Annotated in this window: 44 protein-coding genes and 1 pseudogene (1 of these 45 running past the window's edge); 25 read left to right on the top strand and 20 right to left on the bottom strand. The window is 59.0% G+C overall.

What is annotated here, in order from left to right; genetic code table 11:
- Positions 1 to 174: 174 nt before the first annotated feature.
- The 3 genes from IAI51_RS06110 to IAI51_RS06100 all read right to left on the bottom strand — a co-directional run bounded on the left by IAI51_RS06110 (position 175) and on the right by IAI51_RS06100 (position 1357).
- Positions 175 to 378, bottom strand: a complete 204-nt coding sequence (locus IAI51_RS06110; protein ID WP_187677665.1) for a hypothetical protein — start codon at positions 376 to 378, stop codon at positions 175 to 177.
- A gap of 12 nt (positions 379 to 390) precedes the next feature.
- Positions 391 to 597, bottom strand: a complete 207-nt coding sequence (locus IAI51_RS06105) for a DUF6021 family protein (RefSeq protein WP_187677664.1) — start codon at positions 595 to 597, stop codon at positions 391 to 393.
- 88 nt (positions 598 to 685) lie between these two features.
- Positions 686 to 1357 (bottom strand): peptidase C39 family protein, encoded by a 672-nt coding sequence (locus tag IAI51_RS06100; RefSeq protein ID WP_187677663.1) that lies wholly within the window; start codon positions 1355 to 1357, stop codon positions 686 to 688.
- A gap of 210 nt (positions 1358 to 1567) precedes the next feature.
- Here IAI51_RS06100 and IAI51_RS06095 point away from each other — a divergent pair, with 210 nt between their 5' ends.
- On the top strand, positions 1568 to 1759 hold the full coding sequence (locus IAI51_RS06095; protein WP_187677662.1) for a hypothetical protein: 192 nt from the start codon (positions 1568 to 1570) through the stop codon (positions 1757 to 1759).
- 71 nt (positions 1760 to 1830) lie between these two features.
- Here the strand turns inward: IAI51_RS06095 and IAI51_RS06090 are convergent, their stop codons facing one another.
- Positions 1831 to 2580 (bottom strand): TerC family protein, encoded by a 750-nt coding sequence (locus IAI51_RS06090; protein WP_187677661.1) that lies wholly within the window; start codon positions 2578 to 2580, stop codon positions 1831 to 1833.
- Between the two features lie 29 nt (positions 2581 to 2609).
- Positions 2610 to 2852, bottom strand: a complete 243-nt coding sequence (locus IAI51_RS06085; RefSeq protein WP_187677660.1) for a hypothetical protein — start codon at positions 2850 to 2852, stop codon at positions 2610 to 2612.
- A gap of 133 nt (positions 2853 to 2985) precedes the next feature.
- Here IAI51_RS06085 and nhaR point away from each other — a divergent pair, with 133 nt between their 5' ends.
- Entirely contained in the window at positions 2986 to 3885 is a 900-nt protein-coding gene (nhaR, locus tag IAI51_RS06080; protein WP_187677659.1) for a transcriptional activator NhaR, read from the top strand.
- Here the strand turns inward: nhaR and IAI51_RS06075 are convergent.
- Entirely contained in the window at positions 3880 to 5043 is a 1164-nt protein-coding gene (locus tag IAI51_RS06075; RefSeq protein WP_187677658.1) for an MFS transporter, read from the bottom strand. The two genes, nhaR and IAI51_RS06075, sit on opposite strands and share 6 nt — an antisense overlap.
- Positions 5044 to 5380: 337 nt before the next feature.
- Here IAI51_RS06075 and sstT point away from each other — a divergent pair, with 337 nt between their 5' ends.
- The gene (gene sstT, locus IAI51_RS06070; protein WP_187677657.1) at positions 5381 to 6613 is read left to right on the top strand and encodes a serine/threonine transporter SstT; all 1233 of its coding nucleotides are present in this window, start codon (positions 5381 to 5383) and stop codon (positions 6611 to 6613) included.
- A 241-nt stretch (positions 6614 to 6854) separates the two neighbouring features.
- On the opposite strand, the gene IAI51_RS06065 is transcribed toward sstT, so the two are convergent.
- Complete coding sequence (locus IAI51_RS06065) at positions 6855 to 7364, bottom strand: DUF1993 family protein (protein ID WP_187677656.1); 510 nt, start codon at positions 7362 to 7364, stop codon at positions 6855 to 6857.
- Between the two features lie 126 nt (positions 7365 to 7490).
- Between IAI51_RS06065 and IAI51_RS06060 the strand changes: the two genes are divergently transcribed.
- Positions 7491 to 8135, top strand: a complete 645-nt coding sequence (locus tag IAI51_RS06060) for a YceH family protein (protein ID WP_187677655.1) — start codon at positions 7491 to 7493, stop codon at positions 8133 to 8135.
- A gap of 116 nt (positions 8136 to 8251) precedes the next feature.
- Here the strand turns inward: IAI51_RS06060 and IAI51_RS06055 are convergent, their stop codons facing one another.
- Positions 8252 to 8770: a cupin domain-containing protein gene (locus IAI51_RS06055; protein ID WP_187677654.1), complete on the bottom strand. Its 519-nt coding sequence runs from the start codon at positions 8768 to 8770 to the stop codon at positions 8252 to 8254.
- Between the two features lie 176 nt (positions 8771 to 8946).
- On the bottom strand, positions 8947 to 9765 hold the full coding sequence (locus IAI51_RS06050) for a shikimate 5-dehydrogenase (protein ID WP_187677653.1): 819 nt from the start codon (positions 9763 to 9765) through the stop codon (positions 8947 to 8949).
- Between the two features lie 245 nt (positions 9766 to 10010).
- On the opposite strand from IAI51_RS06050, the gene IAI51_RS06045 reads away from it, so the two are divergent.
- The 3 genes from IAI51_RS06045 to IAI51_RS06035 all read left to right on the top strand — a co-directional run bounded on the left by IAI51_RS06045 (position 10011) and on the right by IAI51_RS06035 (position 11080).
- The gene (locus IAI51_RS06045) at positions 10011 to 10370 is read left to right on the top strand and encodes a hypothetical protein (protein ID WP_187677652.1); all 360 of its coding nucleotides are present in this window, start codon (positions 10011 to 10013) and stop codon (positions 10368 to 10370) included.
- Between the two features lie 230 nt (positions 10371 to 10600).
- Positions 10601 to 10795: a hypothetical protein gene (locus IAI51_RS06040; RefSeq protein WP_016984641.1), complete on the top strand. Its 195-nt coding sequence runs from the start codon at positions 10601 to 10603 to the stop codon at positions 10793 to 10795.
- A 102-nt stretch (positions 10796 to 10897) separates the two neighbouring features.
- Complete coding sequence (locus IAI51_RS06035) at positions 10898 to 11080, top strand: hypothetical protein (protein WP_187677651.1); 183 nt, start codon at positions 10898 to 10900, stop codon at positions 11078 to 11080.
- On the opposite strand, the gene IAI51_RS06030 is transcribed toward IAI51_RS06035, so the two are convergent.
- Both IAI51_RS06030 and IAI51_RS06025 read right to left on the bottom strand, forming a co-directional pair.
- Entirely contained in the window at positions 11077 to 12138 is a 1062-nt protein-coding gene (locus tag IAI51_RS06030; protein WP_187677650.1) for an AI-2E family transporter, read from the bottom strand. The two genes, IAI51_RS06035 and IAI51_RS06030, sit on opposite strands and share 4 nt — an antisense overlap.
- A 144-nt stretch (positions 12139 to 12282) precedes the next feature.
- Positions 12283 to 12996: a FadR/GntR family transcriptional regulator gene (locus IAI51_RS06025; protein ID WP_187677649.1), complete on the bottom strand. Its 714-nt coding sequence runs from the start codon at positions 12994 to 12996 to the stop codon at positions 12283 to 12285.
- Positions 12997 to 13364: 368 nt separating this feature from the next.
- Between IAI51_RS06025 and IAI51_RS06020 the strand changes: the two genes are divergently transcribed.
- Together IAI51_RS06020 and gudD are read left to right on the top strand one after the other, a co-directional pair.
- A complete protein-coding gene (locus IAI51_RS06020; RefSeq protein WP_187677648.1) occupies positions 13365 to 14711 on the top strand; it encodes an MFS transporter in 1347 nt (448 codons plus the stop codon).
- Between the two features lie 25 nt (positions 14712 to 14736).
- The gene (gudD, locus tag IAI51_RS06015) at positions 14737 to 16080 is read left to right on the top strand and encodes a glucarate dehydratase (protein ID WP_187677647.1); all 1344 of its coding nucleotides are present in this window, start codon (positions 14737 to 14739) and stop codon (positions 16078 to 16080) included.
- Positions 16081 to 16208: 128 nt separating this feature from the next.
- Here the strand turns inward: gudD and IAI51_RS06010 are convergent, their stop codons facing one another.
- A complete protein-coding gene (locus tag IAI51_RS06010) occupies positions 16209 to 17081 on the bottom strand; it encodes a LysR family transcriptional regulator (protein ID WP_187677646.1) in 873 nt (290 codons plus the stop codon).
- A gap of 160 nt (positions 17082 to 17241) precedes the next feature.
- On the opposite strand from IAI51_RS06010, the gene ampC reads away from it, so the two are divergent.
- Positions 17242 to 18408: a class C beta-lactamase gene (ampC, locus tag IAI51_RS06005; RefSeq protein WP_187677645.1), complete on the top strand. Its 1167-nt coding sequence runs from the start codon at positions 17242 to 17244 to the stop codon at positions 18406 to 18408.
- Between the two features lie 76 nt (positions 18409 to 18484).
- Here the strand turns inward: ampC and IAI51_RS06000 are convergent, their stop codons facing one another.
- Both IAI51_RS06000 and IAI51_RS05995 read right to left on the bottom strand, forming a co-directional pair.
- Positions 18485 to 18751 (bottom strand): hypothetical protein, encoded by a 267-nt coding sequence (locus tag IAI51_RS06000; protein WP_187677644.1) that lies wholly within the window; start codon positions 18749 to 18751, stop codon positions 18485 to 18487.
- Between the two features lie 16 nt (positions 18752 to 18767).
- Positions 18768 to 19097 (bottom strand): DUF6124 family protein, encoded by a 330-nt coding sequence (locus IAI51_RS05995; protein ID WP_187677643.1) that lies wholly within the window; start codon positions 19095 to 19097, stop codon positions 18768 to 18770.
- Positions 19098 to 19584: 487 nt separating this feature from the next.
- Between IAI51_RS05995 and IAI51_RS05990 the strand changes: the two genes are divergently transcribed.
- A complete protein-coding gene (locus IAI51_RS05990; RefSeq protein ID WP_187677642.1) occupies positions 19585 to 20952 on the top strand; it encodes an AAA family ATPase in 1368 nt (455 codons plus the stop codon).
- Positions 20945 to 21565, top strand: coding sequence for a TIGR02646 family protein (locus tag IAI51_RS05985; protein ID WP_187677641.1), 621 nt, complete (start codon positions 20945 to 20947; stop codon positions 21563 to 21565). Before IAI51_RS05990 ends, IAI51_RS05985 begins: the two co-directional genes overlap by 8 nt.
- A 172-nt stretch (positions 21566 to 21737) precedes the next feature.
- Here IAI51_RS05985 and IAI51_RS05980 read toward each other — a convergent pair whose 3' ends face one another.
- Positions 21738 to 22307: a DUF4174 domain-containing protein gene (locus IAI51_RS05980; RefSeq protein WP_187677640.1), complete on the bottom strand. Its 570-nt coding sequence runs from the start codon at positions 22305 to 22307 to the stop codon at positions 21738 to 21740.
- A gap of 207 nt (positions 22308 to 22514) precedes the next feature.
- Between IAI51_RS05980 and IAI51_RS05975 the strand changes: the two genes are divergently transcribed.
- The gene (locus tag IAI51_RS05975) at positions 22515 to 22979 is read left to right on the top strand and encodes a GNAT family N-acetyltransferase (protein WP_187677639.1); all 465 of its coding nucleotides are present in this window, start codon (positions 22515 to 22517) and stop codon (positions 22977 to 22979) included.
- Between the two features lie 45 nt (positions 22980 to 23024).
- Here the strand turns inward: IAI51_RS05975 and IAI51_RS05970 are convergent, their stop codons facing one another.
- From IAI51_RS05970 to IAI51_RS05960, 3 genes are all read right to left on the bottom strand, one after another.
- Positions 23025 to 23810, bottom strand: a complete 786-nt coding sequence (locus IAI51_RS05970) for a sulfite exporter TauE/SafE family protein (RefSeq protein ID WP_034154648.1) — start codon at positions 23808 to 23810, stop codon at positions 23025 to 23027.
- A gap of 167 nt (positions 23811 to 23977) precedes the next feature.
- Complete coding sequence (locus IAI51_RS05965; protein ID WP_187677638.1) at positions 23978 to 25192, bottom strand: MFS transporter; 1215 nt, start codon at positions 25190 to 25192, stop codon at positions 23978 to 23980.
- Positions 25193 to 25272: 80 nt separating this feature from the next.
- Complete coding sequence (locus IAI51_RS05960; protein ID WP_187677637.1) at positions 25273 to 26022, bottom strand: hypothetical protein; 750 nt, start codon at positions 26020 to 26022, stop codon at positions 25273 to 25275.
- A gap of 234 nt (positions 26023 to 26256) precedes the next feature.
- On the opposite strand from IAI51_RS05960, the gene IAI51_RS05955 reads away from it, so the two are divergent.
- The 3 genes from IAI51_RS05955 to IAI51_RS05945 all read left to right on the top strand — a co-directional run bounded on the left by IAI51_RS05955 (position 26257) and on the right by IAI51_RS05945 (position 28934).
- A complete protein-coding gene (locus IAI51_RS05955) occupies positions 26257 to 27405 on the top strand; it encodes an aldose epimerase family protein (protein ID WP_187677636.1) in 1149 nt (382 codons plus the stop codon).
- Positions 27406 to 27612: 207 nt separating this feature from the next.
- On the top strand, positions 27613 to 28434 hold the full coding sequence (locus IAI51_RS05950) for an aldo/keto reductase (RefSeq protein WP_187677635.1): 822 nt from the start codon (positions 27613 to 27615) through the stop codon (positions 28432 to 28434).
- 29 nt (positions 28435 to 28463) lie between these two features.
- Positions 28464 to 28934, top strand: coding sequence for a DUF1810 domain-containing protein (locus tag IAI51_RS05945; RefSeq protein WP_187677634.1), 471 nt, complete (start codon positions 28464 to 28466; stop codon positions 28932 to 28934).
- On the opposite strand, the gene IAI51_RS05940 is transcribed toward IAI51_RS05945, so the two are convergent.
- A complete protein-coding gene (locus IAI51_RS05940; protein ID WP_187677633.1) occupies positions 28899 to 31259 on the bottom strand; it encodes a DNA polymerase II in 2361 nt (786 codons plus the stop codon). The genes IAI51_RS05945 and IAI51_RS05940 overlap by 36 nt on opposite strands.
- 199 nt (positions 31260 to 31458) lie before the next feature.
- On the opposite strand from IAI51_RS05940, the gene IAI51_RS05935 reads away from it, so the two are divergent.
- Entirely contained in the window at positions 31459 to 31899 is a 441-nt protein-coding gene (locus IAI51_RS05935; protein ID WP_187677632.1) for a CBS domain-containing protein, read from the top strand.
- A gap of 51 nt (positions 31900 to 31950) precedes the next feature.
- Here the strand turns inward: IAI51_RS05935 and IAI51_RS05930 are convergent, their stop codons facing one another.
- A complete protein-coding gene (locus IAI51_RS05930; protein ID WP_187677631.1) occupies positions 31951 to 32574 on the bottom strand; it encodes a glutathione S-transferase N-terminal domain-containing protein in 624 nt (207 codons plus the stop codon).
- 1151 nt (positions 32575 to 33725) lie between these two features.
- On the opposite strand from IAI51_RS05930, the pseudogene IAI51_RS05925 reads away from it, so the two are divergent.
- The 8 genes and pseudogenes from IAI51_RS05925 to IAI51_RS05890 all read left to right on the top strand — a co-directional run.
- Positions 33726 to 34550: pseudogene (locus IAI51_RS05925) on the top strand (energy transducer TonB).
- 50 nt (positions 34551 to 34600) lie between these two features.
- Complete coding sequence (locus IAI51_RS05920; protein WP_187677630.1) at positions 34601 to 35308, top strand: MotA/TolQ/ExbB proton channel family protein; 708 nt, start codon at positions 34601 to 34603, stop codon at positions 35306 to 35308.
- Entirely contained in the window at positions 35308 to 35709 is a 402-nt protein-coding gene (locus IAI51_RS05915; RefSeq protein ID WP_007918272.1) for an ExbD/TolR family protein, read from the top strand. Before IAI51_RS05920 ends, IAI51_RS05915 begins: the two co-directional genes overlap by 1 nt.
- 206 nt (positions 35710 to 35915) lie before the next feature.
- Positions 35916 to 38627, top strand: a complete 2712-nt coding sequence (locus tag IAI51_RS05910) for a TonB-dependent receptor (RefSeq protein ID WP_187677629.1) — start codon at positions 35916 to 35918, stop codon at positions 38625 to 38627.
- Between the two features lie 155 nt (positions 38628 to 38782).
- A complete protein-coding gene (locus IAI51_RS05905; protein WP_187677628.1) occupies positions 38783 to 40648 on the top strand; it encodes an extracellular solute-binding protein in 1866 nt (621 codons plus the stop codon).
- A gap of 1 nt (position 40649) precedes the next feature.
- On the top strand, positions 40650 to 41714 hold the full coding sequence (locus IAI51_RS05900; RefSeq protein ID WP_187677627.1) for a microcin C ABC transporter permease YejB: 1065 nt from the start codon (positions 40650 to 40652) through the stop codon (positions 41712 to 41714).
- Complete coding sequence (locus IAI51_RS05895) at positions 41714 to 42736, top strand: ABC transporter permease (RefSeq protein ID WP_187677626.1); 1023 nt, start codon at positions 41714 to 41716, stop codon at positions 42734 to 42736. The genes IAI51_RS05900 and IAI51_RS05895 overlap by 1 nt, the downstream gene beginning before the upstream one ends.
- 1 nt (position 42737) lies before the next feature.
- Positions 42738 to 44244: the 5' portion of an ABC transporter ATP-binding protein gene (locus tag IAI51_RS05890; protein WP_187677625.1), read on the top strand. The gene runs 98 nt beyond the window's last position; 1507 of the gene's 1605 nt are visible here — the first part of the coding sequence; it begins with the start codon at positions 42738 to 42740; its stop codon lies beyond the right edge, outside the window.

Genomic DNA, 44244 nt, shown 5'->3' with positions numbered 1-44244 from the left:
GACCTGGTCGACGACCGATAATTTAAAAGCCAGTGTGTAATCACGCTGACTGCGTTTCGCACCCGTATCCATTTCACCTTCCTGAAAAGAAGTCAGAAGGTGTAAACCTTATTCAGGACGGGACAGCAGCACAAAAAAAGCCCCGAGTGATCGGGGCTTTTTGCTTTCTGCGAATCAATCATTAGGCAATGGCATTTGGTCATCGTCGGGAATGCCATCGCCCTTACTCGGATCTGGCACAAGCCCTGGCGCCACCAACGGCCGGGCCATTGGATCGCGCAATGGACTGTCCGGATCCAGCACCGGATCCACGCCCTCTTCAGGCGTAGTCGGCACGCTGTCCGGCTTTTGGTCATCGAAGCTTGAATCGGTACTCATACGCACCTCGCATCAAGGTTTCAGATCGGCTAACGGATCATAGGGTTTGGCCGGTTTTTGGTCGTCCTCGCCTGGCTTCACATCTTTCGGCGCCTTGGCGGGACCGATCGGGTCGACTTGCGGATCGGCGACATCCGGCGAATCCGGATCAAACCCCAGATCGTCACTTGAGGAATGCTCGTAAGAATGCGGGCCTTGAGGGGATGGAGAGTCTGTCATGTCGCCTCCTGATTTGCCCGCGAACTACGGGCTATAACCGTGAGAGGCCTGCCGGGTTCAGTCGTGCCCGACAGATGACGAACGGAACTCAGTGCGCAGCCAGCGCCTTGCGCGCCTGCGCCGCTTCCGGCTCCTGACCCGCCCGGGATAGCTCATCGGCAGCCTTGAGCCAGCGCTGATGATCAACCGATGCCGGAATCTGCGAAGGCTTCTGGATCAATATGGCCCAGCCGCCGGACTTTTCGAATGCCGATTCAAAAGCACTGAAACTCATCAATTCGCGACGGTTCATGCCCGCACGCAACAGCACGTTCTGTTTATTACGATCGTAGCCGGAAAGAATCGCGTAGCGCGGTTCAGCCCAGAACGCCGAGCCTTCGCTGAAGCGCACCATTACTGGATAACCCGCCGCGACCTGGGTGAGCAATGCAGGCAGGCTCTTGTCCAGCGGATACACGACCATGCCGTATTCCCGAGCCAGGTTCTGGATATTTTGCTGCAACTTGTCTTCGCCGCCGGGCAGGTGCAGCGGTTTTTCCAGCAAACCCGGGGTAATCACGATGCCCTGCTGCGACAACAGGCTGGCCAACACTTGCGGCCCGGACTGATTGGCTTCGCCGCGATAGAACGTGCCGCTCAGCTCGACCCGCTCCGGCAATCGCTTGACCTCGGGCGCAACATTGCCTGCACACCCGACCAAAAGGGCCGCGCAGCCAACCGACAACAGCGCTGCACGAATTCGAGAAAATACCTGCACCATTGTCACTCTCTGTTCAGACGCCGGTCATCGTGTTCCGGCAAGGTTCACGATCATAGGGTGGTGCAAGGCTGCGGTATAGCCTTAAACCGTAGAGACATCGATTGCATAGAGCGAACTGATTGGTCACCACCGACCTTTGGTCAATAGCCTGAAACACCTTGTTGACTAGACTGTCACTGAAACAGAACGAATTGAAAAAGCGTGTGCCCGATGCAGGGCAAAGAGGAGGCACTGATGAGCCTGACCATGACTATCGTAATGTTGATTGCCGGTTGGCTGGCTGTTGCCGCCGCCATGTTGTGGGGCGTGTTGCGGATTGCGCGGCGTCATCACCACCCTGTTCAGTCCGCACCCGCTGAAAAAGCCGTGAAGCATCGTGTACGTCACGTAACTGCGCACTGACCGCCTATAAAAGCCACCAAAAAGGCCGCCTGAACTCCGGGAGTTCAGGCGGCCTTTTGGCTTGTTAGCGTTTACGCTTGCACAGCCAACTTCTTCTGCCGGGCCCGGCGCGACAACATGTTCAGCACCTCAATCCCCGCCGAGAACGCCATCGCTGCATACACATAACCTTTCGGTACGTGGGCACCGAAGCCTTCGGCGATCAGCGTCATGCCGATCATGATCAGGAAGCCCAGGGCCAGCATCACGACAGTCGGATTGTCGTTGATGAACTTGGCCAGCGGATCAGCCGCCAGCAACATCACCAGTACCGACACCACCACCGCAATGATCATGATAGGCAAGTGTTCGGTCATACCGACCGCAGTAATGATGCTGTCGATCGAGAACACCATGTCGAGCAGCAGAATCTGGCCAATGGCGGCGGCAAAGCCCAAGGTCACTGTCGAGGTGGCCGATTTCGGGTCTTCCGGCGACGGATCCATGCTGTGGTGAATCTCGGTCGTCGCTTTCCAGACCAGGAACAGACCACCGGCGATCAGGATCATGTCCTTCCAGGAGAAGGCCTGGCCGAGGATTTCGATGACTGGCTCAGTCAACTGCACGATGAAGGCGATGGTGCTCAACAGCGCCAGGCGCAGAATCAACGCCATGCCGATACCGATGCGGCGCGCTTTCTGCCGGTGCTGCTCGGGCAGTTTGTTTGTCAGGATCGAGATAAAGATCAGGTTATCGATGCCGAGCACGATTTCCATCACCACCAGTGTGGCCAAAGCAACCCAGGCGGTGGGGCTGGCGGCGAGTTCCAACAGATATTCCATGGTTCAGTCCTGACTCTGTGTAATACGGTTTAGATGGTTTTGGAGGACGATTCGGATTGTTCCGCATCTTTTTCCGTTGATTCTTTTTTCTCGATCAACCCGCCAGTGGCATCACTGAGCGCCTGTTCGGCGGCTTTATGGGTATCGTCGATGGCTTGCTTGGCGCTTTCAGCCGCCTTGCCCATCAACTGCTGGGCGCTTTTCTCGGCCTGATCGCAACCGGCCAGAACCAGTAAAGACGTAAACATCAGGACAGGGAATGTGTATTTCATGAGGTTTCCTTCGAATGAACAGACAGGGTCGCAGACCGGCCGTCGATGGCTGGGCATTCTAGGGAGGCAAACACTTCAGGAAAATTCGTTTTTTTAGCGGCTATACTTCGGTTTTTACGAACTGAAGAACACCATGCTCAATTACCGACAGCTGCACTACTTCTGGGTTGTAGCCAAAACCGGCAGCATCGTGCGCGCCTGCGAGCAACTGAACCTGACCCCGCAGACCATCAGCGGGCAGATTTCCCTGCTCGAACAGACTTACGGCATCGAGTTGTTCAAACGGGTTGGCCGGCAACTGGAACTCACCGAAGCCGGGCGTCAGGCCCTGCCCTACGCCGAACAGATGTTTCAGCTCGGCGGCGAACTGGAACTGATGCTGCGCGCCCAGCCCAATGAACAGCAGATCCTGTTCCGCGTCGGCGTCGCCGATGTGGTGCCGAAATCCATCGTCTATCGCCTGATCGCACCGACCATGGAGTTGAACGAGCCACTGCGCATCACCTGCCGCGAAGACAAACTCGAACGATTGCTGGCAGACCTGGCCATCCAGCGGCTGGATCTGGTGATCTCCGACAGCCCGATGCCATCGCACCTCGACATCAAGGGCTACAGTCAGAAACTCGGCGAATGCGGGATCAGTTTTTTCGCCACCGCCGAACTGGCGACGCGCTACGGGCAGGATTTTCCGCGCAGCCTGCACGGTGCACCGCTGTTGATTCCCGGGGCGGAAACCGTGGTGCGCAGTCGTTTGCAGCGCTGGTTCGCCGAGCAGCAGATCCAGCCGCAGATCGTCGGCGAGTTCGATGACAGTGCCTTGATGCAGGCATTCGGCCAATCCGGCAGCGGGATTTTTATCGGCCCGAGCGTGATTGCCGATGAGGTGAAGCGCCAGTACGGCGTTCAGTTGATTGGCCAGACGGACGCGGTGACCGAGTCGTTCTACGCCATTTCGGTGGAGCGCAAGGTCAAGCACCCCGGCATCGTTGCGATTACCGAAGGTGCCCGACGCGAGTTGTTTACTACCTTATGAGGCGTCTGTGCACATTTCGCGCGGCTTGAGCGTCATCAACACCATGGCGAGGAATACCGACAGCAGAATGAACCCTGCAGCGGCGAATCCGAGAAAGCCCAGACCCGCGCTGTCGATCACCCGACCACCGACCATGGCGCCCAGGCCAATCCCCAGATTGGCCCCGGCAATATTCAACGAGGCGGCGAAGGCCGGCGCTTCTGGCGCGGCTTTCATCAGGCGCACGTGGCTGACCAGGAACAACGCCGCCTGGGTCACGCCCCAGATGCCCATCGCCACCGTCAGCCCCAGCGGCGAATGAATGTTCGGCACCAGCGACACCATGCCGGCAATCATGAACGCACAGAACAATACCGACGCCCCCAGCGGATGCCGATCCACCGCACGGCCGCCCAACGAGTTGCCGATCAGACCGACCGCGCCAAAGCCCATCAGGCACCAGCCAACCACCGTGCCGTTGAAACCCGCCAGGCGCTCAAGGATGTCTGCGAGATAGGTGTAAACGGTAAACATGCCGCTGAACACCAGGATCGACAGCACGATGTGGCCGATCATCAACGGACTGCGCAGGATCTTGAACTGCGAGCGGAAGCTGACCTGATGCTGGTGCAGATTGGTTTTTGGCAAATAAACAAACAGCAACAGCGCCTTGGCAAACGCGATCACTGCGAGGATGCCGAACGCGCTGCGCCAGCCCAATGCATCGGAAATCAGCGTGCCGACAGGAATGCCAAACACCGTGGCGCAGACGATACCGAAGCCGATCTTGGCGATGGCACGGCCGGCGAAGTCCGGGCCGACGATGTCCACGGCCGTCTCGCTGGCCAGTGCCCAGAACACTGGAAGACCCAGCGCCGGGATCAATCGGGCAATCGCCATCACCCAAATGTTCGGCGCCAGTGCGGCAACGGTATTGGCCAGGCCGAACATGATCAAAATGCTGATGAACAGCTTGCGGCGCTCGAAGCGGGCGAAATACGCGGTCAGGAATGGGCCGAACATCGCCACAGTAAAGGCGAACAGCGTGACCAGCAGCCCGGCCTGCGGGATGGTGACCGCAAGGTCGCGGGCAATCGCCGGCAGCAGGCCGACGATGACGAATTCCGTGGTCAGTACCGTGAATCCGGCGGCAGACAACAGAAGGATGGGCAACAACATGGGGAACTCCAGCAAAACGACGACACCAGCGATGACCGGAGGGCCCGCTGGCAGAACTTGAAAATGAGGATGGAGAATCTTAACAGAGTGTTTCCAGCCTGACTTGCACAAAGCTGCCGACTTGCCGATCAATCGAGTGGCAGATCGTCACAGGCCTGAAGGACAAAGCCTACGCTGTGATAAAGTCCGCGCCCTGAAAAACGTACAGCCTGTTCAACACCAAGTTTATTGGCGTTGATACAGCCTCAGCCCTTTCGGCTCGTGACGGTGGCCTGCCCCCGATTTTGTCACCGCGTTCACGCAGCCTTGCACCCTATAAAAAATCAGAGATGCCGTTATGACCGCTTCTTCCCCTTCTCTATTGCACCGCATCAAGAACTTGAGTCTGGTCGCGCAGATCCTGATCGGCCTGATTGCCGGTATCGCCCTGGCGATATTTGCCCCGGACGCGGCGAAAGGCAGCGCATTTATCGGCAAGGTATTCGTGTCGGCGCTGAAAGCCGTGGCGCCGATCCTGGTATTTGTGCTGGTGATGGCCTCGATTGCCAACCACAAGCACGGCCAGGAAACCCACATTCGGCCGATTCTGTTTCTGTATCTGCTGGGCACGTTCGCTGCGGCGGTGGTCGCGGTGGTTGCCAGCATGACGTTTCCGTCGCACCTGGTGCTGTCCACCGACAACATTGCGGTGAGCGCACCGGGCGGTATCGCCGAAGTGCTGCAAAGCCTGCTGTTGAGCGTGGTCGACAACCCGGTGAGTGCGCTGATGAACGCCAACTTCATCGGTATTCTGGCGTGGGCGATCGGCATGGGCGTCGCGATTCGCCATGCCGGTGATACGACGCGCGAAGTGCTCGGCGATCTGTCCAACGGCGTCACCGTGATCGTGCGGGTGGTGATCCGTTTTGCGCCGCTGGGTATTTTCGGTCTGGTGGCGTCGACTCTCGCCACCTCAGGTTTCGGCGCGCTGATCGGTTACGCACACCTGCTCGCTGTGCTTTTGGGCTGCATGCTCTTCGTAGCACTGGTGATGAACCCGTTGATCGTGTTCTGGAAGTTGCGTCGCAACCCGTACCCGCTGACTCTCAAGTGCCTGCGCGAAAGCGGTATCACCGCGTTCTTCACCCGCAGTTCGGCGGCGAACATTCCGGTCAATCTGGAGTTGAGCAAACGTCTGGGCCTGCATGAAGACACGTATTCGGTGTCGATCCCGCTGGGTGCGACCATCAACATGGCGGGCGCGGCGATCACCATCACCGTGCTGACCCTCGCGGCCGTACACACCTTGGGCATTGCCGTGGACATTCCCACCGCCATCCTGCTCAGCGTCGTGGCGGCGATCTGCGCCTGCGGTGCTTCGGGTGTGGCCGGTGGTTCGTTGTTGCTGATTCCGCTGGCGTGCAGCCTTTTCGGCATTCCAAGCGAGATCGCCATGCAGGTGGTGGCGGTCGGTTTCATCATTGGCGTGTTGCAGGATTCGGCAGAAACCGCACTGAACTCGTCTACGGATGTGCTGTTTACCGCAGCGGCTTGTTTGGGTGAGGAAGAGAAAGCTCAACGTACCGCGTAATCATCGCCGCAATGAAAAGCCCGCCGAGTTGTGAACCTGGGCGGGCTTTTTTGTGCCTGAGATCTTTCCCCCCTCACCCCAACCCTCTCCCCCCAAGGGGGCGAGGGGGAAAGGGAGCTGATTTGTGTGCTGTTCAAAACCTGAGTTCGACTCGATAGATCAGGTCGGCGTATCTCGAACAAACAACGCGATCAGTCCCCTCTCCCCTGGGAGAGGGTTAGGGTGAGAGGCTTCTGGCGATTTAGAACGCGCCCATGTAATCGCGTTTACCCACTTCAACACCGTTATGACGCAGCAGCGCATAAGTGGTGGTGACGTGGAAGAAGAACTGCGGCAAACCGTAAGTCAGCAGGTAAGCCTGACCGCTGAAGCGCTTCTCTTTTGGTGTGCCCGGACGGGTGACGATTTCGATGCCTTCCTTGCCATTGATCTGCTCAGGCTTGATCTCGCCGATGTAGGCCAGAACCTTGGCGATCAGCGCTTGCAGCTCGGCGAAGGTGGTTTCAGTGTCGTCGTACTTCGGCACTTCGACCTCAGCCAGACGCGAGGAAACACCTTTGGCGAAATCGACGGCAATCTGCACCTGACGCACCAGCGGGAACATGTCCGGGTACAGACGCGCTTGCAGGAAGGCGTTCGGGTCGATGTTTTTCTCGGTGGCGTGGGCTTCAGCCTTTTTCAGCACATCGCTCAGGGCGCTGAGCATTTGTTGAAAAACCGGGATGGATGCAGCGTACAGGGAAATAGTCATGGCAGTCTCGTGGTAGTGGCTGGGTGGAACGTGGGGGCGATTATAGCCATGCTTGATGACCACACGGCTTGCCTTTTGTTTGGCAAGGATTAGGCTAGGCGCCTTCGACTGCTGAGGGAACGCGCGATGACCACCGAACAAGAATCCACCTTCGACGAGCCACGGCTCAATGCCACGGAAATCCGCATCCTGGGCTCGTTGATCGAGAAACAGGCCACCAGCCCGGAAACCTATCCGCTGACCCTCAACGCACTGGTCACGGCTTGCAATCAGAAAACCAGCCGCGAACCGGTGATGAACCTTACCCCAGGCCAGGTCGGCCAGAGCCTGCGTGCTCTGGAAGGACGCGGTTTTGCCAAGCTTGTAATGGGAAGTCGCGCCGACCGCTGGGAGCACAAGGTCGACAAGGCGCTGGAACTGGTGCCGGCGCAGGTGATTCTGACCGGGCTGATGTTTCTGCGCGGTCCGCAGACCGTCAATGAATTGCTGACCCGCAGCGGACGCATGCATGAATTTGAAGATGCCGAGCAAGTGGTGCATCAGTTGGAGCGTCTCATTGCGCGCGGATTGGCTGTGTTGATTCCGCGTCAGGCCGGGCAGCGCGAAGATCGCTACACCCATGCGCTGGGCGATCCGGCGGACATCGAGGCGATTATGGCGGCGCGGCAGAATCCGGGCGAACGCGCGAGCGGCGGTGTTTCCGTCGAGCGCATCGAAGAGCTGGAAGCGCGGATTGCAGCGCTGGAAGAGCGCCTGGCCCGACTCGAATAACCCCCCATACTGTTTGTAGGAGTGAGCCTGCTCGCGATAGCGGTGTGTCAGTCACATCTTATTTGAATGACACACCGCTATCGCGAGCAGGCTCACTCCTACAAGGGGTCTACGCACTATTCACCCTCCCAGTAATCAACCCCGTCCGCCTGCCGAGCCACCGCGACAAAGCCTGAAGCATTGCCCTGGGCATCAACCTTGAAGTTGTCCATCACCGCATATTTGTTCGAATCCGGGTATTCACAAATGTCCGGCTGCTGCTGAGTGCTGACCGCCAGATAACGCAGTTCAGCCACGCTGGTGTTGATGATCTGATGCGCCATTTCCGGACCGCCCGCTGGGCAGGCGATGACATCGCCGGCGCGGATCGGAAAACGCTCGGCGCCCAGACGCACCTCGCCTTCCCCGGCCACTACGTAAAACATCTCCTCATTGACCCGATGACTGTGAAAGGGACTGCCGCGCATGCCCGGCGGCAGTGCATACAGTCGATAACCGAGTTTCTGCGCGCCGAGTTGCTGGCCGATCCGGGCCATGCGCTGCTGATAACGTCCGGCAGTTTCGCCTTCGGGGGCCAAGGCTTCGGGCAGGGATTCGAGTTCGACCTGATGCAGATTGAGGATGGGCGGATGCATGCTGAACCTCGGTTTTTTTTGTGGATGGACAAGTCTGTGCTTGCTGGTCGAGCAGTATAGGCAACCGGATAATCGTGCAGACTTCATCGCTGGCAAGTCAGCTCCCACAGGGTTCAGCGAGATCCTTGTGGGAGCTGGCTTGCCAGCGATGAGGCCCGACCAGTCAGCGCAACAATTCAGCTCCGGGCAAACGCCACCGCCGACTGAAACTGCTCCTCGGTCGGCCGCACGCCGGTGTACAACACAAACTGCTCCAGCGCTTGAATCGCGATCACTTCCAGCCCGGTAATCACCCGCTTACCTTCTGCTCGCCCACGCACAATCAGTGGTGTTTCCGAAGGAATCGCCACCACATCAAACACGGTCTCAGACGCTTGTATCACCTCAGGCTCAAATGCCAGTTGCCCCGCCTCCGGGCCGCCGTCCATGCCCACCGGCGTTACGTTGATCAGCATCTGCGGGCGCTCATCGCCCAGCTCAGCCTGCCAGCGATACCCCAGCGAATCCGCCAGCGCACGTCCGGCGCGCTCATTGCGCGCGACGATCAAACCGTTTTTATAACCGCCATCACGCAAGGCACTGGCCACCGCTTTGGCCATGCCGCCACTGCCGCGCAGGGCAAAGGTCGAATCCTTGGGCACCGCGTGGGTTTCCAGCAGTTGTGCGATGGCGATGTAATCGGTGTTGTAAGCCTTGAGGTGGCCCTTGGTATTCACAATGGTGTTGATCGATTGGATCGCCGCCGCCGACGCATCCAGCTCATCGACCAGCACAATGCAGGCTTCCTTGAACGGCATCGACACGCCGCAACCACGAATGCCCAACGCCCGGATTCCGCCGACCGCGCCGGTCAGATCCTGGCTGCTGAAGGCCTTGTAATAGAAATTCAGGCCCAGTTGCTCATACAAATGGTTATGAAAACGCAGACCGAAATTCCCTGGGCGCGCCGACAGGGACATGCACAGCTGGGTGTCTTTGTTCGGGTTCATCTGCATGAAACTTCTCCTTCAAACGCACTTTCGGATGGACGGGATTAGCCAGCCCATCGGGTTCTGTTCGATGATATCGCTCGTCTGCACCGGGCCTTGGCGGGCCGGTAAAGATGGCGGTACAGACCTTACACAAAATTTACTCAGCGGCCGTGCTGTTTTTCAAAATGTTGCTGTCTTAGAAGTATCCCCGCGACAACTTTGGGCCTGGTGCAGGCCCGGACGCCGGGTCGAAGAACCGAGGAACTATCATGATTCGTAAACTCCCCATTATGGCCTTACTGATTGGCGCACTCGCTGTCACAGGCCAGGCAGAAGCCGGTGGTGGCCATGGCTGGCAAGGCCCTGCGGTGTTTGGCGCGATCGTCGGCTCGGCCATCATCGGCTCGGCGCTGATCAACCAGGACCGACCGGTGTACGTGCAGCAACAGCCGGTTTACGTTCAACCGCAACCGGTTTACGTGCAACAGCCACCACCACCGGTTTACTACCAGCCGGCGCCGGTTTATGTGCAGCAACCGGTTTACGTGCAACCGGCCCCGGTTTACTACGGCCCTCCCCGTGGTTATTACGGTCGCCCTCATGGCTACTACGGCGGCCCACGCTGGTAACAGAAACACAGAGCCCCGCTTTTATAGCGGGGCTTTTTTATGACCGTCGGTCGGCAGGCGTCTGAAAAAATCTCGCCAAGGTCGCTGTGAGGACAGTTTCAACAGCTAAAGTCGGCATGATGGATTTGACCGTTGGGAGCCAAACATTAAACGGTCATCTTTTTGTCATGGCGGAACTGCAATCTGAATCCGTCCGCAAACAACAGGTTGATAACAACAAGGACGACTCTATGCCAACACAAAACCCGCACCGCATCGTCGGCCTGTGCACCTCAAGCAAGGTGTACAGCGCGTTGACCGAACTCAAGCACCTTGAAGGGCACCGCTGCGCCAAGTTTCTTTCGCTATTGGCGGAAAACCTTGTGCACAAGGGCCTGCTCAATGAGCGTGAAGTCATGCACATGCTTGATCAAGTGGTCGATTGAAGCAGCACTCACTGTTATCAATGACCACTATCAAAAGCGTTGATTGTCCCTGAGAACGGCAAATCCCTAAGGTAGCCCCATCGTTTGATGGAGGTATTTGTCATGGCTCAGGTTCAAATCATGTCGGTAATCGGAAGCGCCGTTCCCGCACCACTCAGAGAGCTGGGCTTGCTCGCCTGTTGGTATGTAGTGCGCGACGGCGAGGCGATCAGCGGCCCGCTCACGTCGTTGCCGGCAGCGCAGGCCTTGTCGCAACAGTTCGTCAGTGCACCGTTTCACGCCTAAGGCAGTTGCACCTTGGGCTTGGTCTCGACGAACAGCGCCCAGCTGGACATGAACAGCGCCGCGATCAACGGCCCGATCACGAATCCGTTCAGGCCGAACACCGCCAGACCACCCAAGGTCGAGATCAAAATCATGTAGTCGGGCATCCGAGTGTCCTTGCCCACAAGGATCGGCCTCAGCACGTTGTCCACCAAGCCAATCACGAACACCCCGAACAACCCCAGCACCACGCCCTGCCAGATCATCCCGCTGAGCAGGAAGTAAAGCGCCACCGGCGCCCAGACAATCCCCGCCCCCACCGCCGGCAACAGCGACAGAAACGCCATCAACACCGCCCACAGCAACGCGCTGGGGATGTCGAGAAACCAGAAAATCGCCCCGCCCAACGCGCCCTGTGTGATCGCCACCAGCACATTACCCTTGACCGTCGCGCGCACCACCCGGTTGAATTTCAATTGCAAACGGCGCTTGTGATTTTCCTCCAGCGGTAAGGCGGTGCGCACCTTGCGCGCCAGTTCGGGGCCGTCACGCAGTAAGAAAAACAACAGATAAAGCATGATGAAAAAACTCACCACAAACTCGAACGTGCCCTGGCCAAAACTGAACGCCTGACTCGCTAGCACCTGGCTGCCCTGCATGGCTGACTTGACGATTTTTTCGCGCAGCGCATTGAGTTCGCCCATGCCGAACCGGTCGAGCAGATGCTGAAAGTATTGCGGCAGGCTGTGTTTGAATTGCGCCAGATACGCCGCGATATCCAACTCGCCGCTCTCGATATTCTTGTAAACCGTCATCCCCTCCTGCACCAGCAACAAGCTGATGATGATCACCGGCAGAATCGCGATCACCAGACAGATGCTTAACGTAAACAAAGACGTGAGGTTGCGCTGCCAGCCGAATTTCGCCTGCAAGCGACGCTGCATCGGCGCAAACAGAATGCCGAGAATCACCGCCCAGAACACCGCGCCGTAGAACGGCAACAGAATCCAGATAAAGGCCACCGTGACCAGCACCAGCAGCACCGTCAGGGATTTGAATTGAAGACTTTTTACGTTCATGTCCGATCCATGTCAGTCGGGCGTCAAACACGCCCGGTGCTTAGTCAGCCGTAGCGTGCACGAGTGCCATCTTTATTCATGGAGCATAGTTGCGGATCGGCGCGAGCCACGCAGCGAACGGGCAATTACACGATTGCGCGGCGATCAGCCCTGCGCACTGAACCGGTCGCGGCTGTTGGTCAAGTGCAGCCACATCGCCGCGCGCGCGGCATCCGCATCCTGACGCCTGATCGCATTCAGAATCGCCTCGTGCTCCAGATTGGCCAGTTGCCCCAGTTTGCTCAAATCCGCCGCGCCCCGCTCGGCGGCGTTGACGCGGGTGCGGGGAATCATCGCGCTGCCTAAATGCTGCATGATTTCGCTGAAGCAGACATTACCGGTGGCCTCGGCAATCAACAGATGAAAGCGTCGATCCGCCTCGACGCAACTGTCATTATTGGCCAGCAGACGTTGATAGTCATCCAGCGCATGGCGCATCTGCAACAGTTGCTGCTCGGTCCGCCGTTGCGCCGCCAACGCTGCTGCCTGGGTCTCCAGGCCCATACGCAATTCGAGAATACTGCGCACCCCCAGCGCCGTATCTACGTTCAGCCGCAGCCCATGCTCCGGCGCACGCTCGATCACAAACGTGCCGATGCCGTGCCGCGTCTCTACCAGCCCCGAAGCCTGCAACTTGGAAATTGCCTCGCGCACCACCGTGCGGCTGACACCGTGCTCCTGAACGATCGAGTTCTCCGAAGGCAGCTTGTCGCCGGGCGACATCTGACCGAGCAGGATGCTCTGGGTGAGTTTTTCCACCAGATCGTGGGCCAGGTTGTGCGCGCGTTTGCGGGCTGGGGCATCGAGGTCATCTTGCATGGGTTATTCCGTGTTCGGGACTTGCGGATCGTAGCACCGGGCAAAGGGGTGACGAGATTGATTTTAGATCCGAATCGCTAACACTACTTGTATGACAACACTCAATAATCGGGAAATATTTCATGTTTACTCAGCGCCTCCCTGTAACCGACCACCCCCTCCGCTGAAAATACCCAAACCCAAACAAACCTGATAGACCCAATAAAAATGGGACTAAAATCAAAAAAAACATAAAAAAATCACTCACAAGGTAAATTTAATAGGCACTGCCCACTTGTAGGACAAAAAAATCAGGTTGTATGATGTCTATCAACAACGCGGCACCCAAGCCCTACCCCGCATAAAAATAATCAGTGGGAGAAAACCTAGTGAAAACCTCCATCTCCGGGATGAACGAGGGCGTTGATCCAACGCTGGCCTCCGCCATTTCTAAAGTGAAACGCCACGTTCTGCCGCTCTTCGTGATCATGTTTATCGTCAATTACATTGACCGGGTGAACATCGGTTTCGTCCGTACCCACATGGAACACGACTTGGGTATTGGTGCCGCCGCTTACGGCTTCGGCGCCGGTCTGTTCTTCATCGGCTACGCGCTGTTCGAAGTCCCCTCAAACATGCTGCTGCAAAAAATCGGCGCACGAATCTGGCTGACCCGCATCATGTTCACCTGGGGGCTGGTCGCCGCCGGCATGGCGTTTATTCAGAACGAAACCCACTTCTACATCCTGCGCTTTCTGCTCGGGGTGGCCGAGGCCGGGTTCTTTCCCGGCGTGATTTACTACTTCACCCGTTGGTTGCCCGGTGTCGAACGCGGCAAGGCGATTGCGATCTTCCTCAGCGGTTCGGCCATCGCCTCGTTGATCTCCGGCCCGCTGTCCGGCCTGCTCCTGCAAATCAACGGCCTGGGCATGCACGGCTGGCAATGGATGTACTTCATTGAAGGGATGTTTTCGGTGTGCCTGTGCGTGTTCGTCTGGTTCTGGCTCGACGCCAACCCCCACGACGCGAAATGGCTGACCCGCGCCGAACAGGACGCGTTGGTCAACGCCATCGACGATGAACAGAAGGCTCGCGAAGCCGCCACACCGATCCGGCCATCGATAGGCAAACTGCTCAAGGATCGCCAGATCATCCTGTTCTGCCTGATCTACTTCTTCATCCAATTGACGATCTACGCCGCGACCTTCTGGCTGCCAAGCATCATCAAGAAAATGGGCGACATGAGCGACTTCCAGGTCGGGCTGTTCAACTCGATTCCGTGGCTCCTGTCGATTATCGGCATGTATACCTTCGCCACGCTCTCGGCCAAGTGGAAGCACCAGCAGGCGTGGGTCGCCACGGCGCTGTTGATCGCGGCCGCGGGGATGTTCATGTCCACCACCGGCGGGCCGATCTTCGCTTTTGTCGCGATCTGCTTTGCGGCGCTGGGGTTCAAGTCCGCCTCGTCGCTGTTCTGGCCGATTCCGCAGGCCTATCTGGACGCGCGGATCGCCGCTGCAGTGATCGCATTGATCAACTCGGTCGGCAACCTCGGTGGCTTCGTCGCACCGACCACCTTCGGCCTGCTCGAAGAACACACCGGCTCGATTCAGGGCGGCCTCTATGGTCTGGCTGCGACCTCGATCATCGCCGCGATCATCGTGTTCTACGCCCGCACCACAGCGAAACCCGCAACAGTTGCCGCCTCGGTCGATACCGCGCCGAAGCACGCCTGACTTTCCGTTTCCAGGGATAAAAACAATGAACGCAAACGACACCGCCAAAGCCCCGATCATCACCGACATGCAAGTCATCCCGGTGGCCGGCCACGACGGCATGCTGCTCAACCTGAGCGGCGCCCACGGGCCTTTCTTCACCCGCAACATCGTCATCCTCAAGGACAACGCCGGCCATACCGGCGTCGGCGAAGTGCCCGGCGGCGAACGCATTCGCCAGACCCTGGAAGACGCGCGCAGCCTGGTCATCGGCAGCCCGATCGGCACCTGGCAAAAGATCCTCAATCAAGTGCGCCAGACTTTCGCCGACCGCGATGCCGGCGGCCGAGGCCTGCAAACCTTCGACCTGCGCATCACCATTCACGCGGTCACCGGCCTGGAAGCCGCCCTGCTTGATCTGCTCGGCCAGCACCTCGACGTACCGGTCGCGGCGCTGCTCGGCGAAGGTCAGCAACGCGATGAAGTGAAGATGCTCGGCTATCTTTTCTACGTCGGCGACCAGCGCGAAACCGACCTCGCCTATCGCAGCGAACCAGACGCCGAAAACGACTGGTTTCGCGTGCGTCACGAGAAGGCCATGACCGCCGAAGCGGTGGTGCGCCTCGCCGAAGCGGCCCATGCCAAATACGGCTTTAAGGACTTCAAGCTCAAGGGCGGCGTACTTAGCGGCGATGCGGAAATCGAGGCGGTGACGGCATTGGCCGAGCGCTTTCCTGATGCGCGCATCACCCTCGACCCGAACGGCGCCTGGTCACTGAAAGAAGCGATCCGTTTGTGCCGCGATCAGCATCGGGTTTTGGCTTACGCCGAAGATCCGTGCGGTGCGGAAAACGGTTATTCGGGTCGCGAAGTCATGGCCGAATTCCGCCGCGCCACCGGACTGAAAACCGCCACCAACATGATCGCCACCGATTGGCGCGAGATGGGCCACGCGATCCAGTTGCAATCAGTCGACATCCCGCTGGCCGACCCGCACTTCTGGACCATGCAGGGCTCGGTGCGCGTGGCGCAGATGTGTCATGAGTGGGGCCTGACCTGGGGCTCGCATTCCAACAACCACTTCGATATCTCGCTGGCGATGTTCACCCATGTCGCCGCCGCCGCACCGGGCGACATCACCGCCATCGACACCCACTGGATCTGGCAGGACGGCCAGCGCCTGACCAAGGCACCGTTGCAGATTGTCGGCGGCTGCGTGCAGGTGCCGAAGAAACCGGGGCTGGGTGTCGAGTTGGACATGGATCAGGTGGCCAAGGCTCACGAACTCTATAAAGGCATGGGCCTGGGCGCGCGGGATGACAGCGTGGCGATGCAGTTTTTGATTCCGGGGTGGAAGTTCGATAACAAGCGTCCGTGTCTGGTGCGCTAAGGTTTTTTGGAACCACCAGCAGTCCCTGTGGGAGCGAGCCTGCTCGCGAAGGCGGTATAACAGCCAACACTTCTGTCGACTGACACATCGCTTTCGCGAGCAGGCTCGCTCCCACAGGGGGCTCTGTATTAACCAGAGACTTGTAACAACCAGTCCTTGAACGCCAGCATCGCCGCCGTCTCCGGCCGCGACTGCAATCGCGTCAGCCAATAACTCCCCGTCGTGATCTCGATCGCAAACGGCTGACAAATCGCCTCCGCCGCCAGTTGCCGCGCGAACATCAGCGGCGGTGCCAACGCCACCCCGCCGCCCTGCAACGCCGTTTCCATCATCGCCAGCGACGAGTCGAAGACGACGCTCTGCGGCGGTGCCGCCTGAGTCGCCATACCTGCCGCCTGAAACCACTCCGGCCATTCATCCGTGCGATAGGAACGCAGCAACGTCTGCTGCAACAGATCCCCCGGCGCGTGCAATTGCCGGGCGATTTCCGGGACGCACAGTACCGACAGCGGCGCTTCAAGCAGCCGGGTCGCCTCAATGCCGTGCCACGCTCCGGCGCCAAACCGGATCGCGTAATCCAGCCCTTCGGCGGCAACATCCACGCGATTGTTGTTGGTCGACAGCCGTAAATCTATGAGCGGATGTTTCGCCCGAAAGTCCGAAAGCCTCGGCAGCAACCAACCCACAGCGAACGTGCCGACCGCACCAACGGTCAACATCTCGCGATGCTGCCCGCCAGCGAGGCGTTCCAGAATCTGCGCGATGTGATCGAACGAAGTGCTTAACACCGGCAGCAAAGTTTCGCCTTCACTGGTCAGCATCAGCCCGCGGGGCAGGCGTTTGAACAGGGTGACGTTGAGCTGCGCTTCAAGGCTTTTGACCTGATGACTGACGGCAGCCTGGGTCACACACAACTCCACGGCAGCGCGGGTAAAGCTCAAATGACGCGCAGACGCCTCGAAAGCGCGCAGTGCGTTGAGCGGCAATTGTGGTCGAATCATGCCCTGCCCCAAATTTTTCTAATGGCTCATCCGAGATTTCATCGTTTGTCGACGAATGCCAGACTGCCTAAATTGTCGGCGCTGATCAGCCGCCTAACGTTGCAAATGCCCGCAGTCTAGCGGGATAACACCCTCAACACTCATGGAGAGTGGTTCATCTATGTCATTCATCAATTCGAGCAAAGTCATTTCCTGTAGCGCTTTCGGCCTGTTCTTCGGCGCCGCGACCTGCATGGCCGCACCGCAAACCGACGAACAACTGCAAGCACTGGTCAAAGGTGCCGTTACGCCTGTGATGCAGCAGCAGAACATACCCGGCCTGGCCGTTGCCCTCACCATCAACGGCAAACCGCATTACTTTAACTACGGCGTCGCCGCCAAAGACACCGGGCAAAAAGTCAGCGAAAACACTTTGTTCGAAATCGGTTCGGTGAGCAAAACCTTCACCGCGACACTCGCTGGTTACGCTCAGGCCACGGGCAAACTGGACCTGTCGACCAAGGCCAGCAAAATCTGGCCGGAACTTAAAGGCAGCGCCTTCGACAACATCAGCGTGTTGCAACTGGGTACTTACAGCGCCGGCGGTTTGCCGCTGCAATTCCCCGCCGAGGCGGATTCGGCTGACAAGATGCTCGGCTATTACCAACAGTGGAAACCGGTGTATCCGGCGGGCAGCCATCGGCTGTATTCCAATCCGAGCCTTGGGTTGTTCGGTTATCTGACGGCGAAAAGTCTGGGTCAGCCGTTTGACCAGGCCATGAGCGAAACCCTGCTGCCGAAACTGGGCCTCAAGCACACCTTCGTCAAGGTGCCCGCGTCCGAAGCCAAGCTCTACGCTCAGGGTTACAACAAGAACGACCAACCGGTTCGGGTCAGTCCGGGCGCACTGGATTCCGAAGCCTACGGTATTAAAACCAGCGCGGCGGATCTGCTGCGTTACGTCGAAGCCAACCTGAAACCGGCCAGCCTTGAAGCGCCGCTGCAAAAAGCCATCGCCGCGACCCACACCGGTTACTACACCGTTGGCGACATGACCCAAGGCCTGGGCTGGGAGCGTTATGCCTACCCGATCAGCCTCGATAAATTGCAAAACGGCAATTCGACGCCGATGGCGATGGAAGCGCACAAGGCCAAATGGCTGACCCCGCCACAGCCTGAACCGGCCAATGTGCTGTACAACAAAACTGGCGCGACCGGTGGTTTCGGCGCGTATGTGGCGTTTGTGCCGTCGAAGGAGTTGGGCATCGTGATTCTGGCGAACAAGAATTACCCGAATGCGGAACGGGTGAAAATTGCGCATGAGATCTTCAGCGCCCTGACTGACTGATCTAAACCCGTGGCGAGGGTTTATGCAGGCAACAAAAATGGGCGACCTTTTGAGGTCGCCCATTTCGTTTCAGCGCTTAAAGCTGCGCCTGCAAGCGCCACCCGATGACATCCATCAGGTCACAGCTATCGCGCAACGGAATCGCCAACACCCGAGCGAAATCCTGCAACAGCAATGCATCGTGTCCCTTGCCCTCATCCAGCGAAAGGCTTTCCACCAGTTGCGTCACACAGCGCAAGCGGTACGCCGCTGTACCGTGCAACACGTCGATGGGGGCTTCGCTGTCGATCAGCAGACAGGGGATTTTGCAGTCAATCCCGGTGATCGGTATGTAACGCGCCATGAGTGAACCTCCCTGTTCAATATTGAGTCGCGGCTGGCGGCGGATCGAGATTGTCCAGCGCACGGTTGACCAGCAACTCGCCGACCACTGCCAACTGCTGAATCGACAGAGCGAGACTGCGCTGCGAATCGTCGAGTTTACAGGCCATGTCGGTGGTCAGGACGTTGAGCGAGGCGAGGGTTTCGCAAGCGTGGGTCAGCAGCGTGGGGGTATCGATATCGGGGCGGATGGTGAAGATGTAGCTGACGGGATCGGGGTGACGCGGATGGCGCAGGCGTGTGTTTTGGGAGTCGAAGGATCCTGAATCGGTTGAGGATTCGGGGGGATTCGGTGTGTGTTTTTTCATGAGTTAAGACCTCAGTACATTGAAGAAAAAACTGCCGAACTCACTTCCACGAGAGGGTGGCAGCTTTGCGCAGGTGTGGAAGTCCGGGGAGGTCGAGAAAAACCCGGTGCACTCGAGAGTGCTCCTGCGCATAGCTGCCATAAGCAAACAATGTTGGCATAAAAAACACCAATATGTGTTCACAGGCGCACATGCGCTCACGACCAACCCGGACTTCCACATCCGACCACTGTTTTTTTCAGCGGCCAAAGAAGGGTATTCCCCTGCCCCACAGAGCACCAGTTCACCAACGCCGCCGCGACTTGCAGGAAAAATCCACGGTAGACGCAGGCCTTTGCCTCAGACATTTCCGTAGGAATATGCTGCAACGAATTTTGAGGAGCGACTGAATTAGTTGTATCTACACTGCATCGAATCAATCCGTGGCAGGGGATGACATAATGCGCGGCAAAGCATGCAAATCGACTGACCGCCAAAGGGCGATGTAATGGACATTTTCAGTTTCAAGCTTAAAGACATTGGACGATTTACTGATTCATACATTCGGTTAGCACCAATGCCTCAGCATCCCTCAAACGTCACAGTATTTGTAGGGAACAACGGTGCTGGAAAAACTACCCTTCTAAAATCACTTGCCACATCGCTTAGTTGGTTAGTGGCCAGAATCCGTACCGAAAAGGGTAATGGAAGCCATATCGCAGATGAGGACATTCGGAACGGCGCGTCGAGAGCATTGATTCTGCTGGCTGTCGTAGATGAAACAGTGGCAACTACAATCCCTCCTGAAATTGACCCTGAAGAAGTTCTGTTTAATTGGGGGGTCGCCCGCGCTAGACAGGGACGGAAGTCCTCGGTTCAAAGCACCCTAACTGAAACCACTCGCCTCGCAGACCACTACCGCACTCTACTGACCGAGAACGATAAAGCCTCCCTCCCCCTGATCGCCTACTACCCGGTCGAACGCTCAGTCCTCGAAATCCCGCTAAAAATCCGCACCAAACACACCTTCGACCAACTCGACGGCTACGACAACTCCCTCAACCGAGGCGTCGATTTCCGCCGTTTCTTCGAATGGTTCCGCGAGCGCGAAGACAGCGAAAACGAGACCGGCATTTCCGACACCGCTCTGGCCGAAATCTCCGAGAAATTCGGCACCGACAGTGACGTCTGGAAAACCCTGGCCAATCTGAAAGCCTCCTCCCGCGACCGCCAATTGACCGCCGTGCGCTCGGCCATCGCGGCGTTCATGCCCGGCTTCACCAACCTGCGCGTGCAACGCAAACCGCGCCTGCACATGGCCATCGACAAGGACGGCGTCACCCTCAACGTCGCCCAACTCTCCCAAGGCGAGAAGTCGATGATGGCGCTGGTCGGCGACATTGCGCGTCGCTTGGCGATGATGAACCAGTCGCTGGACAACCCGCTGCACGGCGACGGCATCGTACTGATCGACGAGGTCGATTTGCACCTGCACCCCAGATGGCAGCGCAGCCTGATCCGGCAGTTGAGCGAAACCTTCCCGAACTGCCAGTTCGTCCTGACCACCCACTCGCCGCTGGTGATCAGCGACGCCAAGGATGTGCTGGTTTACGTACTCAATGACGGCGAAATCCACGAACACAACGGCCTGTATGGACTGGATGCCAATCAGGTTCTGCTGGAAGTCATGGACACCGACATCCGCAACAGCGACGTGCAGAAACGCCTGAATCGACTGATGGAATGTCTGCAGGACGGTGATCTGAAAAAGGCCAGGAAGCTCTTCGCCGATCTCTCCAGTGAATTGCCCGAGGGTCATATCGAGCTGGCAAAAGCCGCTTTGCTGATCCGCAAACTGGAGTTGCGCAGTGCGTAAGATTCTCAAAGGAACTGAGCCAGCATCGCTGACCCAATGGAAGATCAGAAACGCCACCGCTACTTACCGCGATTTACCCGCCGAAGAACGTCAATCCGTTCGCACAGCCTGTATCACCGAGCAGTTCGGGCTTTGCGCTTATTGCTGCCAGTCCATCACCGTGAGCGCCGCTCACAACGAACACGTTGCAGCCCAGGATCGATTCCCCGCTCGCACTCTGGATTTCACCAACATCGTTGCCAGTTGCGAAAACCGTCATCACTGTGGGCATGGTCGCAAGACTCAGCCGCTCAAAGTGACACCGTTCATGACGGAGTGTGAAACCGAGCTCAAGTTTTATTTGTCCGGGCGAGTGGTCGGCAAAACCGACCGCGCCTCGGCATCAATCAAGACGCTGAATCTGGGCGACACCGAAGAAAGCAATCGCGGACTGATCGAAAAACGTAAAAGAATGGTGGATGACCTTATCTTTACCGGAGGACTAAGGCCTGACGGGCTAGAGGACGAGGAACTGCTGGGCATTCTTCTCGAAGATATGTTGACGCCCCAAAAGGGTCAGCTTCAGCCGTTCTCTCCGGTTTTGGTCAACGTAATTCGCCAGATTCTGCCGTGATGGAGCTGATAGCAGCTTGTTAACAGGCAAACGGCAAGATCAAAAGATCGCAGCCTGCGGCAGCTCCTACATGTGATTTGTGTAGGAGCTGCCGCAGGCTGCGATCTTTTCGCGGGCAATAAAAATGGGCGACCTGTTGAGGTCGCCCATTTTTTTGATTCACGCCATGCCATCAATCATCCGGCATTTCCGGCGGCTTGGTCGGTTTTGCTGGCTTGGTCGGTTTGGTCCCTTTTGCACCTTTGGCCGTTTCAGGCTCGGCGGCGGCCGGGGCCTGAGCGGCGGCTGCAGCGGCCGCTTCCTTCTCGGCCATCGGCATGGCGTCGATCGTCTCGAAGATCTTTTTCAGATCCATCGATTTCGCCTCATCCCCCGACGCCGAGAGTTTGGTCTCGCCGTCCTTGCCCACCAGGAAGACTTTCGGATAAGCCCCGGCGCCCAGCTTCAGCGAGCGCAACAACGCCATGGTGTCCTGCTGGCCCATGTCCTTGCCGTCGAGTTGGCCGGACATGTTGAGGATGGTGTAGACCTTGATGTTGCGGTCGGCAACGCCCTTTTTGTTGGCGGGGTCCTCCAGCGACTTTTTCAGGCTCACCCACACGGGGTCGACGGTGCTTTGCGCGATGACGATCAGCGGTCGGGCGCGGCCCATGTCTGCGGCAATCGGCGAATCGTTGTCAGCGGCGAACAAGGGGCCGGCAATCGCCAGCAAGAGTGTCAGGGTCAGTGACCTGATGAGCATGCGCATCTCCTTTTGATATCCACGCTCTACTGATTGCGCATCGTGGCGATTGTTCCGGGTGTGTCCGGCAAATATGTGTCGCCTTGTCAGAAGCTTAGGTCAGGACCGGCATTGCGCAACCGCCTGCGCGCAATCGTGACTCGGATTTGATTACCTTTTGTTAGCGCATTAGGGTGGCTGTTCTGCCCACGAAACGGAGTTCAACGCATGCACATCGAATACCTGTGCGATCGCCCCGAATTTATTGAAGAACTGTCCGAACTCAACTTCAAGGAGTGGGGCGAATTTCGACCCGGCGATACCCTTGAGGCCCGTACCGAACGCATGCGCAAAGCCTGCGGCAAAGGCGCGATTCCCAGCGTGGTGGTGGCCATTGAAGACGACAGGTTGCTCGGTGGCGCGCTGCTGATCGACAGTGACATGAAAACCCGGCCCGAGCTGACGCCCTGGCTGGCCGGGGTTTATGTGAAGGCTGAGGAACGCGGACGCGGGGCTGCTTCGCAACTGGTCAATCGGATTGTCGAAGAGGCCAAAGCGTTGGGAGTGCCGCAGCTATACCTGTACACCGACGCGGCAAAATCGTTGTATGCGCGATTGGGTTGGGAGGTGGTTGAGGAACTGGTCTACGAGGATTTGCCAGTGACGATCATGAAGTTCGTCATTCAACGTTGAGCCTCGTGTGAGGGAGTTGCTCCCTCACCCGAGTGAGTGCGCCGATCAAAACGCCAGTTTGTAACCGATCAACACCAGCATCGTCGCCAGGCACGGGCGCAGCACTTCATCGGAGATGCGCCCGGTCAGGTGGCTGCCGAGCCAGATGCCCGGCAGCGAACCCACCAGCAAAAAGCCCAAAACGCCCCAATCCATATTGCCCATGCTCGCGTGGCCCAGGCCTGCGACGAGGGTCAACGGCACGGCGTGGGCGATTTCGGTGCCGACCAGACGACGGGTCGGCAGCAGCGGATAGAGGATGAACAGCGCGACGGTGCCGAGGGCGCCGGCGCCAATCGAAGTCAGGGCGACCATGGTGCCGAGGATCAGACCGGTGATCACGGTCATCACATTGAGCCGCGAACCGCTCGGGTTGTAGTTGCCGCCGGCGCGTTTGTGGGCGAAATCCAACAGTCGTTTCTTGAAGAAAATCGCCAGCGCGGTAGCGAACAGGACGAAACCCAGCGCCTGTTTGATGATGGCGTTCATCGCGTCCGGCGCGGTGTGCAGGGTGCTGAGAAACCACAGGGTCATGGCCACCGCCGGCACGCTGCCGAGGGTCAGCCAACCGGTGATGGCCCAGTCGATGTTCTTGTTCTTTCTATGGACGAGCACGCCACTGGATTTGGTAATGGCCGCGTACAACAGGTCGGTGCCCACCGCCGTTGCAGGGTTGATGCCGAACCACAGCAGAATCGGCGTCATCAACGAACCGCCGCCGACACCGGTCATGCCGACAATAAAACCCACCACCAGCCCGGCAATCACCAGGCCGAAATTTGCCAATTCCATTAAGACGTCCAGAAAAACGACAGGAAAAATCTGGTCCGCAGCATAGCGATTTTTCTTATAACCACCTATATCGATACGGTCTATCGTTATGCCTTTCGATCACACCGCAGGTCCATTGTGGGAGCGAGCCTGCTCGTTCCCACAGGGATGATGTAGTGATTAGAAGATCAATGCACCCGCCGCCCCGGCTTGAAGCTGTGATGGCTATTGATCCACACCGTGGCCAATGCGATCAGCGACAGGATCAGCAGCGCCCACGGAAACGACATTGCCCCCGCCCGATCCAGCAGCAACCCGCCAAATAATCCGCCGCAGGCGATCGCCACGTTCCATGACGTGGTGAGCATCGCCTGCACCACGTCGACATGGTCACCTGCAGAATCCGCCGCCGCTGTCAGCAGCAGCGTCGCCGAGCCACCAAACGACAAGCCCCATACCGCCATGCAGCCATAAATCAGCCACGGCGACGGCGAAATCAGCGCCAATACCAACGCTGTTAAGGCAATCACCGCAAGGCTGATCAGCGTCAGCCAACGCAACCAGCGATCCACCAGCATGCCGATGATCCAGATCCCCACGAGCGAACACAGGCCGAACACCAGCAGCACCAGATCAACGCGCTCGGCCAGCCCGGCCTGCATCAGAAACGGTGAAATGTAGGTGTAAAGAATGTTATGCCCGAGCATCCACGTCAGCACCACGAACAGCACCGGTCGCACACCTGGCAGGCGCAGAGACTCGAGCAATGGCAGGCGTTCTTCGTTGTTCTGCCCCGGACGATCCGGCACCGCGATGACGATCCACGCCGCCAGCACCAAGGCCAGCGCCGACATGATCCCGAACGAGGCGCGCCAGCCGATCAGATTGCCCAGCCACGTCCCCGCCGGCGTGCCCAGCGACAACGCCACCGGTGTGCCGAGCATGGCAATCGCCAGCGCCCGCCCCTGTTGATGCACCGGCACGATGCCGCGCGCGTAGCCGGCCATGATCCCCCACGACAGCCCCGCCGCCATCCCGGCAAGAAATCGCGAAGCCAGGGTCAGGCCGTAATGGCTGGAAAACGTAGTGATGGTGTTGAACAACAGAAAGCCGCCCACCGTCATCAGCAGCACGCGCCGCCGAGGCCAGCCGCGCGTGGCGACGGTCAGCGGAATCGCCGCGACAATCGAACCCAGCGCATACAGCGTCACCAGTTGCCCGGCGAGCACTTCGCTGACGTTAAGCCCGGCGCCGATTTGCGGCAGCAGGCCGGCCGGGAGGGTTTCGGTGAGGATAGCGATGAAGCCGGTCATGGCAAAGGCCAGCAACGCGGCATAGGGCAGTTTGTCCGCGCGGGCGGCGCAGTCGAGTCGAGTGAAATCGGCGCTTGCGGGGTCAGTCATGACGGGTGCAGCTCCCTTTGAGTCAAATATGACGAAGGATTGTATACAAATAATCCGCCCGCCACTCTAACCGACTCGACTTACTGCACCGGCAAAAAATTCAGAAACAGCAGACTTTGCGCGTAATTCAGGCCAATGCGCCGGTAGCGCTCATCGAGCATTTGCGTAAGCAGATCAAGGCGCGCCACCACTTTGCCAAACTCCGTGGCGAAACTCAGGTTGCTGCCCTCCTCCGAAATCTCATTGGAGAACAGCAGCGGCTGGCCTTCCTTGTTCTGGCGCTGGGACAGAATCCACGTGGCTTTTTCGATGTTGCGCGCGGCGTTGTGAACGAACGTCGGGTTGATCGCGTCAGTCATGTAGAACTCGACGCGATTGCCATGGGCGGTGACCAACATGCTGCCGATGGCATAGATGAACGCGCCGACCCGATCACCGAGAAACTCCGGGCTCATCGCATAACTGAGCGCAGCCAGATCCTTGCGCCCGCCCAGCACCGGCAACGGTTGCTGCTGCTCGATGGCCAGGCGTACCTGCTTCACCGCGGCGTGGATATTGAGGAAGCCGGATTTGCGCAGCTCTTCGGGGTTGCGCAGGTACAACTTGCCCATCAACCGATAAAGACTGTTGAGGTTGTCGCGCATCGCCAGCGTGGCCATGCGGTCGACGCTGGTCTGCAGGAATTCCTGCGGTTGACCGTCACGAATCTGAGCGATGAAACCATTGCCGTCCTGATGCGTGCAGCCGCTGACAAACAGCGACGACAGACAGGCCAGCAACAGGCACGGGCGATGAACAACACGGGCGATCAGGTGAAAAGCTCTCGGCATGAATTCTCGAACAGGCACATTCCTGTGCGGCGGGAGTCACCGCATCCTGGCCATGGATAGAGCCGCCAATTGCTGAAAAGTGCAGTGTCCGCGTGGTTTCCCGACCTTCGGCAACCATTTAGTCCGACTTTATTTTTGCAATAAACGTTTAATCCGCTATAAATTCTGATTCACGCCTCAATTAGCATGACTATTAACCTGTTTTGAAAACAACAACAAAAAGGAAGGTCAACCATGCTTCAATCCCGTCACTTGCTCTCCGGCCTCGGACTGTCCCTGATGATCGCCACCCTTTCCGCCAATGCGGCGGGCCTGACCGCCGAACACAAAGCCTTCGGCAAAACCAATGACGGCACGCCCGTCGAGCAATACATCCTGCGCAACAGCCACGGCATGCAAGCCACTGTCATCACCTACGGCGCGACCCTGCAATCGCTGTTGGTGCCGGACAAACAAGGCAAAGCCGCCGACGTGGTGCTCGGTTTCGACGATGTGCAGGGCTACCAGAAAGGCACCGCGTACTTCGGCGCGACCATCGGCCGTTTCGGCAATCGCCTGGCCGACGGCGCTTTTGAACTCGACGGCAAGCGCTATCAAGTGCCACAGAACGACAAGTCCAACGCCTTGCACGGCGGCACCCAGGGCTTCGATAAAAAGGTCTGGAAAGCGCAGGAAACCAAAGACAAGGACTCAGTCGGCGTGACCCTGACCTATCTGTCGGCGGACGGTGAAATGGGCTTCCCAGGCAATCTCACCACCGAAGTGACCTATCGCCTGACCGACAGCAACGAACTGCGCATCGACTACAAGGCCAGCACCGACAAACCGACCGTGCTCAACCTGACCAACCACAGCTACTTCAACCTCGCGGGCGCCGGCAATGGCGACATTCTCAAACAGGTCGCGACCCTGCACGCCAGCCATTACACCCCGGTCACCGGCAAGCTGATCCCGACCGGCGAACTGGCGCCGGTGGCAGGGACACCGATGGATTTCACCAAGCCAACGGCAATTGGTACGCACATCAAGGCGGATCACCCGCAGTTGAAATTCGCCGAGCCTAAACAGGGCGGTTTCGATTTCAACTGGGCGCTGGATACCAAGAATGACGTGAGCAAAGTCGCCGCCGAGGTCAGTGATCCACAGTCCGGCCGGCATTTGCAGTTGTTCACCAGCGAACCGGGCGTGCAGTTCTACACCAGCAACTTCCTCGATGGCACCGTCAAGGGCAAGGGTGGCAAGGTTTATCCGCACTGGGGCGCGTTTACCCTGGAGACGCAGCACTATCCTGACTCACCGAATCAGCCGAACTTCCCGAGCACGCGGCTGGATCCGGGGCAGGCTTATACACAAAGCGTCGTCTTGAAGTTCTCTGCCAAGTAAAAAGCTCAAGATCAAAAGATCGCAGCCTGCGGAAACTCCTACAGGTGATCGTTCCCACGCTCCGCGTGGGAACGCCGCCCGGGACGCTCCGCGTCCCAACAGCGGACGCAGAGCGTCCATTGAGGCATTACCACGCAGAGCGTGGGAACGATCTTCACACTCCTGCTGCCCACTAAAGGTATCGACCGTTTCAGAAAGGAGGTTTGAATGCGTACCCTTGAATTGGCCGGCGTGCAGGTTCCGGTGATTGGCCAGGGCACTTGGCGCATGGGTGAAGACCGTTCGGCGCACAAGCGTGAAGTCACCGCGCTGCGCACTGGCATCGAGCTGGGCATGACCCTGATCGACAGCGCTGAAATGTATGCCGAGGGTGGTGCCGAAACCGTGGTTGGCGAAGCCATTGCCGGCCTGCGTGATCAAGTGTTTCTGGTCAGCAAGGTCTACCCGCACAACGCCAGCCGCAAAGGTATTCCGCTAGCCTGCGAGCGCAGTCTGCGCCGGCTCGATACCGATTACATCGACCTCTATTTGTTGCATTGGCGCGGCCAGTATCCGCTGGAAGAAACCGTCGAGGCGTTCGAACGTCTGCGCGAGGACGGCAAGATCGGCCGTTGGGGCGTGTCGAACTTCGATGTTGATGACCTTGAAGAACTGGCGTCACCGGCCTGCGCGACCAATCAGGTGCTCTTCAACCTGGAAGAACGCGGTGTCGAATTCGACCTGCTGCCGTGGTGCCAGCAGCAACGTATGCCGTTGATGGCGTACTGTCCGATCGGTCAGGGCGGCGCGATGCTGGCTGATCCGGTGTTGAAACAGATTGCCGCTCGTCACAACGCGACCCCGGCACAGGTTTCGCTGGCGTGGATTCTGCGTCAGGATGGCGTAATTGCGATTCCCAAAGCTGTGCGGCCGGAACACGTGCAACTCAATGCACAAGCGGCGCAGTTGCAACTGGAGGCCGGGGATCTGGCAGCGCTGGACCAGGCGTTTCACGCGCCAAAGCGCAAGCAGCGGCTGGCCATGGTCTGAGCCACCGCCGACTGGCAGAGGGCTTCGCGATGAGAAGCACTGATCAGTACGACCCGTTCAATCTGCAACGTTTTATCCAGGCACAGGACCCGGTTTTCGAACGGGTCCAGCGCGAACTCGACGAGGGCCGCAAGCGCAGCCACTGGATGTGGTTTGTCTTCCCGCAATTCGCAGGCCTGGGCGGCAGTGAGATGTCCCGGCGCTTCGCCATCGGTTCGGCCGAGGAAGCTCAGACCTATCTGGATCATCCCTTGCTCGGCGCACGATTGCGCGCCTGCACGCAGCTTGTGCTGAATGTGCGAGAGCGTTCGATTGCCGAGATTTTCGGCCATCCCGATGACCTGAAACTTCACTCCTCAATGACGCTGTTCGCCCAGTTCGCTGCTGAAGACAGCTTGTTCAACCAGGCACTTGAGCGCTACTTCCACGGCATCCTTGATGAGTGGACGTTGCAACTGCTGGACTCAAAACAGGCCCAGTTGTCCCCCGATCAGGGTTGAGAAGTCGTCGTCGACAAACGGCAGGATCGCATCCGCCACCGGTTGCAGTTGCCGGGTGATGTAGTGGTCGTAGTCGATGGTGGATCGCCGCACTTCCAGCGGTTCGGGGCCGGCCAGGGTAATCACGTAGCTGATCCAGCCACCGTTCTGGTACTGCCGCGGTCGTCCGTGCTGCGCGTTGTAATCATCGGCCAGCCGCGCCGCGCGCACGTGGGGCGGAACATTGCGCTCGTAATCGTCGAGGGTGCGGCGCAGGCGTTTGCGATAGATCAGTCGATCATCGAATTCACCCGCCAGGGTTTTGCGCACGTAGTCACGCACATAATCCTGATAAGGCTTGCGCTGGAAGATCCGCTCGTACAGTTCCTGCTGAAATTGCCGGGCCAAAAGCGACCAGTCGGTGCGCACGGTTTCCAGGCCTTTGTAGACCATTTCTTCGATACCGTCGGCGCGTGTCACCAGACCGGCGTAGCGCTTCTTGCTGCCCTCCTCCGCGCCACGAATGGTCGGCATCAGAAAGCGTTTGTAGTGTATTTCGAACTGCAATTCGAGGGCGCTTTCCAGCCCGTATTCGTCACGCACATGCTCACGCCACCAGTCGTTGACGTGTTTGACCAGCGCATGGCCGATGGCCGCTGCTTCTTCCTGCCCGTGGGGACGACGCAGCCAGACGAAGGTCGAGTCGGTGTCACCGTAGATCACCGCGTGGCCCTGCTCTTCAATCAACTTGCGCGTGCGCAGCATGATCTCGTGGCCGCGCAGAGTGATCGACGACGCCAACCGTGTATCAAAGAACCGGCAACCGCTGGAGCCGAGCACGCCATAGAAGGCGTTCATGATGATCTTCAGCGCCTGGGACAGCGGCGCATTGTGTTCGCGCTTGGCGGTCTCGCGGCCCTCGGCGACTCGCGAGACGATGGACGGCAGGCAATGCCGGGTGCGTGAGAATCTGGCACCACGAAAGCCCGGCACGGAGTCGGCATCATCCGGATGCTGCAAGCCTTCGATCAGCCCGACCGGATCAATCAGAAAGGTGCGGATGATCGACGGATAAAGGCTCTTGTAATCGAGCACCAGCACCGATTCGTACAGCCCCGGTCGCGAGTCCATGACAAAGCCGCCGGGGCTGGCCTGCGGCGGATTGGTGCCCAGATTCGGCGCCACGAAACCCTGACGGTGCATCAACGGCATATATAGATGCGTGAACGCCGCCACCGAGCCGCCGCTGCGATCCGCCGGCAGGCCGGTGACGCTGGCGCGCTCCAGCAAAAACGTCAGCAGTTCGGTCTTGACGAAAATCCGCGTGACCAGTTCGCAGTCCTTGAGGTTGTACTTGGCCAGCGCCGGTTTGTCCTCGGCGAACATGCGGTTGATCTCATCCATGCGCTGGTACGGGTTGTCGATCGACTTGCCTTCGCCAAGCAAGGTCTGCGCGACGTTTTCCAGACTGAACGAAGGGAAACTCCAGGTCGCCGAACGCAGCGACTCAATGCCGTCGATGATCAGGCGCCCCGCCGCCGAGGCGAAGTAATGGTTGCGGCTGCCGTGTTCGCGCCACTGCATCTCTTCACCGCCACGGCCGATTTTCAACGGTACGCCGAGGCGCCGCGCGTGTTCGTGGAGGATGCGCAGATCGAACTGCACGACGTTCCAGCCGATGATCGCGTCGGGGTCATGACGGGCGAACCAATCGTTGAGCTTCTTCAGGATGACCGTGCGTGAGTCGCAGTATTCAAGGTCGAAGTCGACGATGCTGGCGTCACCGTTCGGCGCGCCGAGCATGTACACCTGACGCTCGCCGCAGCCTTCAAGAGCGATGGAGTACAACTCGCCGGTTTCGGTGGTTTCGATGTCCAGCGAGACCAGTCGCAGCTTTGGCCGATACTCGGGGTCGGGTTTGAGGTGGGCGTTGAGCAATGTGCCGTCGGCATCGGAGGTGCCGCTGAACAACACCGGTGCGGTGATGAAACGCTCCATCAGATAGCGTTCCGGCGGGCGCACATCGGCCTCGAAAACATCGACGCCGTGGCGGTTGAGCGCGGTTTCCAGACGCATCAACTGGCCGTGTTGCTGGCAATACAGGCCGAGCACCGGGCGATGTTCGAAATCCTGCAGGGCCAAGGGGCGCAGTTCGACGTTCTTTTCGTCATGCAGCAGGCGCTCGGCGGCTGCGCGCTGCTCGGCGGGGATAAACGCCACCGACGGCTGATGCGGCAGGCGCACGCGGCGCGGCCCGGCGTCGGTCGCCAGCCAGAACTCGACTTCGGTGCCGGCCGGCGTATCGCGCCAATGCCGGGTCAGGACGAAGCCCTGCTGTAAATCCACCACTGCGACCTCGGGAAATTGAATCTGGCAGGCATTCTACGCGGCATCGCGCGGGATGACCCTCGTGAAAAATCTCGCGCAGACAATTAAAAAAACGGCAAATGACGTTTTTTGCGTGTTATCTGCCGCTTTGCCACCTTGCCCTGAACGCCAGCGTCTACGATGCTTGGATAACAACGACAACACCTGAGTAACTGCCATGAAGACCGTCGCCCAACTGCTCAAGCTCAAAGATCAGAAAAATCAGGAAGTGCACCAGATCAAGCCTGATCACATGGTGCTCGAAGCACTGATGAAGATGGCCGAGAAAAACGTCGGCGCCTTGCTGGTCGTAGAAGACGACAATGTGGTCGGCATCATCAGTGAACGCGATTACGCGCGCAAACTGGTGCTGCATGGCCGCTCTTCAGTCGGCACGCCGGTACGCGACATCATGGTTGCCAACGTGATCACGGTGGATACCCACCAGACTGTCGACACTTGCCTGGGCATCATGTCCGACAAACGCCTGCGCCACTTGCCGGTGGTGGAGAACGGCAAATTGATCGGCCTGCTGTCGATTGGTGACCTGGTCAAGGAAGCGATTGCCGAACAGGCGGAGTTGATCAAACAGTTGGAGCAGTATATTCGCGGGGAATAAACCTGACCGCGATCGTTCCCATGCTCCGCGTGGGAACGATCAGAGGAAAGCTCAGGCTGGCCAATGCCGGGCGAAGACAGGCGCCAGCACCGGATGCCGGTCAATGCGTTGTAGCCACGCATAGAAACCAGGCCGCGTCTGGCGCAGATGCTCGCGGCTCCCCGCCCAACGTGTCACCACAGCTGCCAGCACATCCAGCGCCCCCGGAGTTTCATCGTCCAGGTACAGCTCGGCGGAAAACTGGTCGGCAAACACCTCCCAACTCCAGTGCAGACGCTCGCGGGCGCCGGCGATCAGGTTCTGCCGCGACGCTTCGTCGGGCATCAGCAGCCAGCGCTCGGGGTAGTCGATGACGCCAATGGCCGCGTAGCAATTGCTGACGATGTACACGAGGCCGCGAATCGCCTGGTCACGCTCGTCTGCCTTGGCCGGCAACAATCCTGACTTGGGAAACGTCAGGCCCAAATGAATCAGAATCGCCGCGCTCTCGGTGACCGCACTGCCATCGGGCAGTTGCAGGGTCGGGATCTGTTTCAGTGGATTGAGTTGCGCCAACGCTTCGGCGGCTTCGGTACTGGCTTCAATATCAATGAAGCGATAAGCGATCTGACACAGCTCCAGCGCGGCTTCAATAGCGGCGGCGCCTGAGTTGCGATGTCCGTAGAGCTGATACATAACCCCTCCTCAATCCCGACAGGCATCTGGTGTAGCCCTATTTATAGCTGGTGTATCCGATTTGGCACGTTTTTCCCATGCACTCGCCACTTGCGAATTCAAACCTCGCAAAACAGCGCTGGCGGTGCCCATCCCGCACCAAGAGCAATCATCGAACGCTATCCGCGTTCTTGTAAGGTGCGATACCGAACCAAAAGTTCGTGTATCCGAGCTGGCAACAAGGAGTTCACCGCGTGAATCTTCAATCGCTCTGCCGCATCACTGTCCGTTTGCGCTTATCCGCCCAACGCCGAGTTCAACAGAACAGCCCCGGCGCCCTGCGTATTTACTTTATTACCTGAATCAAGCGACCACGTACTGTGTTCGGCGCTGAGTTATGCGCCGACGGTAGCGTGTTATTTATTTTTTAAATACAACACCCAACAGGCAGTGCATTAATGAACGACAGCTGGATTGTCGAACAATAGCTAATTAACTGTTTGCCCGTGCACCAAAACCGTTCTTGGATTTGCAACTAACCCAAACTTGAAGCATTGATTTCATTTAAACAAAAACAAGGAACATCGCCTGTGAACCGCTAAAACATTGACCCGCACCAAATCAGTCCGCCCTGCACCACCAAGTGCCTTGGCGGGCATGAGAGCAGCCGCTCTGTCTCGCCCTTCAGCGTGATATAGCGTTAAGTCTGACTCGCCCTTGAAAAAGCCTCTGCATTCGGGCTGATGGAGACTTATGCGCGACGAAAAAATCCGCCAGCCCCTAAAACTTATATAAATGCGACATGGGTAACATCGCTGAAATAACCCAAGTACATTTCAGCAACATTTGGCACAGCGGTTGCAAAATGAAATACGGACACTTTAACCAACTGCGACCTGTAGGAGCTGCCGAAGGCTGCGATCTTTTGATCTCGATCTTAAAAGCAAAGATCGCAGCCTTCGGCAGCTCCTACATAGAACAACACCAGGGAATGGATGATGAACACTCGAAGTCGATGGCTCTAAGCCAGTAACGGCACACAAGCCTTATTCAATTGATAGTTCAACTATCGGCTTGCGCACACCTTAAAGAAAGTTGCACCCACCCACTCGAACATGACGCACATGTTCGGACGGCACCTTATTGCCCTTCATCAACCCGAGGGAGCTTTAATGAACGATGCGGTAAAGCACAAGACCCTGCCGGGGCCGTTACGGGAAGCGCCGCTCCCGCCGGTATCCGGCAGGCCGGCCTTTAAAGCCAATACCTCGCAGCCCGGCGGGTTGAACAAACAGCAAATGGTTCTGTTGATTGCCGTGTCGGCGCTGATACATGGCGGTGCGTAGTGGTTTTTTCAGCAGACCCGACCCGAGCCACTGCCCACGCCGCCGCAGATTCCGGAAATGACCGTCGAGCTGACCAGCCCGACGCCACCCGCACCGCCCACTCCGGAACCACCGCCGCCACCACCGCCTCCACCGCCGCCCGAACCCGAGCAACCGGTGGAAGACGAGGACGCGGTCAAACCGCCGCCAAAACCGGTGGAGAAGCCCAAGCCAATCGAAAAACCGAAACCGGTGGAAAAACCCAAACCGGTGAAAAAGGTCGAGCCGCCAAAAGCCCCACCCGCTCCGGCACAACCGGCCGCTCCTGCGGCGCCAGCAAAACCGAGCGCGCCACCGGCACCTGCGGCTGCACCCGGCCCGGTGAAAGAGTCGGCAGCGATTTCCGGCCTCGCCAGCCTCGGCAACCCGCCGCCGGAATACCCGTCGCTGGCGCTGCGGCGTAACTGGGAAGGCAGCGTGGTGCTGCGCATTCAGGTGTTGGCCAACGGTCGCGCAGGTTCGGTGACGGTGACCAAGTCCAGCGGCAAGGCGCAACTGGACGAAGCTGCGGTCGCCGCCGTGAAGAACTGGAAGTTTATTCCGGCCAAGCGCGGTGACACGCCGATTGACGGCTTCGCCACCCAGACCATCGATTTCAAATTGCCGCAATAACGGCACAACCCACGAACTCACAACCGATTTAATGCAAGCGAGGTGTAGCCATGAACGATTCACTGTCTTCGATGATTGTCCCCGGTGTGCTTTGGGGCCTGGTGCTGTTTTCCCTGGTCAGCTGGGCGATCCTGCTGGTCAAGTCGGCGCAATACCTGCGCCAGAAAGCCCAGAACAAACAGTTCAGCAAAGCCTTCTGGGGCGCGCCGGATCTGCTCACCGCCGCCGAACACGCCAGCCAATACCCAGGCTCACTGGCGCGCATCGCCAGCAGCGGTTTCGAAGCGCTGCTGGTGGAAGAATCGCCGCGCACCACGCAACAACTTGCGCACACCATCAACCGTTCCGATCGCCTGGAACGCAACCTGCGCCAGCAGATCCAGAAAGAACGCCGCTCGCTGGAAAACGGTCAGGCGATCCTCGCCAGTATCGGCAGCACCGCGCCGTTCATTGGCCTGTTCGGCACCGTTTGGGGAATCATGGAAGCCCTGCAAAGCATCGGCGAAACCGGCTCGGCCAGCCTTGAAGCGGTCGCCGGCCCCATCGGCCACGCGCTGATCGCCACCGGCGTGGGGATCGCCGTCGCGGTGCCGGCGGTGCTGATTTACAACTTCTTCCTGCGTCGTCTGAAACTCGCTTCGGCGGACATGGATGACTTCGCCCACGACTTCGACGCCCTCGCCTCGCGCAGTGCGTTTTCCATCAGCCGTCAGGCCATTGCCAGCAAAACCACGGCCGCCGTGCGGGAGGCCAGCTGATGTCTTTCTCCACTCAAGACAGCGATGAAGTACTCAGCGAAATGAACGTCACGCCACTGGTGGACGTGATGCTTGTGCTGCTGGTGGTGTTCATCGTCACCGCGCCGCTGATGACCAATGCAATCAAAGTGAACCTGCCGAAAACCGACGCCGTCGCCCCCGCCGAAAAGAAAGACCCGGTGGTGGTCAGCGTCGACCAGGACGGCAAGTTCTATCTGGCCAAGACCGAACTGGCACCGGAATCACTGGAGGCCAGCCTCAAGGAGGTCAAGGCCAAGGACGCCGAAGTGCGCGTCCAGCTTCAGGCCGACTCCGCCGTCAATTACGGCCAGGTAGCCAAGGCCATGGCGTCCATCGAACGCTCAGGCATTACCAAAATTTCGGTGATGACCACCCACTGAGTGCGGTGCCGGGCGCGCATTGAGAAACACGCCCGGCACCGCTGAAGCATCCCGTCGCAATCAGCCGACCGAAAAACGCAGCGCGTCTTCGGAGGGGATCGGCTTGCTTGAAGAAAGTGGTTTTCCGCACGCGGTATCACCGAAAGCGGAGCAATGAGGGGCTCACAAGGCCAATTCGATAACGTCTAACAAAGTCGGAAACAACCATGCTGATGAACACTCCACGCTTCACGCTCAAACCATTGGTGGCCACGATTTCTCGCCATCGTTTTGTTCCGCTGTATCTGGTGGCCATGGGGATGGGCGCCGGGACCGTGCAAGCGGCGGAGGACGATAATGCTGTCGTCCCGGCCGCCGCCGCAGTGGTTGCGCCGACCACGCAACTGCAACGGGTGGAAGTGACCGGCTCGGCGATTCGCCGAGTCGATGCGGAGACGGCGGTGCCGATCACCATTCTCAAGGCCGATGAGCTGCGCAAACAGGGCGTGACCAGCACCGCCGAGCTGGTGCAACGCATCACCGGCAGCCAGTCGATCAACAACAGTGCAGGCTCGGTCGGCGCGGCCACGGGTGGCGCATCGTTCGCCGACATGCGCGGTATCGGCGCGAACAAGACGCTGGTGTTGCTCAACGGTCGACGGCTGGCCAACAACGCCTTGTCGGGTACCAACTCGGCCGGCGGCGCGGTGGATCTGAACATGATCCCGTTTGCCGCCATCGAGCGTGTGGAAGTGCTGCGTGACGGCGCATCGGCGCTGTACGGCACCGACGCCATCGGCGGCGTGATCAACTTCATCACCAAGAAATCCCTGACTGACGGCCAGCTCACCCTCGGCGGCGAAACCCCGACCCACAGCGGCGGCGGTGCGACCAAGGACATGAGCGCCAGTTGGGGTTACGGCGATCTGGAAGAAGACCGCTTCAACGTGCTCGGCGTGTTCAACTACAACAAGCAGCAGAACCTCGACGCCAATGACCGCTCCTTCGCCAGCGACTACGCGCCCGGTCGCGGTCTCGATCAGACCTCCGGCACCGCGTTCCCTGGCAACTACAGCCAGAACGGCAACGCCACCAACCCGCTGGCCAACAGCAATTGCAACGGCCCCAACCTGATCGCCCGTGATGGCCTGTGCCGCTTCAGCACCCGCGAATACATCGACCTGGTGCCACAAACCGAGAAGACTTCGTTCTTCGGCAAGACCACCGGCAAACTGGGCGACGATCACAACGTCAACCTCGAATACTTCTGGTCGCGCAACAACAACGCCACGTCCATCGGCCCTGCTCCGCTCACCGGTCTGAGCCTGGATTCCTCGTCGCCCTACTACCCCGGCAACGGCATCACCCCGGCGCCGACCGATTTCGCCCTCGACCCGACGCAACCGGTCGACGTCAACTGGCGCGAAACGGCAGCAGGCCCGCGTGAATCGAAAGACCAGAACACCAGCCAGCGCTTCCTGCTGAGTTTCGACGGCCTGGTTGGCGGCTGGGATTACAACGTCGGCGCCTCGTACAACCAGAACAAAATCGTCTCCAGCGTCACCAGCGGTTATGTCAGCGATCAGGCGATGATCGATGGTCTGGCCAGCGGTTTGCTCAATCCGTTCGGCCCGCAGTCGGCCGCTGGTCAGCAGTACATCGATAACGCCGCCTACCACGGCGCCTACTCCACCGCTGTCGGTCGGGTCGCCGGGTTTGACGGGCGCATCAGCCGCGAAATCGGCGACTGGTTCGGTGCCGGCCCTTCCGGTCTGGCACTGGGTGGCGAGTACCGCAAAGAGAAATTCCACCAGGACTTCGAGCAGTTTGCCGGTGACATCCAGAGCCTCGGTATCGACCCGGCCGGCAGCGTCGAAGGCGACCGCAGCGTAAAAGCCGCGTATGCCGAGATCAACGTGCCGGTGCTCGACAGTCTCGAATTGTCTGCCGCCGTGCGCCACGACAAATACAGCGACTTCGGCAGCACCACCAACCCGAAATACTCGTTCCGTTATCAGCCGCTCAAAGAGCTCGTGGTGCGTGGTGCGTACAGCGAAGGTTTCCGTGCGCCGTCGCTCTACGAACTGTATTCACCGCGCAGCATCACGTTCACCCAGGGTTACTACAACGACCCGGCGCTGTGTACCGGCGGAGTGGTGCAACCGGGCGGCAACGGCGGGCGTGATTGCGGTCAGCAGTTCCTGAACCAGATTGGCGGCAACGAGGATCTGGCCCCGGAGAAGGCGCGCAACGTGACACTGGGCTTTGTTTATCAGCCGATCAGCAACCTGTCGGTGGGTCTGGATTTCTGGTGGATTCACATTTCCAACCAGATCCAGCCATTCCCGGAATCCACCGTGTTTGATCAGGCCGGCAGCTACCCGGATCGCTTCGTGCGCAACGCCGATGGCACGCTCAACTACATCGTCACCGGCAACGCCAACCTCGGCATCGTCGAAACCAACGGTGTCGACGTGTCGCTGGACTATCGCTTCCCGAACACGCCGTACGGTCAGTTCGGTCTCGGGCTGCAAGGCACCTACGTGGACGAGTACGACTTCCAGAGCACCATCAAAGGCCCGTTCACCGACAAGGTCGGCGACTTTCAGGGTGACGGCGTGATCGCTCGCTGGAAGCACAACCTGACCGGCAGCTGGACCTTCGGCGCGGCGCGGGCGGCGCTGACCAACCGCTTCACCACCGGTTACAACGACTACGACCGCGACACCCATGCGCGCGTGGCGTCGTATTCGGTGTGGGATCTGTCGGCCGGTTACACCTTCAACAAGGTGCTGGATGTCGATGCCGGGTTGAAGAACGTGTTCGACCGCAACCCACCGTTCTCCAACCAGGCCTACAACTTCCAGAGCGGCTATGACCCGCGCTACACCGATCCGCTGGGCCGCACGTTGTTTGCGCGGATGACCTATCACTTCTAACTGAGAGCACCGTAAAACCCTGTGGGAGCCGGCTTGCCAGCGATGGCGGCAAGTCAGTGACGTAAATGTTGACTGACACACCGCTATCGCTGGCAAGCCAGCTCCCACAGGTAAGTACGTGACCTTCGCCTTCCCAGGGATTCAGGAGTGATTTCATGAAATTCATGCGCAACATGGCTGCGCTGCTTTTTGGCAGTGCACTGCTGTGCAATGCCGCCCATGCGCTGGCCGTCGGCACTTACGCAATGACGGTGTACGGCGAGGCGCCGAAATACCCGGCGGGTTTCCAGCATTTCGATTTCGTCGATCCCAAGGCGCCCAAGGGCGGTTCGCTCAGCCGTGCGTCGATGGAGATCGGTCAGTACAACTACATCGCGCCCTATGCCGATCAGGGTATTTCCGTGGTGCAGGTCAATGACTGGGTGTATTCGCCGCTGGCGTTCCGTTCGCTGGATGAGCCCTACACCGTCTACGGCCTGGTCGCCCAGCAGATGGAGCGCGATCCCGAAGGCCTCTGGGTGCGTTTCACCCTCAACCCCAAGGCCCGCTTCGCCGACGGCACGCCGATCACTGCCGAAGACGTGCGCTACACCTTCAACCTGCTGATGACCAAGGGCAGCCTGAGCTATCGCCAGCAATACGCCGACGTGCAGGACGCGTTGATCGAGAGTCCGCAACAGATTCGCTTCACCTTCAAGAACAACCTCAACCGCACCTTGGCGCTGGATCTGGCGACGATGCGCGTGGTGCCAGAGCACTGGTGGAAGACACGCGACTTCGCCAACGGTGGCGGTTTCGAGCCGCCGCTGGGCAGCGGCCCTTACCGCGTGAGCAAGGTCGATGCCGGGCGCAGCATCAGTTTCGAGCGTGATCCGGACTGGTGGGGCAAAGACCTGCCGGTCAGCCGCGGCATGTACAACTTCGACAACCTGACGATCAATTTCTATGGCGACACCGACGTCGCTCGCCAGCTATTGCAAGCCGGCGCATTCGACTACAACCGCGAATTTTCTTCTTCCGGATACGTCGTCGGCTACGACAGCCCGGCACTGCGCGACGGACGCTTGCAGCAGTCGATCCTCGCACCGGAAAAACCCACCGCCGCTCAGGGCTTCGTGTTCAACCTGCAGAACCCGATCTTCCAGGATCGTCGCGTGCGTCAGGCGATCAGCCTGTTGTGGGATTTCGAGTGGACCAACAAACAGATGATGCGCGGCTTCTACGTGCGGCAGAACAGCTTCTGGCCGAAGAGTGAAATGGCCGCAACCGCCCTGCCAGACGCCGAGGAATTGAAGATCCTCGAACCGCTGCGCGGGCAGATCCCCGATGAAGTGTTCACCACGGTTTATCAGGCACCCAAAACCGATGGCAGCGGCTACATCCGCGACAAGCAACTGCAAGCGTTGAAGCTGCTGGCCGAGGCAGGGTGGACGGCGAAAAACAATCGGCTGGTCAACGCGGCCGGCGAACCGTTGGAGTTCACCTTTCTCGACGGTCAGGGCGGTTTCGACCGCATGCTGCTGCCGTTCAAACGCACCCTCGCGCAGATCGGCATCACCCTCAATTTGCGCCGCATCGACTCGGCGCAATACGTCAACCGGCTCAACGCCCGGGACTACGACATGATCGTCACCAGTTTCCCGCGCAGTGGCGATCCGATCGTCTCCCCCGGCCGCGAGCTTTACAGCCTTTACGCCTCGCAAAGTGCCACGCAAGTCGGCAGTTCCAATTCGATGGTGTTGGCCAACCCGGCTGTGGATCAACTGATCGACGGCCTCGTCCAGGCCAATACCCGCGACGCCATGGTGCATTACGCCCGCGCCCTCGATCGGGTGCTGCAATGGGGTTACTACATGATTCCCAACTACTACTCCAAAGGCACGCCGACGGTGTACCAGAACCGTTTCGGCATGCCGGCGCAGCAGCCACTGTACAACGAAGGTCTGGAAACCTGGTGGGAGGTTTCGGCCAAGCCGTTGACCACGCAACAGATGAACGCCCAGCTCGCGGGGGGCCAGTGACATGCTGCGTTATCTGAGTCGACGCTTGCTGCTGATCATCCCCACGCTGCTGTGCATTCTGGTGGTCAATTTCCTTATCGTGCAGGCCGCGCCGGGTGGCCCGGTGGAACAAGCCATCGCCCGCCTGCAGGGCTTCGGCGGGCACAGCATGGGCGGCGGTGGCGAGGTCGCCGCGATTGGTGGCGCCGGGCGCAGCAGCCGTGGCCTCGACCCAGCGCTGATCGAGGAAATCAAACACCACTACGGTTTCGACAAACCCCTGCATGAACGCCTGTGGCTGATGCTGAAAAACTACGCGCAGCTGGATCTGGGCAGCAGTTTCTTTCGCGGCGCCAAGGTCACTGACTTGATCGCGCAGAAGTTGCCGGTGTCGTTGTCGCTGGGGCTGTGGGCGACGCTGATCACTTACCTGATTTCCATTCCGCTGGGCATTCGCAAGGCCATCAAGAACGGCAGCGCCTTCGACGTCTGGAGCAGCACGGCGATCATCGTTGGTTATGCGATGCCGGCGTTTCTCTTTGCAATCCTGCTGATCGTGGTGTTCGCCGGCGGCAGTTACGTCAACTGGTTTCCGGTGCAGGGCCTGGTCTCGGACAACTTCGACAGCCTCAGCACCTTGGGCAAGGTCGGCGACTACCTCTGGCATTTGGTGCTGCCGGTGACAGCGCTGGTGATCGGCGGCTTTGCCACGCTGACCATCCTGACCAAAAACAGCTTCCTCAACGAGATCAGCCGTCAGTACGTGATCACCGCGCGGGCCAAAGGGTTGACTGAGCGCCGCGTGCTCTACGGCCATGTGTTTCGCAACGCCATGCTGCTGGTGGTAGCCGGTGTGCCGTCGGCGCTGATCGAGGTGTTTTTCGCCGGTTCCCTGTTGATCGAAACCATCTTCAACCTCGACGGCCTCGGCCGCATGAGCTACGAAGCGGCAGTGTCGCGCGACTACCCGGTGGTGTTCGGCGCGCTGTTTCTGTTCACCCTGTTCGGCCTGCTGATCAAGCTGATCGGCGACCTCTGCTACACCCTGCTCGACCCGCGCATCGACTTCTCGGCGAGGACTGCCTGATGTTCACACTTTCTCCTCTGGGTCAGCGCCGTGTCGCTCAGTTCAAAGCCAACCGGCGCGGGCGCTGGTCGCTGTGGCTGTTTATCGGCCTGTGCCTGATTTGCCTCGGCGGTGAGTTGATCGCCAATGACAAGCCGCTGGTGATCCGCTACCACAACGCCTTGTATTTCCCGATCCTCAGCGATTACCTGGAAACCGATTTCGGCGGTGAACTGCCGTTCCAACCGGATTACGCCAGCAACTATGTGCACAAGCTGATCGAGGATCAGGGCGGCTGGATGCTGTTCCCGCCGATCCCGTTCAGTTACGACACGGTCAATTACGACCTCGCCGAACCGGCGCCGAGTCCACCCTCCTCCAGCAATTGGCTGGGCACCGACGATCAGGCGCGGGACGTCTTGGCGCGAGTGATATTCGGCACGCGGATTTCGATTCTGTTTGCGCTGATCCTCACCGGCATCAGTGCGCTAATCGGCATCGTTGCCGGGGCGTTGCAGGGCTATTACGGCGGTTGGGTTGATCTGCTCGGGCAACGGGTGCTGGAGATCTGGTCGGGGTTGCCGGTGCTGTATCTGCTGATCATTTTGTCCGGTTTCGTCTCGCCGAGTTTCTGGTGGTTGCTGGGGATCATGGCGTTGTTTTCGTGGCTGGCGCTGGTCGACGTGGTGCGTGCCGAGTTCTTGCGTGGGCGCAATCTGGAATACGTCAAAGCCGCGCGGGCCTTGGGCCTGACCGACAGCGAGCTGATGCGCCGGCACATCCTGCCCAACGCAATGACCTCCACCCTCACCTACCTGCCGTTCATTCTGACCGGCGCCATCGCCACCCTCACCGCGCTGGACTTTCTCGGTTTCGGCATGCCGGCCGGCACCGCGTCGCTGGGCGAGTTGATCGGCCAGGCCAAGCGCAATCTGCAAGCGCCGTGGCTGGGGCTAACGGCGTTTTTTGCCTTGGCGCTGATTCTGTCGTTGTTGGTTTTCATCGGTGAAGCCTGCCGTGATGCCTTTGATCCGAGGAGCTGACATGAAAGACCATTTGATCGAGATCCGCGACCTGCGTGTCGCTTTCGCCGGGCAGGAAGTGGTGCACGGTTTGAACCTCGATATCCGCCGCGGCGAGTGCCTGGCGCTGGTGGGTGAATCCGGTTCGGGCAAGTCGGTGACGGCGCATTCGATCTTGCGTTTGTTGCCCGGCAAAACCGTCAGCAGCAGTGGCTCGATTCGCTACAACGGGGTCGACTTGCTGCACGCCAGTGAACAGCAAATGCGTGGTTTGCGCGGCAACCGGATTGCGATGATTTTCCAGGAGCCGATGACCTCGCTGAACCCGCTGCACACCGTCGAAAGACAGGTCAGCGAAGTGCTGGAAATTCACAAGGGCTTGAAGGGCCGCGCCGCCCGTGCGCGTACCTTGGAGCTGCTGGAACTGGTCGGCATTCGCCAACCCTTACAGCGCTTGAAAGCCTATCCACATCAACTCTCCGGCGGCCAGCGGCAACGGGTGATGATCGCCATGGCGCTGGCCAACGAGCCGGAACTGTTGATCGCCGACGAGCCGACCACGGCGCTGGACGTGACCGTGCAGCAGAAGATTCTTGAGCTGTTGATCGAATTGCAGCAGCGGCTGGGCATGTCGTTGCTGCTGATCAGCCATGACCTCAACCTGGTAAGACGCATCGCCCAGCGGGTGTGCGTGATGCGCCACGGCGAGATCGTCGAGCAGGCCGATTGCGAAGCATTGTTTCGCGCGCCGCAGCACCCTTACAGCCGCTTGCTGATCGAGGCAGAGCCCAGCGGCGCGCCGGTGCCGAGCTTGTACGAGCACAACTTGCTGGAAGTCGATGACCTGAAGGTGTGGTTCCCGTTGCCCAAGGCTTTGTTCAGTCGGCAGCAGGAGTACATCAAAGCGGTGGATGGCGTGAGCTTCAGCCTGCAACGGGGCAAGACATTGGGCATTGTCGGGGAGTCGGGTTCGGGCAAGTCGACACTGGGTCAGGCAATCCTGCGGCTGGTGGAATCGGAGGGCAATATCCGTTTCGGCAACAAGCAACTGAGTCTGCTTAATCAGCGTTTGATGCGGCCGTTGCGGCGGCAGATTCAAGTGGTGTTTCAGGACCCGTTCGGCAGCCTCAGCCCACGGATGTCGGTGCAGCAGATCATCGCCGAGGGTTTGCTGACCCACGGCATCGGCACCGAGACCGAGCGCGAGGCAGCGGTGATTCGGGTGCTCGAAGAAGTCGGGCTGGATCCGCAAAGTCGTCATCGATATCCCCATGAGTTCTCCGGCGGCCAGCGTCAGCGCATTTCCATCGCCCGCGCATTGGTGCTGGAACCGGCGCTGATTCTGCTCGATGAACCGACCTCGGCACTGGATCGCACGGTGCAAAAGCAAGTGGTGGAGTTGTTGCGGCAATTGCAGATCAAGCATGGGCTGACGTATTTGTTCATCAGCCATGATCTGGCGGTGGTGCATGCCCTGGCCCACGACTTGATGGTGATCAAGGATGGCAAAGTCGTGGAACAGGGCTCGT

Source organism: Pseudomonas sp. N40(2020) (genome assembly GCF_014472415.1).
Taxonomy (GTDB): domain Bacteria; phylum Pseudomonadota; class Gammaproteobacteria; order Pseudomonadales; family Pseudomonadaceae; genus Aquipseudomonas.
This window is presented reverse-complemented; position numbering and strand designations above follow the sequence as displayed.

What these genes read in the sequence shown, in the direction of transcription:
- IAI51_RS06085 (WP_187677660.1), bottom strand. Translation starts at nt 2,852, where the DNA reads ATGAAATACACATTCCCTGTCCTGATGTTTACGTCTTTACTGGTTCTG.
- IAI51_RS06050 (WP_187677653.1), bottom strand. Translation starts at nt 9,765, where the DNA reads ATGCAGATGAACCCGAACAAAGACACCCAGCTGTGCATGTCCCTGTCG.
- IAI51_RS05900 (WP_187677627.1), top strand. Translation starts at nt 40,650, where the DNA reads ATGCTGCGTTATCTGAGTCGACGCTTGCTGCTGATCATCCCCACGCTG.
- IAI51_RS05950 (WP_187677635.1), top strand. Translation starts at nt 27,613, where the DNA reads ATGCGTACCCTTGAATTGGCCGGCGTGCAGGTTCCGGTGATTGGCCAG.
- IAI51_RS06010 (WP_187677646.1), bottom strand. Translation starts at nt 17,081, where the DNA reads ATGATTCGACCACAATTGCCGCTCAACGCACTGCGCGCTTTCGAGGCG.
- nhaR (WP_187677659.1), top strand. Translation starts at nt 2,986, where the DNA reads ATGCTCAATTACCGACAGCTGCACTACTTCTGGGTTGTAGCCAAAACC.
- IAI51_RS06060 (WP_187677655.1), top strand. Translation starts at nt 7,491, where the DNA reads ATGACCACCGAACAAGAATCCACCTTCGACGAGCCACGGCTCAATGCC.
- IAI51_RS05945 (WP_187677634.1), top strand. Translation starts at nt 28,464, where the DNA reads ATGAGAAGCACTGATCAGTACGACCCGTTCAATCTGCAACGTTTTATC.
- gudD (WP_187677647.1), top strand. Translation starts at nt 14,737, where the DNA reads ATGAACGCAAACGACACCGCCAAAGCCCCGATCATCACCGACATGCAA.
- ampC (WP_187677645.1), top strand. Translation starts at nt 17,242, where the DNA reads ATGTCATTCATCAATTCGAGCAAAGTCATTTCCTGTAGCGCTTTCGGC.
- IAI51_RS06045 (WP_187677652.1), top strand. Translation starts at nt 10,011, where the DNA reads ATGATTCGTAAACTCCCCATTATGGCCTTACTGATTGGCGCACTCGCT.
- IAI51_RS05930 (WP_187677631.1), bottom strand. Translation starts at nt 32,574, where the DNA reads ATGTATCAGCTCTACGGACATCGCAACTCAGGCGCCGCCGCTATTGAA.
- IAI51_RS06065 (WP_187677656.1), bottom strand. Translation starts at nt 7,364, where the DNA reads ATGACTATTTCCCTGTACGCTGCATCCATCCCGGTTTTTCAACAAATG.
- IAI51_RS05970 (WP_034154648.1), bottom strand. Translation starts at nt 23,810, where the DNA reads ATGGAATTGGCAAATTTCGGCCTGGTGATTGCCGGGCTGGTGGTGGGT.
- IAI51_RS06000 (WP_187677644.1), bottom strand. Translation starts at nt 18,751, where the DNA reads ATGGCGCGTTACATACCGATCACCGGGATTGACTGCAAAATCCCCTGT.
- IAI51_RS05935 (WP_187677632.1), top strand. Translation starts at nt 31,459, where the DNA reads ATGAAGACCGTCGCCCAACTGCTCAAGCTCAAAGATCAGAAAAATCAG.
- IAI51_RS05960 (WP_187677637.1), bottom strand. Translation starts at nt 26,022, where the DNA reads ATGCCGAGAGCTTTTCACCTGATCGCCCGTGTTGTTCATCGCCCGTGC.
- IAI51_RS05975 (WP_187677639.1), top strand. Translation starts at nt 22,515, where the DNA reads ATGCACATCGAATACCTGTGCGATCGCCCCGAATTTATTGAAGAACTG.
- IAI51_RS06105 (WP_187677664.1), bottom strand. Translation starts at nt 597, where the DNA reads ATGACAGACTCTCCATCCCCTCAAGGCCCGCATTCTTACGAGCATTCC.
- IAI51_RS06040 (WP_016984641.1), top strand. Translation starts at nt 10,601, where the DNA reads ATGCCAACACAAAACCCGCACCGCATCGTCGGCCTGTGCACCTCAAGC.
- IAI51_RS06090 (WP_187677661.1), bottom strand. Translation starts at nt 2,580, where the DNA reads ATGGAATATCTGTTGGAACTCGCCGCCAGCCCCACCGCCTGGGTTGCT.
- IAI51_RS05905 (WP_187677628.1), top strand. Translation starts at nt 38,783, where the DNA reads ATGAAATTCATGCGCAACATGGCTGCGCTGCTTTTTGGCAGTGCACTG.
- IAI51_RS05995 (WP_187677643.1), bottom strand. Translation starts at nt 19,097, where the DNA reads ATGAAAAAACACACACCGAATCCCCCCGAATCCTCAACCGATTCAGGA.
- IAI51_RS06030 (WP_187677650.1), bottom strand. Translation starts at nt 12,138, where the DNA reads ATGAACGTAAAAAGTCTTCAATTCAAATCCCTGACGGTGCTGCTGGTG.
- IAI51_RS06110 (WP_187677665.1), bottom strand. Translation starts at nt 378, where the DNA reads ATGAGTACCGATTCAAGCTTCGATGACCAAAAGCCGGACAGCGTGCCG.
- IAI51_RS05980 (WP_187677640.1), bottom strand. Translation starts at nt 22,307, where the DNA reads ATGCTCATCAGGTCACTGACCCTGACACTCTTGCTGGCGATTGCCGGC.
- IAI51_RS05955 (WP_187677636.1), top strand. Translation starts at nt 26,257, where the DNA reads ATGCTTCAATCCCGTCACTTGCTCTCCGGCCTCGGACTGTCCCTGATG.
- IAI51_RS05990 (WP_187677642.1), top strand. Translation starts at nt 19,585, where the DNA reads ATGGACATTTTCAGTTTCAAGCTTAAAGACATTGGACGATTTACTGAT.
- IAI51_RS05910 (WP_187677629.1), top strand. Translation starts at nt 35,916, where the DNA reads ATGCTGATGAACACTCCACGCTTCACGCTCAAACCATTGGTGGCCACG.
- IAI51_RS06025 (WP_187677649.1), bottom strand. Translation starts at nt 12,996, where the DNA reads ATGCAAGATGACCTCGATGCCCCAGCCCGCAAACGCGCGCACAACCTG.
- IAI51_RS05915 (WP_007918272.1), top strand. Translation starts at nt 35,308, where the DNA reads ATGTCTTTCTCCACTCAAGACAGCGATGAAGTACTCAGCGAAATGAAC.
- IAI51_RS06075 (WP_187677658.1), bottom strand. Translation starts at nt 5,043, where the DNA reads ATGTTGTTGCCCATCCTTCTGTTGTCTGCCGCCGGATTCACGGTACTG.
- sstT (WP_187677657.1), top strand. Translation starts at nt 5,381, where the DNA reads ATGACCGCTTCTTCCCCTTCTCTATTGCACCGCATCAAGAACTTGAGT.
- IAI51_RS05920 (WP_187677630.1), top strand. Translation starts at nt 34,601, where the DNA reads ATGAACGATTCACTGTCTTCGATGATTGTCCCCGGTGTGCTTTGGGGC.
- IAI51_RS06095 (WP_187677662.1), top strand. Translation starts at nt 1,568, where the DNA reads ATGCAGGGCAAAGAGGAGGCACTGATGAGCCTGACCATGACTATCGTA.
- IAI51_RS06100 (WP_187677663.1), bottom strand. Translation starts at nt 1,357, where the DNA reads ATGGTGCAGGTATTTTCTCGAATTCGTGCAGCGCTGTTGTCGGTTGGC.
- IAI51_RS06055 (WP_187677654.1), bottom strand. Translation starts at nt 8,770, where the DNA reads ATGCATCCGCCCATCCTCAATCTGCATCAGGTCGAACTCGAATCCCTG.
- IAI51_RS05965 (WP_187677638.1), bottom strand. Translation starts at nt 25,192, where the DNA reads ATGACTGACCCCGCAAGCGCCGATTTCACTCGACTCGACTGCGCCGCC.
- IAI51_RS06035 (WP_187677651.1), top strand. Translation starts at nt 10,898, where the DNA reads ATGGCTCAGGTTCAAATCATGTCGGTAATCGGAAGCGCCGTTCCCGCA.
- IAI51_RS05895 (WP_187677626.1), top strand. Translation starts at nt 41,714, where the DNA reads ATGTTCACACTTTCTCCTCTGGGTCAGCGCCGTGTCGCTCAGTTCAAA.